The sequence below is a fragment of the Legionella shakespearei DSM 23087 genome (assembly GCF_000373765.1).
Classification (GTDB): domain Bacteria; phylum Pseudomonadota; class Gammaproteobacteria; order Legionellales; family Legionellaceae; genus Legionella; species Legionella shakespearei.
This window is the reverse complement of record NZ_KB892383.1, coordinates 62,477-106,392: the sequence shown is the minus strand read 5'-3', so window position 1 is coordinate 106,392 and position 43,916 is coordinate 62,477. Positions and strand designations below refer to the sequence as shown.

The window sequence follows — 43,916 nt, the reverse complement described above, 5'->3', positions numbered from 1 at the left end:
AAAACGATAGGCTCCCATCGTTTCATCCCAGCCCTTGCATGAGCCCGATATGCTTTTATCCGGCGATTTAAATAAACTCCCGAGCAATTTCTTAAAACGCTTATTTAATCGCTTATCTCCAAAATCTTCATCCTCTACTTCTTTTTCAACCCAATCTTCTGACATTTCCATAACTAATATCCACGCTTTTCTTCAAATGGGTCGATATTATTCTATTTGGAATTATTTGTGTATAAAGCAATGACCGTCAGGAAGCGGAATTTTTGTTACGGCACAGAGCATGATTTAGTACGTAGCCCGGTCTGCTTGCAGCCGGGATCGAAGTGGTACAATTCCCGGCTGCAAGCAGACCGGGCTACGAATAGAGTAAAAAAACCTTAAGTAAGTGCCTGCCTCATAGATGCATACTGCTTATTGACTTAAAAATAGGTAAACTTACCCACCAAGATGTCAGCCCAAATGGGATACTGTTATGCTTAAAGGAAGAATAAATAAACTCAAAAATCTTCCAACCGCCAGACCTCATAGGAAGGTGTTTCATAAGGATGGGCGGCTTTTAACGCAGCAATTGCCTCATGAATACAATCATCAGCACAAACGGTTTCCACCTTGAACTCAGCAACTTTTTCCAATTGATTCATCTCACCAATAAAAGCATGACTTCCTGCCAAAGGTATAAACTGCCCTTCTCCCAATATTTGCCATGAACAATGACTATACGCCCCCACCTTCCCAGCTCCTGCTGCAAAAATTGCATTTTTAACCACGTCCACATAGGCTTCTGGAACATGAAAACAAAGTTTATACATATAAATACCTGCACTTATTTAATTTTTGACATTAAACAGAATCATATTTAAGGTTGCAAGCACAATTATTGATAATGAACCAAATATATTGAGGGTCAGGCCTTGCCTTTTGCTTAACTCGAAAAAAGCAAGGCCTGACCCTATATAGTTGCTATTGATCGTGATAAAACTTGTTTCAGTTTCCAAAATATTTTACGCTTAACCCAACTTTGAAATTCAGGATGATAATTAGTTTTTAATCGGATTCGGCAAATAAGCTTAAAATCACTCTCAAATAGCTATAATTTTTTTATTGCCACGTTAAGGATAACCCCATGTTAAGAAGAAGACATCGTACTACCTCCCAGGTTAAACCACTGTCCGGCAAAAAGTTACTCCCAGAAGATCATGAAACTAAATCACTTATTTCCCCCCTAAATAAATCAAAACTCGATAAAGAACCGGATCAGGCTGGTGGTAATCAAGCTGAAGCGCTTATTCCAACTTCACCCATTATCAATACCGAAGATTTAGACAGATTTTTTTATGAATCGGGGGAAAACATCATTCTAACAATTGAAAATGCTCTAAAGTATATTTCAAACCTTATCGAAGCAAGAGTTCATATCACTGCATTAGTTAATATTGATAACAGTAATCAAAATATCTTAGATGCTTTAATAAATATATCCCTGCGCATTCAACAAATTACTGTACGAAAAGCTCAAATAGAGCTAGGAACTAAAGCCATTGACTTGATTCAAAAAATCTTTACGAAATATCCTGAGCAACAAGAGTGTCCCGGTTTCAAACAGATTGTCGAGAATCTTAATATAATCGTTGATAACAGTGGAATGACGCCCTTAACTCAATTCGCATTAAATTATAGGAATATACGATCAGAAATAAGAGATGAATTACTTATCTCTTTCTTAAGCAAAAAACCCGAAATCGTGCAGCTCAACTACGCTTTATTAGCAGGTTTTAGACACTCGGAATTAGTCATGAAATTAATTGAAGCAGGCGCACAAGTTACAGCCACAGCTCCTGATAGAAATGATTCCAATATATTTCATTTACTAGTAAAACATACTCAAGGTGATCCTCAGGACAAAAAATTATTTGAAACTTTGCTTGCTCAAGGTCCTTCAAATGTAATTAATGCTACAGATCGTGATGGAAACTCGGCTTTGATTTTAGCGGCAGCAGGTGTGAAATTAGCCTGGGTTGAGCTCTTATTAAAGCTAAAAGCAGATCCCAACGTTCGAAATCATCAAGGAAATAATGCCTTACATTCTTTAATGATGGCCTACCAACCCTCCTCTAATTTGAGTTTAAGAATCATAAATCTACTCCACAGTAGTGGCACGGAACTTGATGCTAAAAATAAAGAGGGAAATACTCCAATCATGTTAGCAGCTACCAAGACGGAGGCCTTAGACTGGATCACTTTACTTCTTGATCTGGGTGCAAGTGTAGTGCCACGTAATTCCCAAAATCTCACTGTTTTTAATATTGAATTGAATCCAATTCGTCGTGACTTTATTCTAAGAAGCATTAAAACACGGCAAGACATAAATGATACTTTAGAAAGGGAAGCTTCAAAAACAACACCTGAAAAACAATTAAGTTCTCTCATTAGTAGTGCCAGTTTTTTTGCAAAAAGACAAGGAGGCTCCGAAGCCTTGCAAGCTGCCGCTGCTGAATTTCTTGAAAAAATACAAGCGGTACAACCCTAGAATCAACAAATGTATTGAGGGTCAGGCCTTGCCTTTTGTTTTTTTCGAGTTAAGCAAAAAGCAAGGCCTGACCCAGAGGAGAAGATGGGGGATATGGACAAGCGCAACGGCTTTACATCAAGCGCGGCTATATTCCGGATGGACTGAAGGCACTTATGACTATAAACCAGTTGATCCAGGAACAATAGTTTCTTTGGACGATAATTTGATATTATGGTTCACTAAAAAAGGGGAAATGACCAGATGAAATTTCCCTTTCAACTAATCGAATTAACCTATACCTTAGATGAAAACAGCGCAGCCTGAGATGAGGGCTGAAGTTTTTCGTCATCAACAGTACTGGATTACACTGTATGAATTATCATAATGAACCAATAGTAAACAATCCTGATGTGCAACAAATCAATGAATGTCTTGATTTAGTTACTAAAGTTTTAGGTGACAATCTTTTGAGCGTTTATCTCTATGGTTCGGCTCTGGTCGGTGGTTTACAGAAATACAGTGATATTGACTTATTGGTTGTAACTTATCACGCCACAACCTTAAGTGAAAAAAATGAATTGACGCAACACCTGCTTCAAATATCAGGACTGTATATGAAAAGTACAAAACGACCTATAGAAATGACGGTTATTGAAAAAGGAGCGGTTAATCCCTGGTATTATCCCCCTCGTTTTGATTTTCAATATGGAGAATGGTTAAGAGCTTCTTTTGAAATGGGTGAGATTGAACCACAGAATGATGAAATGCCCGATCTTGCTTTGATTATCACTCAGGTTTTATTAAAGAGCCAGACCTTGTATGGAGAGAAACCAGAAAAAATTTTAGCGCCAGTTCCCTACGCTGATTTTATTAAAGCGATGCTTCAAGATTTGGACAGACTTGCAGCCGATATCAAGGATGATACCCGAAATGTGCTACTCACTCTGGCACGAATTTGGAATACTTTAGAAACCAATACCATTCGTTCCAAGCCCGATGCGGCAGATTGGGTAATAGAACGTTTGCCAGAAATTCACCAAGATGTAATGAGCAGAGCCAAATCCATCTGCATCGGCGATGAAAATGAATATTGGGAAGATATTAAAGCATCATTAGAACCTTGTGCAGATTGGATGCTGCAGAAAATTAACACAATCAAATTATCCATAAATCCAAACAAAATAGCCTACAAGGTGATCGAATGAAAGAACTTACTTTTTTTAAGGGTTATCAACAAGATGAGCAAAAGCGCGCCGCGTTTAATGCGCTTTCCGTTAAAACCTTTGATTTATCTTTTGAAGAATGGTATCAATCCGGCTATTGGCGAGATAAATACATCCCCTATACCTTGTTTGATGGGGAGCAAGCCATAGCCAATGTTTCAGTGAATATTATGGATTTTAGCATCTTTGGTCATAACCAAAGAGCTATCCAGATTGGCACTGTGATGACAGATAAAGCCTACAGAAATCAAGGCTTAAGTCGAAAGCTCGTAGGAAAGGTCTTTGAAGATTGGAAAGCAGACAGCCATCTGATTTATCTTTTTGCTAATTCAACCGTATGGGGCTTCTATCCTAAACTTGGATTTAAGTCAGCTAAAGAGTATCAATACCAGCGCACAATAACACCCACAACACAGGCTAATTTTGTCACATTGGATATGGATAATAAAGAAAACCGGGAAAAACTTCATAATTATGCGCAAAATACCTATCCATCAGGCAAAATATCCATGCAAGAAAATGCCGATTTGGCCCTGTTTTACGGCATCACTGTATATAAAAATAATGTCTTCTATCTCCCTGAATTGGATGCTATCGCCATTGCCGAAATAAAGGGACGACAACTCCATTTATTAGACGTGTTTAGCAAAAAAGAGCAAAATTTAGACCATGTTATCCATGCCTTGAGTGATGAAACAGTAGATACTGTACGACTTGGTTTTGTCCCTAAGGATTGTTCATCCTATGAGATAATTCCTATCGATGAAAAAGAAAAAGATGAAATGCTTTTTGTTGAGACAGACAAAACTGCTTTATTTGATGAAAATCAGTTGATGTTTCCTCTGTTGTCTCATGCATAGACTAAGAGGGCTTGAATATGAATGAACATAACACCTTGATTCTGTTAAATGAGCTATCAGGAAAAATCAATAACCTAGTGGATATGTCCAAATATGACCTGCAACTATTAGAAAAACATTCCGGTGGATTGAATAGAAAATATCCTCGATATTGTCCCAATTTTTCTATTGGTAAAGTTACTGATTTGATAAAGTGTATTGAGGGTCAAGCCTTGCCTTTTGCTTAACTCGAAAAAAGCAAAAGGCAAGGCCTGACCCTATAGATGCTGTAAGTGTGGGTGCTATAAATCCAGCAATCGCAAATAATGCGTCCATAATCCCTAAAGAGGTTCCGGCCCACTCTTTAGCAATATCAATATTCACCGCATAATAAGAAGCATTAGCACTCATGACACAACTTTTTGTTCATTTTTTCATGTTGTTCATTTTTAATGAACATACTATAATTATGAACAAGAGGCCATGAGTGAACATAATGAACATTAATCAATTGATACTAACTATTAGAAATAAATTAAGTCTTCAATGCAGATATAATAAGAAGGCAAATCAGCTTGTTATTTCTATTAAAGAAAATAAAGAGCTTATTTTTAAACCTGAATTAATTGCAAATATTGATAGGTCTAATATTGCTGCTGTAATTAACCATATGAAGCATTTGGATAAAAATAGTCTCCTGATTACCCGGCATGCAAACAAACTGCTTGCAGAAGAATTACAACAGGCAAATGTCCAATTTATTGATTACTCAGGAAATGCATATATTAATGAGCCACCAATATTTATCTTTGTTAAAGGTGAGTCACTGCAAAAAGTATCTGCGTCTGAACTTGCCTTTGATCTTAATAGCGCCAATATAAAAATTATTTTTGTGTTATTAGCTATTAAGGATGCTATCAGTCTCACCTATCGAGAAATTGCTAAAATGAGTGGTGTTGCTCTTGGTAGTATTAATAAAACGTTTCTTATGCTCCAAAAATATAATTATCTCATCATCAAGCAAAATGGTGATCGCATTTTGGCAAATAAAAAAGAACTCTTGAATAAATGGTGTATCGCATATGCTGAAAAGTTACGTCCTAAATTAATTTTCGGAAAATTTTCTACCGATTTAGTTGATGAATTAAAAGAAGCGAAGCCTTACGATTTTAATTTTCTTTGGGGCAATGAAATTGCAGCCAGTCAATTAACCCATTATCTAAAACCCAAAATCATCACTTTGTATGCCGAGAATAATTTGCCTAAATTACAGTTAAAATTTCGGCTTAAGAGCAATGCGTATGGCAATATCGAGCTATTAAAAAAATTTTGGAATTTTAACAATGAAGACGCTACTGTTGTGCCACGTATTCTGGTATATGCAGATTTATTAAATTCTCTTGATGAAAGAAATCAGGAAACAGCCAGCCTTATCTATGAACAATACATTAAAAAAGAAATGGAATAATTTTTTTCCCTCGGATATTGAGTTATTTAAACTCATTAATGAAGTGACCAGCGCAAATAATTGCGCTTATTTTCTAATTGGCGCGAAGGCACGAGACATACTTCTTGAATATTTTGATAAAAATGAGGCTCAACGAGCGACTTTAGATACTGATATAGCTATTTGCTGCAAAAACTGGGATGAATTTTATAAAATCAAAAATGCTTTTATCCAAAATGCGGATTTCATTGTGGACAATAAACATGAGCATCGAGTGGTGTCTGCAAAATTTGGTTATTTAGATATCCTACCTTTCGGAGATATAAAAGCAGAAAACCCAAACTTAAAATGGCCTCCTGAATATGATATTGAATTCAGCTTAATTGGGTTTGATGATGCTTATAACGGTGCAATAAAAATCGATATTAATGAAGTAAATGTTAAAATAGCTTCGCCTTTGGGCTTGGTGCTTCTCAAATTGTTTGCCTGGATCTCCAGACAAGCAAAGAAAGATGCCAGCGATTTTATTAATATTGTTTCCAACTACTTGGATTTTGATAATCAGGATAGGCTTGATACAGAACATGCAGATCTTCTTTTAGAAGAGCATTTCGATTATGTATTAAGTGGCTGTCGTCTTTTAGGACGCGATCTTAAAGGGCTGTCTTTAGAGACCCAAAATCGTCTTAAAGAGTTTTTTGATAATAAAATATTAATGGATAAGCTGGCAATCTCCATCACTCAACCTCAAATTGATTATGATATGGCTGTATCTATGCTTGTGATGATCAAGCGGGGATTTAATGATTTAACCGTTGAAGAGCAAATAATTCCTTAGATGGATGAGGGTATAGCGTTACTATTAAGCCTTTAGCAGATAAATAAAGAACAGATATAAATGCCTCTCTAGTTATGGACGGCAGTGCGGTCCGAATTGAGAATTCTAAGCATCAGTATGTTCCATTTTGGAACCCACTACTTAGATTCTCAAAATAAACTCTCCGGAATTTCCGGGTAGTTCAAAATTAAAGGATATAATATTATCCAGCAGCACTATATTGAATATTAAAATCTAAAGCCTTAGCAATTGGTTTAGAATTTTTCCCAATTTTCTTCATTTCAATAATACCGTAGCGAGCCATTGTGCTAAGTGTACGACTCAAATTACCAGGTTCACGTTTACTTAAGACAGCAAGCTCTTTAATTGACTCAGGCTTTTGTTCATCAATTATTTTCAATAGTCTCATATTGTTTTCATTCAATACTTCACAAAGTGATTTGATTGAACTAAACCAAATCTTAGGTTCATTTTTCTTAGGTTTATAACGTCCAGAAGCAATTTCAATAGTACGACTCTGAAATTTTTCTCGTGACATAATACCAACTTGTAATGTTTTCATTTTTTATCTCCATTATTCAATTTTTGAATAATTGAATTCACTTCTTGAAAAAATCTCTCAAAAGCTGCTCAGCACTTTCAAACTCATAAGGGGTTCCCTTATCATTTATTGATGTATGAACGTGATCATAATTAATAATACGTCCTGAATAACGACCACTGTCCATGCGCATTATCAAACCCCAGAATCCGCTGATTGTAATTATCATGAAGATTTAAATTACATCCAAACACCATGAGGCTCGACTAAAAATGCTTCTATCTTGTACCAATAACCATTTTCCTCTGTATATTCCGTGCCATCTAATGCAAGTAAAGTTTCTAATCCAACATCCTTCATTAAAAATCCAAAAATATCATCTGATGATATTTAAATTATAATATAAATCCCGAACAAATGGTTATTTTAGGTAAATTAATAATTTCGTACATGCTTGCTAAACTTCAAAATAGACGATAATTTTATTGCAATATCAATTTTGACCATTAAGTGTATTACTTCTATATTTAAATAGAATTAGTTAAATATGGATAAAAATGACCAAATCACGGAGCAGAAAAATTGCAGAAAAAACAATTTTTGCTGCATTCAACATACTGCAAAAAGCCGGTGGCGAGTTAAGAGGTAAAGAAGTTATTGATAAAATTCGTGAAACTATTGTATTCGATGATTATGAGAAGCACATTTATGAAAAAACCGGTTATGTAAGATGGGAGTCAATTCTACATTTTTATACTATTAACTGCATGAAAGCAGGTTATTTAAGAAAAAGCAAAGGACGTTGGATTTTAACTAATGAAGGCTCTGAAGCAATTAAATTAGGTCCAGAAAATCTCCTTAACAGCGCTAATAAAATTTATCGCGAATGGGATGCGGAAAGAAAAACAGAGAGTCCTGAGTCTGAAATGGAAGATATCACCATCGAACAAGTAAGCCTAGACACAGGACAAGTACAAAGAGCCCTTTTAGACCAATATGAAGATAACGCTAACACGGGAATTAGAGAATTCATTTACAACAAAAACCCATACGAATTTCAAGATTTAATTGCGGCTCTTTTAGATGCTATGGGTTATCACATTTCCCATATCGCAGAACGAGGCCCTGATGGAGGAATAGATATAGTTGCATATACTGATCCTTTAGGAACTAAACAACCACGAATTATCGTACAAGTCAAACATCGGCCTTTAGATTCAGTTGCGTCAGATGCCATACAAAAACTATCAGGAACACTTAAGCGAAATACGGATGTAGGCATATTTGTAACATCTGGTCAGTTTTCAAAACCTGCCATTAAAGAAGCAATAAACTCCAGAGAGCATATAGAATTAATCGATTTTGATAGACTCATTGAGCTATGGATAGAGTATTATCCTAAAATGAGAGATGACCAAAAAAACCTTCTTCCCCTTCACCCAATTTATTTTTTAGGTAGTAATGAATAAATATATTTACGCATCAGCAACATCAGCAAATAAAGAAGGATCAGTTAGCATGTTTTAACAACTCAAGTTTAAATTTATCAGTACCTATTTTGCGGCTAAATCTATCTAAGACAACAACCTGAGTATTCACTGGTACTTGTGTAGAACCGCTTTGATATGCCTTGACCGCATCGGCTGGTTCCCAATTCACTTGTAACCGTTTTAAAGCTTCAAGAGCAACCTGATCGAAACCACCTTCAGCCGCTAACATTTTCTTACCTGTTAATCGGTTAGTACGTGCCTTTGCATAAAGACCATAACCAATTTTAATTATCTCACCTTCAGTTTCTAAATTGCGAAGTACTCTACCAACTTGATCATAATCACCTAATTTCCTAAAATCAGAACGCACAAATACCTGTTTGTTTGAGCGGCGAATTTTTAAAGTAATTCTGCTTTTAAGAGTTAAGCGTTTCATACGGTTTGTAAAATTATTGAACTTATTTAATATAGCAAAAATACGACATTTTATCAAACAAAAATACGATATTTAACTCACTATATTTATTGTTATCATTCTGTTTTTATATTAATTTTTTTAAAATTGAAAATACAATATTAAATATAATGCTGATACAATTAATATTTTACTTTACTATACATCTAAAACGAGAAAACAATGCTAATCGTGTCTTATACCTATATGAGAAAACATTTAGACAAAATCATGGAAAAAATTGCTAATGGGGAACAAATTTGCTTTACACGCAAAGGACAAGAACCTTTCATCTTAGCTAAAGTTGGAGATCCTACAAAAACAAATCTTGATGAGATAAAGGCTGAAAAACGCACACAAGCAATTAATAAATTGAAAAAATATCACAACGCTACTATCAAGACTTTAGCAGATAAATAAGTTGAGAAATCACATCTGCGCTTGCTTCTAACAGGCTTCACCTGCTATTGCAATGCGTTAACTAGCATCTTCATTTTAATTAATAAATCCTCCAGTCCTCTGTCTTCAAGAAATCTTTCATATTGCTCTTGAGACTCATAATGTTTATCTGAGAATGGATCATTGAGTAATTCCTTTTTGGCATCTTCTATTTCATCAATGGTTCTATTCAAAATGCTGACCACTTTTTCACTAAAAGCATGTAATTTCATATCGCCGTCCTTAGTAATCTTCCTTTTAAAAGGATAGCACTTACACAGAACAAAAAGAAAAATATTGGACCATTTAAATAATTTTTACTCAGGCAAGTCTTACCAGTTGAAAACCTTGATTGCGCCTGTCGGCTCCATCAAGGCTACATTTTTATTTATTTTAATTTCGATTAATGATGGTTTTTAAACTTCGACACATGTTCGACACAGTAAATTGATATTTTCTTGGCTTAACATAACTCATTGATTCTACAATGCCGCTGTGCGGAATCGAACCGCAGACCTTCTGATTACGAATTAGTGAATTATAGGTTTTAGCCAATTGGACATCTTTTTAAATTCTTTTAATATCCCTTTATTTACTTGATGTTACAGCATTATTGCGTTATAAGTTCTATTAATGGATTTTAAATATTTGTGCGACACAGGTGCGACACATTAAAACCTAACGTAAAAAGTAAATTATGAAGATAACCAAATCAAACGTAGAAAACCTTCCCCTGCCTCAAGCAACGGAAGAAGGAAAAACAGCCCAAAAAAGATATTACGATGACAACCTGAAGGGTTTCGGCATACGTGTGACCTCTGGCGGAGCAAAAGCCTTTTTCGTTGAAAAATTCATCAACAAGAAACGCTGCCGAATTACTTTAGGTCATTACCCCGAGTTAACCGCTGAAATGGCAAAAAACAAAGCCCTGCATCTTTTAGGGCAAATCGCCATGGGCATTGATCCAGTTGCAGAGAAAAAGGCAACAGAGGTTAGAGATATTACTTTGAACCAAGTCTTTAAAGACTACCTAAAAACCAGAAAGAACTTAAAACCCCGAACTATAGATAATTACAAACACATATTAGATAAAGCCTTCACCAGCTGGAAAAGTAAACCTATGTTATCCATCACCAGAGATCGCATAGCGAAATACCATGAAAAGCTAGGCAATGAACATGGAGAAGCCTATGCTAATCTAGCCATGAGAATCCTACGAGCCTTATTTAATTTTGCAGCAGGCCAATATGAAGATAACAGTGGCCATTCTCTTTTTATTGATAACCCAGTAAAACGTCTATCACAAACACGCGCCTGGTATCACATTGAAAGGCGAAAAACGTATATAAAATCACATGAGCTAGCCGCATGGTATTCTGGTTTACAGCAAATCCAAAATGAAACGTTACGAGACTATTTATTGTTAATCTTATTAACGGGCTTACGCCGACAAGAAGCAGCGACTTTGAAATGGTCTGATCTCGACTTAAAAGCAAAATCATTCACTATCAATAAAACCAAAAACAATGAATCCCACACTCTCCCCCTTTCTGATTTTCTTTATGATCTGTTGATTACCAGAAAAGAAAAAGCAATCAACGACTATATTTTCCCAGGGCCGGGTGCAGCAGGCCATATTATTGAACCACGTAAGACAATGGCGCATGTGATAAAAAATTCCGGTGTTCATTTCACAGTTCATGATTTGAGACGAACTTTTATCACTATTGCCGAAAGTCTCGATATCCCTGCTTATGCATTGAAGCGTTTAATGAACCATAAGATGAGTAATGATGTGACTGCTGGATATATTATTGTTGATGTTGAACGGCTACGAAAGCCTATGCAACTTATTACAGATTATATTTTAAAATGCGCAGGTGTAGTAAAATCAGCTGATGTTATTGACATCCAACCTACAAAAACGGAGCTTTTGAAATGAGTATGCCCGAAATACCTGAATTGCTTATTGAGATTCGTTCTATACTAAATCAAGCACGCACTCAGTTACAACAGACTGTTAATCATACGATGGTACAGACTTATTGGAATGTTGGGCGTTTAATTGTTGAGCATGAGCAAAAAGGGAAAAGTAGATCTGATTATGGTCAACAGCAAATTAAGGCATTATCTGAACAGCTACGCCAGGAGTTTGGTAAGGGATTTAATGAACGCAATCTTCGAAATATGCGGAGTTTTTACCTCTTATACCCAATTTGGCAGACAGTGTCTGCCAAATTAAGTTGGTCTCATTATTGTGCATTATTACGTGTAGAAAACCCGAAAGCTCGTGAGTGGTATATGAAAGAAGCCATAGATCATGCATGGAGCGTCAGGGCATTAGATCGTCAGATCGATAAATTATATTATGAGCGATTATTATCAAGCAAAGAAAAACAACCTGTCATTGATGAAGCAAATGCTCATATTGAACCTTTAAAAAATAATCCCAAGAACTATTTACGTGATCCTTATATCCTAGAGTTTTTAAATTTACCTTACGCCTCAACATTAGAGAGTAACCTAGAACAAGCCCTTATAAATAATCTTCAACAGTTTCTATTAGAACTTGGCAAAGGCTTTGCATTTGTAGAGCGTCAACAACGGATTGCCACAGAAGATCAAGATTTTTACATCGATTTAGTATTTTACAACTATAAACTCAAATGTTTCCTACTTATTGATTTAAAAATAGGTAAGCTTACTCATCAAGACGTTGGACAAATGGATACTTACGTAAGAATTTATGATCAACATCGCAAAGATTCTGATGACAATCCTACTATTGGTTTAATTCTTTGCTCAGAAAAAAATGAAACCATTGCAAAATATTCTGTTCTAAAGGACAGCAAACAGCTTTTTGCTTCAAAGTATTTACATTACTTACCCACCGAAGAAGAACTTCGTCGTGAACTTGAGCGTGAACGAGCAATTTTAAATCAATTGCCAGATCAAGATTAAACTTATTAAAATTTTTATTCGCTACAAGGTAACAAATTATGAATCAAATTTTACTATACCAAACAGAGGATGGTAGCTTTCAAGTTGAAGTACCCATTGAAGAAGAGACTGTGTGGTTATCACAAAAGCAAATGTCCGAACTTTTCAACAAAGACATACGAACAATAAATGAGCATATCCAAAATATCTTCCTTGAAAAAGAACTCGTACGAGATTCAACTATCCGGAAATTCCGGATAGTTCAAGAAGAGGGAAAACGAAAAGTATCCCGTGACGTTGAGCATTATAATTTAGATGTCATTATTTCAGTAGGTTATCGAGTGAAATCTCAACAAGGCACCCAATTTAGAATCTGGGCGAACCAAATACTGAAAGAATACCTCATGAAAGGGTACGCATTAAATCAAAGAAGATTACAAAAGCAAACCCAACAGATCCAAGAGCTTGAAAAAACATTGGTTTTATTTCAAAAAGCATTAACAAACGATCTCAATCAAACTGAGGCGAGTGGATTATTATCCGTATTAACTAATTATAATCATAGCTTCATTCTATTAAATCAGTATGACACAGGCAATCTTCCAAAAGGCCAACTAAATAACAACATAACTTGTGAAATTGATTATTCCACAGCAATGAAGGCCATTCACGATTTAAAACAGAACCTAATATCAGAACACCAAGCCACTGAATTATTTGGAAGACCCAAAGATAATAGCTTTGAAGGCATTTTAGGCAATATCGTTCAAAGCTTTGGTGGAGAGTATTTATACCCTAGCATCGAAGAACAAGCTGCGCATTTGTTGTATTTTATTATTAAAAATCATCCATTTTCAGATGGGAATAAAAGGATTGGGGCATTCATATTCATTTGGTTTCTACAACTGAATCAATACCATCTGAAACGCAATGGAGATGTTAAAATTAATGATAATGCTTTGGTCGCTATTGCTTTGTTAGTTGCTCAAAGTGATCCTTCACAAAAAGATATTATGATTCAGTTAATTATTAATCTAATTAGAGACGAATATTAGCTCACATTGAATACACAAATATTTGGCCAATTTTAAGTGTGTAAGTAACCATAGGTTGGTATTAATTAGTTGATGCACATAACTAATTAATAACAACCCACCAGAAATTATATTATTGCCTTTAATAAAAATTAGCATGGCAATAAAGAGCACTGAGTTGTCGACAACTCAGATTAAAATCCAATTTGGTGGACACTTTCTGCCAAATTACTATCCTCCAAAAAGAATGTAACTTATTCAAAGTTAGCTTTATTAAATTTCTCAATGGTATGTGATTTTTTCCCTAGAGGGATAATAGAATTCAATTTCATCCATTTTAATGCATTAATAACCCTTGTTTGCTTAATATCCTCTTTTTTGTCATGCCACTCATAAAAACGTTTGATAATTTCATTATCATTAGGTTGTCTTTTCATCTCTATAAGCAAATCATTCCAACAAGAGAAAATTGTTGCAACAATTTCAGCTTGCTTATAATCCATTTGTCTCATGAGCCCAATAACATTATCAACAGCAGTCCTTGTTTCATCCAATATTTTTACTGCGTAAGCAACACCCTCTTGGATATTCTTATCAACTGCATAATTTATAACGAACCCATCACTTTTCTTAATCTTGTTAGTATAGAAATATTTATTTTTCATACATAGAGACTCAATACCAATATTCTCATTGTATAAAGCTCTTGGATCAAGAGGGCCAGCAGCTTCTCTTACATATTTAGTTTCTAAGTTATTATTCTGAATATAATCAACCATATAAAAAATTTTGGCAAATTTAGTTCTAGTCAATTTATCATCATCTTGTAACTGATTTACAATGTATGCGGCAAGAGCGGTTCTTTTTTTTAAAACTTCTTCAAATGGGGTATTTTTGCTCGAAACTTTTGTAGCACTATTGTTCACTCGAGTACTCAAACAAAATAAAGAACGATTGTTGCGCACGATTATTTCGTCTAATCGCTCGCGGAGTTTTATCGTGAGGGCAATAGCTCCCACAACGTGATCTAATTCTTTTATTTCATCAAAAGTTAATTTTTTACCTTTCCGAGACTTTAGCCATTTATCACAAACGTTATAACCACCAATCATGAAATCCCAAATCTTTTTTGAAATATTGTCTATATATTGATCATCATTTATCCATATCCTATTGTCTTCATATTTAATACACTCAATATTATTAGATCCTGCTTTAGGAAACTTTACATTCCCACTCAATTTGGTTTTATTTAAATGCAATGTGATTAACTCAATTCCAATTCTTGATAATTCAACGAATAGGTTTAAATCTGTGGTAATAGGAATTCGAGGAAAATCTTTTACTAAACGATAATTATATTTTTTCTTATACTCTTCACTATTAAGAATAGCGTATATGTATCCCATGCAATCTTGCGCACCAAAATCAGTAATCAAATCACCATTATGTTCGTAGTTAAACTTCAGTTGAATATTCTTTTCTATACATGAAATTAATTTTGAAGAAAAATTTGTATTAAGAATATGTCCCTCTGAAAATAGGTTCTGGTCATCATTGATTAAATACATTGGCATTACATAAGCGTTAGTTGATGTTGAAGAAGATAGAAAAGCCCCCTCAACAATTAATTCCGACATAAATACATGATTAAAGCATTCTCCTTTAGCCATACGAGATATGATTAATGCATAATTATTGTGGTGCGAAAGGTTCTTCATGACCTCATAACGTGGGCGGCAATGAAAACCTTTAGATTTTCCAGTGTAGTAAGTATACCTTACATCAAATGGTCTATAATTGATTTTTACTATATTTTCCCTGCTAGGTCCTGACTCTCTTATATCTGACTGGGCTAATTTAACTTGCCAATCGCAAACATCATTTCCCAAATGAAAATATGATCTGGCTTCAGACTCTTCTAGGTTAATAAATGTGTTTAAGGTATCCCACATTTCTAAATTTGACCAAGAAATACAAAGTTTATCCCGAGCAGTAACTATCCCAACACTTTTTATTATAAACATTTCATCAATGGGGAAAAAATCATCATATTCCTCGTCATAAATGTCATCTTGCTGAATAAAATAGTAGTATGGCTTCTTAGGATTTATTTCTTTCCAATCCGTAGTATTAATATCATTATTACTAAGCCAGTAATACTTTCCTGCAATTAGAGTATCAAGATTATATATTTCTCTCTCTCCCCAAAGATCGGAGTGATATATTTTAGCCAATTGGCCTTCACATTTTGTTCTATTTTTTATAAAAAAACTTATACAAACCCCTTGTTGAATATCAAATAGACCAATATCTTTTTCATTATCCGGGGTTCTTTCATTTTTCTTCACATTACCATGACAATCTAATATAAATATTAGATCAAATTCATTAAGGAGACACTTTCGCATTCCTGCAAATGTAGGATTATCAAGAAAACTATGGTTTGTAACAAAACCGATTACCCCATAACCAGTCATTTCTATTTTACGTTGTGCAAATCTTATGAATTTAACGTAATCATCATTTAGCCATTTAGTATTCTTATCCTTCATAGGCTGACCATCAAGAGTAAAATAACTAGCAGTTTTTTGTTTATTTTCAGAATCATACCCCTTCAATAACTCGTTCATCCATAATGTTTTATTTGCCGACTCAGCACGATATGGAGGGTTACCAATAATAACCATAACCGGCTTTTCATTTTTTATTTCTCTGGCTTCATTTGTCTCGTCAGCCAACCACTTTGTAAAATGAAAATCAAAACCAATATTAGGTGATTCTGACAAAGTGTTAGTTAAATATATATTAAGCCGTTGATCTTTTTGTGATTCATAACCAGACTCAATCAATTTTTGGCCTAGCTTCATATGGGCGATAGTATAGGGTGCCATGAGAATTTCAAATCCAAATAGCCTGGGAAGCAAATGTTGCGAGACATAATCAGACCAAAAACCTTTATTATTTTTAAACTTAGATTCTATTAGTGTTATTACTTCATCCAAGAAACTACCTGTACCGGTAGCTGGATCGAGAACAATAACTTTATGATAGTTAACATCTTCATTTTTTCGATTCTTTCTTGAAATTGTGGAATAATCAGCAAGTCCTTTTTCTACATAAAAATATTTCATTAAAATTAGGTCTATGCTCTTAACAATATACTGCACAATTGGCTTTGGAGTGTAATACACACCTCTTTCCGCTCTTGTATCAGGATTATAATGAGAAAGAAATCCTTCATAAAAATCTAAAATTGCATCCCCACTTTTCCCTGACTTTTTAAATTCATCAAGTATAGATAGAATATCCGTAGATTTTAGAATGTGGACTAAATTTTCTAAAATCCACACAGCTTCTTCATCAATATCTGGACCAGCAATTTCACTAAATGCTTTTCGTAAAAATGGGTTTGTTTTGGGTAAAAGATAAGTGGCATTTTCCCTTGAAAATTCACCTTCTGTACTTGCGCATCGAGCAGAAAATAAACCATAAACAATAGTTTGAGCATAAAGATCAGCAAATTTTTCTTCTGTTAGATCAGGTATTAAGATGCTCTTAAATGAATAAAATTGCTCGTTCAAATTAGAGTTCTTTTTATTTTTTAATATGGAAAAAACTGTTGTTTTTACCAGCCTTGCTATGTTTGCCATCTTTTTTGATAATTCGCTCGATGTTTTAATTCTTATTGTCTTATTTATAAAAAAATCATCTAAAGTTGAGAAAAGATCATTGAAATTACTATTGAATATCACATTATTTTTTGAGATTAATTCACCAATGATCACAGTTTTTTTTATTTCACCTCTAACATACCATCTGAACTCTAAAAAGTTTGTCAAAATAAAATTATCTAAGGCATCGACATACCGTTTTATCTGATCTGTTTTTTCCATTTTATTTAAATCTGTCCCAATATCCTTTGTTTCTATATAACCAACAGGTGTCGAGGCATCTATGATTGTAATATCAACTCGGCCATAAACTGCGGATTTTGGCTCGTTGATTACAATAGCATTTTTGTTAATTATTTTTATTAAAGTAAATAAGGCAGGACGATGAGTGTGTTCCGTTGCCTGGGCAGTCAGAAGATTCTCTTTTAGTGACAGTTGATACTCTTTTTGGGCATACAATTGTTCTTTTAGTTTATCCATAAGTTTGCTCAAAGATCCATTCATTTAATTATAGGCATCTGATGATAAAATTGCTTATTTGTATATTTACATAAAAAATGTTTGTGAGATCATCTGCGTCACTGCAATTTAGGTGCAGTGACGCAGGATTTATATTGTGAATTTATTTAATAAAAACAATAAATTGACATCTGTTTTTCAATCCTGCACCATGAGAATGAACAGATTTATTGCTGGACACTTGCAACACTCATACAACTTTGATAGTTTTTCACTTATACCCAGCTTTCATTTTTTCAACAAAATGAGAGTTCACGGATATCCTGCCTACTAGCAGCGCCAATACAATACCGTATTGACCATGGATAAGTTACTTCCAATCCATATAACGAGGTCAATATGCGAAAACAATCATTAAGACAAGAAGCTAATCTTATTCTTTCATCTAATCGTGGTAGTTTTCGTGAGAGAAAATATCGACGTTATGTCATCTATAAAATGATTAATAATTTATTTACTGTAGGCAAAGTGCCACCTAATTGGAAATGTATCGATGCTACTCACATGCAACTTTTAGTTAAACATTGGCATCAGCAGAAAATTAAGCCTTCGACCATGATGAATTATATGACTATCATCAGAAAATTTTTAAGGACTGTTGGTAACGAAACGACTAATATTGATAATCAAAGCCTGGGCATTATCGCTAGTAGAAAATCCCATAAACGCGTTAACATTCCCATAGAGCGGTGGCAAAAAATAGATGAGCCTGTTGCAAGGCTTCTTTTAAACTTGCAAATTCATTTTGGGCTTACATTGAGTGAAGCGATGCGGCTTAGGTCTGATGTCCATGTTCATAAAGACAAACTGTGGCTAACACGGGAATTAACATTTAACAGTATGGATCGATGCGTTCCATTTCGTACTGATGTTCAGACCAAGATTATTGATGAATTCATCTTAGCGACTGATGATCTATCTACGCTGATAGAACGATATGGTTATCGTTCATTGTGCTTTGCATGGAACCACGCTTTAAAAAAATTACGAATACCTGTGAAAAAATCCTGTCGATATCTTTATGCTCAGTTGATGTTTAAGGAACTATCGTCAACTTATGATAAGGATGAGTTAACTAAACTGTTGATGGATGAAATGGGACTAACATCACGAATTTCAATGTGGAATTACTTTAACAATAAATAATTAGATGGGACAGCTGGGACACGTGGGACAACCTTATCTATACTTATTTGTCAGTGTCCCAAGGTGTCCCAGTGTATTGGTGGCGGTGGGACAAATTGATCCTTGATACTACTGAATGTCCCACTTGTCCCAGCTGTCCCGGTGTATTATTCGTCTTGCCAAATTCGACTGGTAAAAACATATAAACGAGGTATGCCTATACCTCGTACTCGCAATTTTTGTGAGGAGTTACCATCTCTGCTGGGTTGTAACCATCCTTCGTTTACAAGAACTCTTGCTACTACTTTGGGATCATAACCATCACAGACCTCTTTCTTGAAGACCTCGCTCAATACAAGATACTCTCGATCACCATTATCTGCGGTACGAAAAAATCCGGCACGATTATGGATACGTTCTCCATTAGGATTGTTTACAGTATCAAATCGACTCGCACCATGGAATTCAAAAAAGGAGCGAACCTGAGACAAAATGGTTCTGTCTTCTCGATTACCTTGCCAACCAAATGAATCTAACCAGGTACAGAAACATTGATGAGCAGCTAATGTGGCATCGCCTTTCATCCATCCCGTTAACCCATATTGACTGACTAATTCACCAGCCACAGCAACCAAAGCAAATCTTCTTGCTACTCTCAGAATCTGTCCTGAGCAGTTAGGTATTGTTGCATTAGTTACAAATTGCTGAATGTCTTTAGAAATAGATTCGGAGAGTTGTAGTCGATGAGTCACAACATTATTTAACCACGCAAGACCTACAGTACCGTGGTACTGATTGGCTGCTTCTTTTAAAGCCAAGGCCATAATTGCAGGATTTTCATGTTCATGTATCTTTTCAAAAATACCCATATTCAAACCCGCATCAGCTTCAATATCTGCTAAGCGAATTTCTTGACCTGCATTTGTCTTTTGGCCTGCTTTGTTCATTAAAGCAGTTAAAGACTCTTCCCCTGCTGACAAGAAAAATAGTGACCAACGAGCAGATTGCCTAACCGTTCCATGGCGAGTGGCTCGTGTTTTACCTTGACCATTAGCTAACAAATAGGCTGCTTCACCTGCTTCTTTGGGATCCATCTGGCTTAATTCGTCCAGAATCAATAACCCATCATTATGTAAAGCCGCTAGACCCTCTAAGCCATTTGTAGTACTGCGCCATAATCGTGTGTAAGCATTTGGATTGCCCCATACTGAAGCCGCCACTTTTAATGCGGTCGTTTTACCTGATGACGATGCGCCTCGGAAATGAAAACCACCAGAATCTTCCCCACAGATATTTGCAAGTGTTGGGGCAAAAGCTGTTGATATCGCAAAAATTAGACGAGAATTGCCTGATGCTAATCGACCAATAGAGTCTCGCCATTGTTCAACTGTTCCAGAAGTTGATAATGCTGGTTCAATGGCATTTGTATTCTGCAAAACAATGATTTCTGAAGATTGGCCTATGGATTCAGAGGTTGTTACAAAAATATCCCCATGCCAGCCTAATCTATCGACACAACGTGCTCGTACTTCTACAGGAAACACCTGTAAATATGAAACTAACAAATCACGTGCTGTTTTGCTAGGTGAAATCGTAAGTCCTAAACGCGCCAACTCACGTCTTATATCAGAAGAATCACCTTGTAATAAGGCTAAAGGCATTGCCCATTGATGCTTGATGCCATCATCGTCTTGCCATTCCAATAACCGACCCCATTCGCCACTTTTAGCATCTCGCGTTTTAGCGACTACATACAATGGGGAACAGATCCATCGCGGAGGCAGTTCATTGCCATCTTTATCTGTTCCAATAAAGGAAACACCTTTGCCCGTTAATTTGAATCGGCCACCAGCATATTCACAAATAACAGGCTGTTGGCTCTGAATATTATTTAAAATTTGGTTCATGAAGCTCTCCAACAAGAGCTCATGGAAGGTATTGTATTGATAGAAAAATAACCTTCCTTGAGCCGTTATATTTCTATCAATCAGTTATTTGTTAAAACCAGTGTTTGACCTTGATCACTGGTTGAATAATAGATTTTTTGTTGTTGGAGAAAATCCATAACTTCGCTTTTTCGATACAAAACCTTTCTGCCAATTTTAATATAAGGTATACCTGCTCCCGCCCAACGATTTCGTTCAAGCAATTGGGTAGAACAGTTTAAAACAGCAGCTATAGTATGTTGGTTAAAGAGAGTTGAATTGGGCGCAGATTCAAATTCATTTAAGAGTTGGACTCTGGATGGTTTAGTCATAGACATAGTAAATACCTCATCAATTGATGTATCAATCGGCTTAATGCCGGCCAGCAGCATCCGTGCTGTTTGAATACCAGTCGATTCCATATCTACAGTTCATCTATCTGCTTTTTTGCATATAGACAACTCCCAGAACGATATAAATTCCATAAGCTATGAATCGTTCTGAATATACTGGGGAAATTGAAATATCCTGAAAGCATCTTTATAACGTTTGGGAACAAAGCGCTTTTTCAAATTCCGTCATGATTATTAGTTGAATTTAAAAGTGACGTCAAGTCTTATATCGTCGGTGATTATGATTGAACTCAAAAGAGCTTAATTGATACCCCCCTAAAAGAATCCTGGATTACCGCTATATATAGTAAGGGTTTAATCTTTGCAGGAAGCTGAAATGCTATTTATTGAATTAGCCCTGAAACGAGAGGAGTAATTTTAGTTATAGCATCATGAAATCCAGATATCACCGCAACTTTTTCAATTTTAGTCCAAAGATATCCCACGATAGTTTTGTCTGGAGTATTTTTCGCCAATTGATCTTTTAACGTTTCTATATCAACTGAAACTTCAAGTTTTTGATTATCATCCAAATTGCTATTAGCAATAGTTTGCTTTAATTTTTCTAACTCATCGTGAAGAGGCTTATAATTAACATTTACAATATTCCCATCGCCAATGGTTATTATGCTACCTGCACCACCAATATTTATTCCTGGATATCTGATATTTTCACTATAGTCAGAAGGAGCTTCTAATTTATCTATTCCCGCCGAAGAAATTACATACCAGGTTAAACTGGAAGGTATAGTATTGCCTTCCTTTGTTTTAACTGTTTTGGTTATTTCCGACTCATTAATCCACCCTTTATCTATTAAATAGGTCAGATTCGCAATAACCTCTTTTGGAGAAAGGCCAAAACTGTCCTTTAGTCCCTTTTTAATTTCACTAATTTTGGCTTCAGAACCATTTTTACCGCGTCGGCTTTTAGCAGAAGCATTTCTATCATAAAACCACTGCAAAATTTGATCTCGAATTTTATCATTTGGATTCATGAATCGTCCTTAAATAAATAACATCTTAAATATCCCTGATTACTGCGACACAGCTGCGACACAAAAATTCAGCACTAAAATAAAATTTCGTAACCCCTTGATTTTACAATGCCGCTGAGAGGAATCGAACCTCCCACCTTTTGATTACGAATCAACTGCTCTACCAACTGAGCTACAGCGGCATAGTATAAAATTATATTAAGTTTGCTTGTGTTGCAATACTGCTCCTATGGTCCAGTCGGCTGTTTTGTTGAGGGGCATGAAGTTGATGTCTTGTTGTTCTGGTAGGCCGTAGCCGTTTACTATCAGGGCGTAGAGGAAGGATGGGAGCATGCAGTAATTGTAGATCATGAAGTTGTCTGGGTAGGTTGTTTCCAGGGTGGACCATTTTTGGTGGCAGATTTCTTTGTCTGCGAAGGTGAGTAGTTCCTGGTTGTTGAATTTTTGGTTGCTGAGAGGGAATATTTTATCGTTTAGCAGGTTGGTTATTCCGCCCATGATGTACCAGTTTTCTACCGGGTTTCCTTCGATTACAGCTTTTACTTTCTTTTTTACGTAATGTACGCTGTTTATCAGGATGGAAATTTCATTGGTGCAGGTATGGGCATCGCCTTTGCCTGGGCGTCTGCTGGGGAGTTCGAACTCTATCGGGTAGCAGTATTTTAAATCGAAGTATTGGTGTCCCATTTCATTTTGGCCTAAGCCTAAGAAACTGTGGGAGAAGATTATGTGTTTCTTTCCGTATAGATCTATTTCTACAATGTCATCGTTGCGGACATTGGTACTGTCTTTTAATGGCACCACAATTTGTACTGAGGCACCGCCTATGTCCATCACCCCTGCCAACGGCTTTTCGTTTTGATCTAGCAGTTTTAACTGGTAATTGGTCGCAAGCCAGGCAAAAAGACCTTCTTCGTTGCCTGAAATGGTTCGTGCTTCAACCAGGCGCCAGTAATATTGTTTGTCGAACCACTCGGCTACCAAGTGGTTGACATTTTTATGATGGGGCTTTGGTAGTAAGCGCATGCCGGCGGTTGAATAAAAATAAACGGGCATTAATGCCGTTGGTGCATCTGTGAATAATTTTTCCATGTAGACTGCAATGGAACGATGTTCGTGTTCAATGGTGGATAAGCCTGGTAATGCCTTTCTGTTCCAGATTTCCCTGATATCAATTGGCGTTTTGGTTTTATCCAGGTCATAAGCGTAAACATGTAGTCTTGAACCGGAACTTCCTGCATCAATTATTGCAATACAGTGATGATTCAGACATTCCGATTTGTCGGCAAAAGCAGAAAAGGAGGAAATCAGCAGCACACTAAATAAAATCCATACACGATACATAATCTATCCTTACGACTGATGATGGGATCATCCTACCTGAGGAACTTGTCGTGGTCAAAATTTAATTTTATATCCTATAAAAAGAGCTGTTTATTCGTTTTAAATTCTTTATGCTGCTAAATGGCTACCGCAACAATAATTCCTTTTAATGACCATAAGATTATGCTATAAACGGCCGAATTTTTATGGTGACGGTAGAGTTTTTAAACCATAGATTTCTGAAAATTATTTTATTAATTTTTAAGAAAGAATAGTTTTAAATTTTTACGGTTAAATATAAGATTAGCAATAACGCATTTAAATTAACCTAGAGGTAATACAAAGCCTGTGAACAATAAAATATCAACGATAAACAAGCCTATCAAAGATAGTGGCTACAGACGCGGATTGAAAGATCGTCATGTACAACTAATTGCCTTGGGCGGAATTATCGGTTCAGGTTATTTTCTAGGGACAGGTGAAGTCATTAACCTGGTTGGACCTGCCGTATTTATTGCGTACATGTTGGGTGGTTTAATCATCTTTCTGACCATGCTGTGCATGGGAGAACTGGCTGTTGCCATTCCTATTTCCGGTTCTTTTGTTACCTATACTTCTGATTTTATCTCCCCTTCTGTTGCTTGTGGCGTGGGCTGGTCTTATTGGGTTAGCTGGGTGGCTTATATACCCGCCGAATGTGTGGCTGGCGGGATTATTATGGAGATGTTTACCGGTATTAATGGTTATATTTGGGCTGTGTGTTTCGGGTTTTTAATCACTTATATTAATCTGGCCAAGGTGGATACCTTTGGAGAAATTGAATTCTGGCTGGCATTAATTAAAATTGTATCCCTTCTTGCCTTCGTAGGTTTAGCTATTTTAATTTTCTTTGGCATAGTCCACGGCAATGAGCCTCCAGGAATAATCGGCTTAAAATACATCTGGGGTGATGGAGGCCTGATCCCTAATGGCGCTATGTCTCTGCTAACCGCCATGGTCTTGTTATTGGTCAATTATCAGGGCTCTGAAATTATAGGTCTTGCAGCTGGTGAATCAGAAAACCCGGCGCGAATGATTCCCCATGCTATTCGTAACGTGACCTTGAGAATATTGTTTCTGTATATTATTCCTGTCTTTTGTCTGGTGTTAATTTTCCCATGGCAAAAAGCTGGCCTTTCAAATTCGGTATTTGCTGACGCACTTAATTTTTATGGCCTGAATTGGGCTGGTGCTGTCACCAGTTTTGTTACCCTTACTGCGACCCTGTCCTGTGCGAACTCAGGGTTCTACGGTACCGTACGCTCTTTAAATGCCCTGGCACGTGATGGTATGGCGCCCCACCCTTTCGCTACATTCAATAAAAATGCAGTCCCTCAAAATGCAGTGATTGCTACTTTGATTGGTGTATGGGTTTTATTGGGAGTTGGTTTCTTCTTTGGTCAAACCAAGCTTTACATTGCTTTGCTGTTAGTATCGGGCTTTACGGGTACTTTGGCCTGGATTTCTCTTTGCATCGCGCAAATAAGATTCAGAAGCAGGTTGTATCAGGCAGGTTATTCCATTAAGGATTTACGATATGTAACGCCTTATTCTCCTTATACAGGGATTTTAGCAATACTCTTAATGGTTGCGTCATTGTTTTTCCTGGTTTTGAATGAAGATCCAATGTACAAATTAGCCTTCTGCTTTGGTGTGGTTAGTTTTGTGTTGCCTATAATTATTTATAAAGTGTTTGATTTATCTAAAGAGCGCCGTAAGGCCTTGCATGTGAAGAGCCGGGTGAAGTTTCAGGATTTATTTCCACCTCAGTAAGTTTTATCACCTGATCCCTCTATGATCTACGTCGTCCTGAGTGCGTGTTTTTGCGCGAAGGACGACGTGGAATCCCGTATTACGCTTCGCTAATACGGGCTACGAATCGTTAATGCAGTTTTTGGCCGTTGGGAACTTTGGGATCTGTGGTTATCAGGCAAATTGCGCCCTCAGCATCAGAAAAGCCTACTAATAAGAATTGTGACATGAATCCTGCGATGTTCCTTTCACCCAGATTAACACAGCCTATAACAGAGCGTCCTACCAGAGATTCGGGTGTGTAATGAACCGTTACCTGTGCTGAAGTTTGCAAGACGCCTATGTCGTTGCCAAAATCTACCCAGACTTTGTAGGCAGGTTTTTTAGCACGGGGAAATTCTTCGACTTTAACTACAGTACCCGAGCGCAATTCTACTTTTTCAAAATCATCATAAGTAATGGTCATAATTACACCTCATTTAGAAAATTGCCAACTTATCATAATTGGTATCATTTGTCTTGCTGCAAGGTTCACTGCCTGGACAGTTTAACCTATTCCGATTGAGGTTTTCTCTTCTCGCGCAGAGTTTCAATAACTACATAAAACACAGGTACGACTAAAAGGCTGAGAACGGTTGCAACAAGCATCCCCCCCAGGACGGTAGTACCAATAGAATGTCGGCTGGCAGCGCCTGCACCAGTTGCAGTGGCTAAGGGCATTACTCCAAAGATAAAAGCGAACGCTGTCATTAAAATAGGCCTTAAACGTAAGGCAGCAGCTTCTCTTGCGGATTCAATAATGGAGGCGCCGGTATGACGCTTTTCTTTGGCAAATTCCACAATCAGGATGGCATTCTTGGCAGCCAGGCCAATTAATAAAATCAAGCCAATCTGGGCGTAAATATCCAAATCCAGATTTCGTAACAATAAAGCCAGCCCTGCTCCCAACAGTGCTAAAGGCACTACCAATAAAATCATGAATGGCATGGACCAGCTTTCGTATAAGGCGGAAAGGAACAGGAATACAAAGACCATACACAGCATAAAAATCCATATCGCCATATTTCCTGCTTTGAGCTGCTGATACGTAATGCCAGTCCACTCCATTTCTATTCCTTTTGGCAAAACCCTGGCGGCCAAATCCTCCATAGCCGTCAATGCCTGCCCGGAGCTGTATCCAGGTGCTGGTGCGCCTGTAACATTCGCTGCGGTGTAAAGATTATAATGAGGAATATTATAAGGACCATTAGTGTATTCAATTTTCAGTAAGCTGCTTAAAGGAACCATAGCCCCTGTTTCACTTTTTACATACAGCTTGCTGATGTCAGTTATCTCTGCTCTGGAGTTGCCTTCGGCTTGAATCATTACCCTATAGGTCTGACCGTATTTAGTAAAGTTATTGACATAATAAGACCCCAGATAGGTTTGCAAGGTAGCCAATAATTCAGTAATCGATACATTCAGAGCTTTAGCCTTGGTTCGGTCTATGTTCAGATATAATTGCGGCACGCTGACCGACAAATCAGAAAAAAGGCCGTGAATGGCCGGTAGTTTATTGCCTTCGCTCACGAAATTATTGACTACTGAGGTCAGGTAATCGACACCAAAATTATTCACATCTTCTATTTCAAGCTGGAAACCTCCCACAGAACCTAAACCGGGAATTGTAGGTGCATTCACTACCCCAATGACTGCATCGTTAATTTTGGCAAATTCAGCCTGCACTGTTTTCATAATTCCGGCAGCACTTAATTCTTTAGTTGTGCGTTGATCCCAAGGGTTTAATATCACAAAGATAACCGCTGTGTTGGGCTGATTAATGGAATCAATAATATTAAAGCCATTGATACTTATCATGTTGGCAACACCTTCAGTGTTACTTAAAATTTTAAGTGCCTTCTTAACGGTCTCTTCAGTTCGGTATAAGGACGATGCATCTGGACCTTGAACTACGGTGATAAAATAGCCCTGATCTTCTTCGGGTAAAAATCCAGTGGGTAAACTTCTGAACACAAATGCAGTAGCAACTGCCAGTAACACAAAGACGATCAAAACATATTTTTTATGGGTTAAGCAAAAGTCCACACCCTTTTTATATTTTTCTAAAGTCGTCTCGTAACCCCGCTCAAACCAGCGAAAGACTATAAAATTATTTTTCACTTTCTGCTTTAATAAAATACCGCACAATGCGGGACTCAAGGTCAAGGAGTTAATTCCTGAAAGCGCTACAGAAAAGGCAATAGCCAGGGCGAACTGATTGTATAGGCTTCCCGTCATTCCCGGGATAAAAGCAACAGGAACAAACACCGCCAAAAGGATTAAAGTAGTTGCAATAATAGGCCCCTGTACTTCTTTGGTCGCCAGCAAGGTTGCTTCCCTGATGTCGGTAACATTCTCCTCCAGTTTCTTTTCCACGTTTTCCACAACAACGATGGCATCGTCAACCACCAAGCCTATTGCTAAAACCAGGCCTAACAAACTTAAGGTATTGATGGAAAAGCCAAAGACACTGAACAAGGCAAAAGTTCCTATCAACGAAACAGGTATGGCAATACAGGGAATTAAAGTAGTCCGCCAATTCTGGAGGAAGAAAAACACAACCAGGAAGACGAGCACAATCGCTTCAAACAAAGTAATGACTACTTCTTTCAAGGATTCTTTAACGAATTTGGTAGTGTCATAGACTATGGTGTAGGCCATGCCTTTGGGAAAATCTTTTTCCATTTTATTCATTAATTTTCTGACCGCATCAGCTAATTGCAAGGCATTGGCACCGGGTAACTGATAAATACCCAGGCTGGCATTTGGTTTGCCATTGAGTTGCGAGGTAGTGATGTAGGTTTCAGCGCCCATTTCAACCCGACCCAGATCTTTAATCCTAACCACCTGGCCGTTGTCTTTGGTTTTAACAATGATGTCAGCGAATTCTTCCGGGGTGCTTAATTGCCCCAAGGTAGTAATCTGATACTGAAAAGGAATGGTTTGTGGTACCGGAGGTTGTCCAATAACACCAACTGCCGCCTGCTGATTTTGCTCATTGACGGCTTTGATGACTTGCTGAGGTGAAATCCCCATGCTGACCAATTTATCCGGGTTCAGCCAGATTCGGATGGAATATTGTAACAGACCAAAGTTATTGACGTTACCTACTCCCGGTATCCGGCTTAAAGCTGGAGTCAAATGGATATCTGCATAGTTACCAAGAAATACATCGTCCAAAGTACCATCAGGTGATATTAAATTGACAACCAGAACCATATCACTGGAAACCTTTTGGATGGTCACGCCTGCCTGGGTGACATCAGGTGGAAGTAAAGGCATTGCAGTATTGGTATTGTTTAATACGTCAACAGCACCAATATCTATGTCATAGCCTACGTCAAAAGTAATGCTGATGACTGAGTTACCATTATTGGTACTGTCTGAGGACATGTAAATCATCCCTTCCACGCCATTAATATTTCTTTCCAATGGAGTGGTTACGGTGTCAGAGACTACTTGCGAGCTTGCACCTATGTATTGGGCAGAAACCTGAACTTCGGGGGGAACTATCGAAGGATATTGGGCAACAGGAAGAATTAAAATACAAATTCCGCCAAGCAGTACCATCATTATGGCTATGACCATGGCGAAAATGGGGCGATAAATAAAAAACTTAATCATTCTTTTTGCCTTTGGCTGCAGTATCTTGCACTTCTGGCTTCACTGCTTGTCCGGGCATGATCTTTTGCAGGCCGCTTAAAATAAGCAAATCCCCTTCTTTGACTCCCGAGGTGACTATATATTGCTGCTGATACATACCGGAAGTTTGAATCTTGGTTACTTCCACCTGATTATCCTTATTCACCAGATACACTGTTTTTTGACCTTGTGTCTCAACAACGGCTGATGAAGGAAGCAATATTGTGGGGTCATCTTTAGTCAGCTCTAAGGTAATGTTGACATAAATACCAGGGAGTAGCAGGCGCTCGGGATTATCAATTTCAGCACGCATCAGTATGGTAGAGGTCGGAGTATCAGCCTGATTATTAACCAGATCGACCCTGCCCTTGAAAACCAGAGTACTGTCATGCGGCAACGAAGCTTCTACATAAAAAGGCATGTTTTTACGATATTTCAAAAAGCTGCCGTAGTCTTCAACGCTGGGGCTGAATTGCACATAAATGGGATTTAATTGCACGACATTGGCCAGCAAGGTACTCTCCCCTGCCCCAACCAGATTGCCTACATCAACAAATTTTTCGCCAATGATGCCATCAAAGGGAGATTTCATTGAGCAATAACCCAAATTGATTTCTGCTGTTTCCACATTGGCTTTTTCAATTTGTACTTCTGCCTGGGCGGCAGCATATTTGGCAGCTACTTCATCATAATTGGATTGGGAAATGTCACCCTTTTTTACCAGTTCTTTCAAACGCAGATACTGAACCTTTTGATATTCCATATTGGCAATACTTTTGGAAAGCTGGCCTTTAGCCAAATCCAGCTGCGCTTCAAAAGGTTTGGGATCAATAACAAAAAGCAGTTGATCCTTTTTAACCGGCTTGCCTTCAACAAAATTCATTTGGGTCAAAAAGCCCTCTACCCTGGCTTTAATGCCTACGGCAGCAATAGATTGGGTGATACCTATATAGGTTCTTTTCAATGGAATTGCAGTGGGAGACAGCTTCATCACAGGAACGGATCGCGGTGTATTCTGAACTGAATCAGTATCATTACAGGACGTTAAAAACAATCCTATAGAGATTGCTACCGCATACTGTAACAGATGCTTGGAGAGCATATTTTTTCATCCCTGAACATATTGGTTTTCAAAAAAAAACGGGCAAATTAGTTATTAAAGCCCATGATAATAGAAATAGTAACACCGCTCTTGTTCCGTTTAAACAAGAGCTACATCTAATTGAAATTCAGGTACCAGACTTTTTAACAGAATCAGTAATTCATCTTCCTGATATTCGAGACATGCGGCGTTAAGCATACGCATAGTCTGGGTTAGTTCATGCCATTCCAGCTCACGGAACCGCGCTTTAAATAACTTCTCATGTTCCGTGGTAGCTAACTGCTCCGTCTCATGGAACAATTCTTCATACATTTTTTCGCCAGGACGCAAACCGGTATATTCAATGACAATATCCCTTCCTGGTTCTTTACCCGCCAGGCGAATCATTTGCTCTGCCAGATAACTGATTTTAACTGGCTCCCCCATATCCAGAACGAATATTTCGCCGCCAGAACCATTCACCATTGCTTGCAATATTAATTGGCAGGCTTCGGGTATGGTCATGAAATAGCGCTGCATATCAGGATGGGTAACGGTTAAAGGGCCACCTGCCTGTAGTTGCTTTTGGAATAAGGGAACAACCGAACCGGCAGATCCCAGAACATTACCAAAGCGGACAGTAATAAATTGAGTATCAACCCTGCCATTCAGGTTCTGACAATAAATTTCAGCAACTCGTTTGGTAGTACCCATGATATTGGTCGGGTTAACCGCTTTATCACTGGAAATTAAGATAAATTTCTCAACTCCAGCTGCAACACTTGCTTTGGCAACAAGCTCTGTTCCCATAACATTATTATGTACTGCAATACGCACCTGATTTTGTAACATGGGCACATGCTTGTAGGCTGCCGCATGGAACACAATTTCTGGCTTAAGCTGTTGAAATACATGATTAATTGCCACTTCATCGGTAACGCTAATCAAACATAATTCGATTGCAATATCGGGAAATTTCTCTCTAAGCTCTTGCTCTATACGATAAAGGTTGTATTCACTGCTCTCAACAATGATCAGACTTTGTGGTTTCAGTACCATAACCTGCCGGCAAAGTTCCGAACCAATAGAACCACCCCCTCCGGTAATTAAAACGCGCTTACCTGAAATGGCAATAGCTATTTTATCCCATTGCAGAGTGACCTGGTCGCGCCCCAGCAAGTCTTCTATATTGACTGCGCGTAAGGCGTTAACTTCTACCCGACCCGAAGCCAGTGCTGGAATGCTGGGAAGAGTCCGGAAGGTAACACCGGAAAGCTCGCAACTGGATACTATACGCCGCATCGTTGCAGAGCGTGCTGACGGGATAGCGATAAAAATTAAATCCACTTCATACTGGTTTACCAGTTTTTCTATCTCTTTCGTAGTGCCAAGAACACGAACGCCATGCACTTCCAGCCCGCGCTTGCTTATATTGTCGTCAACAAAACCTACAGGCACATAAAAACTGCTGCGTCTTAAATCACGTACCAGCCCTTCTCCAGCCTGACCCGCGCCAACAATAAGGACTTTTTTGATTTCCGCAGGCTGCTGAACTCTTCCCTGTTTATCCCATTGCAAACGCACTAATAAGCGGCCACCACACAAAATGGTTGCCAAAATGATGCAATAAAGAGGAAACACTGATCTGGGCAGATGCTGTAATATAGAAGAAATATATAAAGCAGGAATCACCAAAACAACTGCGGTAACTGAGGCTTTTATAATGCGGATGACATCATTTAAAGAAGAAAAACGCCATAAACCCCGGTATGTTTTAAAATAGTAATAGCAACTGATCTGAACCAAAGCCAAAAGTGTCAAGGCTATAGCTGAGTGCATGGATGTAAGGCTGCTGGGATATGGATGTAAATTATAACGTAACCAATAGGCGGTAAACCAGGCTACAGGAATAGCAGTCACATCAAACAAAATAACCGGCAGTTTTGCCATGATTTTTTTTATTAAAGCAATTATTGTTTGCATAAAATTTCAGCGTCAGATCCTTTCTATTTGGCAAAGATGGTACACCATGTTACTCATCATCGCATTAAAATTTTTTAAACAACTCGTATTTGTAAGTTGATAATACAGAGTCAGTAGAAAAAATTTTGTCCAATTTATAATCTTTATGATTGTTAAGCAATATTTTCAAACAAGCATCACTTGGTGCATAGATAATTTCACCCTGCTCTGTCAAAGAAGTTAAAATGATGATACCGGGCTTTTCAAGAAGGATTTGATGACAAAACTGCTCATATCGTTGTGATGCCGTGTAATGCGCCATCGCCAGATTATTCAAACAATAAGAGTCTGTAAAATTCAATTGGCTCAGATAAGGAATCAAACCGGAATCCCCCAGAACAACTGTATCTCCGGCACTGGCGTTTTCTTTAAGCCACTTCCCTACCTGCAAGCGTAATACTTCTCCCTTAATTGGATTCTCACTGAAGTAGCGATACTGAGACAAAGTCATCCAGGGCATAAAACCCACTGCTAATATACATGTTGTAGCGAACAGCGATACGGTATAAAAAGCATCTTTGTTTTTAAAAAAAACCAACAAAATCTGGCTTAATCCTTGTAAAGCAAGAGGTAACAGTAAAACAAAAGCGGGTAAAAATAACCTGTTATTAAAAGCAACAACAGGATCTGCATCAACCAACAGTAAAAGATAAACAAGGCTCGGCAACCATAAAAAATAATGGCGTTTGTCCTGGTTCTTGATGCACGCAGGAACAGCTAACAGGGCAAAAGGCCAGATGAATTTCAAATAGTGACCATCTAAAGAAGTCAGCGTTTTGGTAAATCCTTTGCAATAAATCGAGTTGGGAAATAAAAAACCGTAATAATGCCAACGCCATAGAAAATAGGGAAGATATATAAGTCCCAGAGACAGGCAAAAATACAAGATGCCTTGCCAATGCTCTTTTCTTCCCTGTTGAGGTTTATCCCAACAGATCAAAAGGAAAAAGAGTATCATCAAAGCTGGCGCTTCAGGTCTGGTCATGCCGGCAAATGCAAGAAAGACTCCTGAACAGATCAGGTATATAGAGCGAGGTTTGCGGATCAGCACATCGACACTGCCAGAATACAAGGTGTATCCCAATCCTCTGAAAATAAAATAAACCGAAGCACAAAGCAAAGCCTGATAAACAGTAGTCTCAAGTCCGCTGACAGACCATATTATTTGTCCTTTATATAGGAGTAAGACCAAACAAGGGAGCAGCGATTCGGTTCTGAAAAACCAAAATCGGCTGATTAAATAGACAAAAATGCAGGTTGCAATCAAACCAACAAAACCTGCTGCTTTCAAAACAAAGACGGGATCAGCCTTTAAAATTAAAGACAAAGCAGCCAATACTACAAAACTGAAATTGGAATAGCCTTCAACTGGCGGAGCATCAATATTCCACAACAAACCATCACCAGCAGCCCAATTCCTGGCATAGCGCAAGGAAATGTACATATCGTCTACAGTAAAAGGCCATATGGCCTGAATCTGTAAAACGAGCAAATAGCAAAACAGCGCAATAAAAATACTGTCGTACCATTGAAACCGTGATTTCATCTGGTTAATGCCATAGAGGTCAAGATGACAAAACACCAAAAATTCATGCGTGATAAATGATCATAGATAAACACATTAATAGGATCATCATTATCCACATCCACGGCGGCAAGTCCGGCAAAACGCCACAAAGCAATAGCTGCAAAGGGTAAGGTTAAAACAAAGTAAAAGGACTCATCTCGGGCAAAAATAATGTACGCCAGATAGGTAATGAAAGTAGCTATGCCAGTCGCTGTTATAAGCATACTAAGTAATGCAGGGTCGTATTTCTTCAGAACCTTTCGGGTAGAATTTTTTAATCCTAACTGCATTTCCAAACGACGCTTGTTTAAGGCAATAAATAAACTTAATAAAGTTGCAGCAACTAATAACCAGCCAGAAAGGGCAATGCCTATACCTACAGTTCCAGCCAAAACACGTAACATAAATCCGGTAGCAATGCAGGCAACATCAAAAACAGGTAATAATTTTAACAGATGGTTATAGGCAATGTTGATTAGCAGATAAACGGTTAAAATGATTGCCAACTGTTTTGATATTAACCACCCCAATGTGAGCCCGGTAAACAAAAGTAAAAACAGAAGAAAGATTGCATCTGTAACTGAAACCCGGTCACTGGCTATGGGTCTGCGGCATTTATGCGGGTGTAAGCTGTCTTCAGTCCGGTCTTGTATGTCGTTGTAAATGTACACTGCACTTGAGATCAGGCAAAAGGCCAGAGAAGCCAACAGTGCAGGAATAAAATATCCCGGAATTGGCGTATAAATGAACCCCAGCATGACGAATACGGATTTACTCCAGTGTGGGACACGAAGCAACGAGAAATAATTGATTAATCTGTCCATGTATCCTGCCCTGCTGATGTTGTTGATTAGTGCAATCATGGTATTGTTCTCACAAATCTAACTATAATTCTTTGGCTGTTAATCCCTGCCATGGCCTACATCCCTATTCTACGTCGTCCTGAGTGTGTCTATTTGCACGAAGGATCTCCTTCAGGTGGTACAAAACCACCATTCCGTGCCTCATTCAGGAGATCCTTCGCTTCACTCAGGATGACGTGCGATTGCAAAACATCGCAACAAGGCACGTCGTCCTGAGCGCGTCTCTTTGCGCGAAGGATCTCCTTCAAGGTGGTACAAAACCATTCCGTGCCTCACTCAGGATGACGTGCCAGGGGCGCCAGATTCCGTAAAAGTACCATAACCTTTAAAAAAGTCATCATTTCAAGAGGTTAATTTTAAAATAAAATCCATTTATTTCTAATCATTGCAACAAATTAGTAAAAAGTAACCAAATAAGATTGCATTTAACCAATGAATAAGTAAGATAAAAATTCATAAGGAATTTTTTCAACGGATATGAGGTTAATTATGCGATACGTTCTTCCAGCCGGTCTTTTAACCAGTCTTCATTTTTTGCGTGGTGACTATCAGACTGAAAGAAAAGTAAATTTAGACGAAACCCCATCATTAATTGGTGTTCCCACCTTTTTTGGAGGCACAGATGTTGTCGCACGCGATAGCCAAACCAAATTTATAGAAAAAATGCTGGTAGTCCTTTCAGCCAATTTAATGAAAGAAGAAGAAATATGTACGGCAGAACAATGGCAGGCTAATTTAACTGCCTCAAGAGTAATTATTGCAGCATGCCTCTTTGTTCAATCACAAATTTCGAGTCCGAAATCAAATTCGGCACTTTATCGTTTAATCGATAAGAGTTTAGGAATAAACAGTGAAAATTATCTGGATGATGAGGATAAGGAAATCTGTTTCCTGGCAGCAAATCGCATCATTAACTCGTCAATATCCGCTTTGGATGATGCCAATATTGCCTTACGCAAAGCACATATGAAACCCATTTCTGAAGCTGAGTGGAATAAATTTTCAATGTTTTTAAGTAATGCGAGTATAAAGAAAGTCAGTGTAAATCCTTATACAAACTACCCTATCACGTCAATTACCCAACCTATGTTTGGTGCTGCATTCTCTTATACCGGAGCAACCATAGGATTTCTCAGTGGGGATATGATAAGCAATTCAACCCGCTTGATGTCTACCAAGTTCCAGGCTACCGCTCTGATTGGCAGCACGCTATTGATGCTTGGCCCAGCTGGCCCCATGGGTGTTGCTCTGTTTTCTCAGGTTATTGCTGGAAAATTAATCTCTGGCTTATGCAGTGTCAGCATGGCACACGTCCTCGGAACTGTGATGGGAATTGCGGGGCAAGGTGTGGGCATGGCTATTGGATTACCCATGGATTGGGTTTACCGTATGGTGTGGAAGACAGTAGCATTAATTGCTGCTTATGGTCATTATGAAAATACTTCCACAGGCATCCGCATCGCCGATGGTAAAACAATGATGAATGGTATTGTTATAGAGGTAACACCTCTTGACCAGTTACCGGAAGGTTACGAACAAAAATCCATAGAACTAAAAGAAGATGGCAAAATATACATGGATGGAAAAGAAGTAGAGGTGCCTGAAACAGGATTGCAACTTCCTCCTGAAGTTTTGGCTGAATTAAAAGCCCAGTTTGAATTAATGAAGAAAGAGGCAGCGCCAGAAGAGACAGCGCCCCTGGTTCCAACACTTTAACTTCTCACATGTGATCCCGGCCTTAGCTCCACAGTTCCACCGTCCCGCGGACAAGCTGAGGGACGGCGGAGCAGCGCTTGGCCAGGGATCACGTCAAACCGTTTAAGTTTGCGGTTGCTCCAATTTGAACAACAACATATTTTGTACTGATTGCATTATTCTCTAAACAAATAATTGATATATATGCTTTTGTGTGTAATAAATGCAATTTTTAACGAATTATTCAGGTTGTTTCCATGTCTAATAAAAAGAATTTGTTAAACAATTACAGAACAATTGCTGCATTTATCAACAGTAGAGGTGTAGCACCAACGTCCAATGATGATATTAATAATTTTGCTTACAGGACGCTGCTTTTAAATCTGCGAAAGCAATATGATGATGCCTGTGCCACAGGGCTCCAAACAGAAGAATATTTAAAATTTATCAAAGGATTGAGTCTGGAATTGTCGGTTATAAAAGCCGGAGGCCAACCCATTAATAATAAGGCGATAGAACCAATTATTCGCCTTGATATCATACGTTTTCTGTCCATAGTGATTTATAACGCAATCAGGTCTATCGTAAATGGTGACTCAGCCGAGAAAGAACATGAAGAAGCAATTCACACCGCTCAAATGCAAATTGAACAAAGCATAAAAAGTCATTATGACCCAACATTTTATTTACCCACCCCCTTTAGTCTTGCCCATATCCGACAGGAATATAATGAAGCTTATGAAGAAGACTACGGCAGTGGATGTATTGGGTTCTTTAAATTGCCAATCAAACGATTTTTTCAGCAAAAGTCCCGTGAAGATGAGTTAAAGTTTTTGGAGCAGGTTGAGGAATATTGCCAGAACAACAGCTCTTTGACTGAAGATCTTGTAAAACAATTAAAACAAAGTGCTGCCAATCTGGTTTTGCTTTCTATATCTTCTGAAACCTTTGGTAAGGGCAGCCAATTAGGCAAAATACTGCAAACCCGTCTGAGACAAACCGGAAAGTTGACTGGATTGGATAGCATTATGGATAATTTCGTAGAAGAATGCGGCACCAGGGGAATAGCCATACCAGAACACCTGGCACAAAAGAGACCCTGTATTACGGCTACCGCCTAATACAGGCTACGAGCCGGATGCTACATCAAAACTGTAGCCCGTATTAGGCGATAGCCGTAATACGGGAAGCTCGGAGACAGTTCCTGGCTACCTCCTGATACAGGTTCCACATTCTACCAACTAAATTCGCGTCTTTACTTTTTCGACCCCAGGATATACTCTCAAATGTGGAAGAATTTGAGAGAACGATTCATGCATGATAGCTTACCTTTAATAACAACAATAGCTACTGCACTAGGTGTTGCCTTAATCATGGGCTTTATTGCAGTAAAACTGAAATTGCCAACTCTTGTTGGTTATTTGCTCGCGGGCATCATAATCGGCCCCTTCACACCAGGATTTGTAGCCAATGCAGAAATAGCAGCTGAACTTGCAGAAATTGGGGTGATGCTATTGATGTTTGGAGTTGGATTGCATTTTTCCATGGATCATTTATTAAAAATGCGTAACGTTGCCCTGCCCGGCGCAATAATTCAGATTTTTGTAGCGAGTTGCCTTGGTGGTGGAATGGCCATGTACTGGGGATGGGGTCTGGGTGGCGCATTAGTGTTCGGACTTTCACTATCAGTTGCCAGTACCGTTGTTTTGATAAGAGCGCTGGAATCACAAGGCATACTCAATTCTATAAATGGACAAATTGCTATTAGCTGGCTAATCGTTGAAGACTTGGCCATGGTGCTTGTTCTGGTATTGTTACCCGTTTTATCAGGCTGGTTAGGTGGCAATTCCGCAGCAACTGCAGACAAAAATATAGGGGTTCTTCTGGGAATCACCCTGTTTAAAATATGCGCTTTTATAGGTGTCATGTGGGTAATAGGCCGCAGTCTGTTATCCAAACTGCTGTGGCAAATTGCCCGCACCGGTTCCCGTGAACTGTTTACTTTATGCGTTATTGCTGCAGCGGTCAGTATCGCTTTTGCGGCATCGAAAATATTTGGAATGTCCTTTGCTCTGGGTGCTTTTTTTGCTGGCATGATCATGAGGGAGTCTTCATTCAGCCGCCGTGCTGCTGAAGAATCTTTGCCGTTCAGAGACGCTTTTGCCGTTTTGTTTTTTGTAGCGGTTGGAATGCTGTTTAATCCCCATATTTTTATCGAGCAACCCATACAAGTTCTTGCCGTCGTGGGTATTATTCTGGTTGGAAAATCAATTGCCGCAGCAGCATTGGTACTCGCTCTGCGCTATCCGCTCAACACAGCCCTGATTGTTTCTGCAAGCCTTGCACAAATTGGCGAGTTTTCCTTTATTCTCGCGGGGCTTGGCGTACATTTAGGCTTGTTGCCAGAGGCTGGACGAGGTTTGATTCTTGCTGGCGCCCTTATTTCTATAACACTTAATCCCTTTATATTTAAAGTGCTGGAACCAACTCTGGAATGGATGCGCGCCAAGTTCAAATGGGTACGCGCTTTGGAAAGTACGGATGATCCATTGCTTGCCCTGCCCATGTCAACCGATGAAAAATACCTTTCAGGACAAGTAGTTTTGGTGGGATATGGACGCGTTGGCAAGCGTATAGAACGTACCCTATCACGTTTAGGCATGCCCTTTGTTGTGGTGGAGCAAAACCGTGAACTGGTGCAAAAATTAAGGGAACGAAAACTGGCTGCAGTCCTGGGTGATGCATCGGATCCGAACGTACTGGTCCAGGCTCATATTGCTCGTGCAGGAATGTTGGTTATCGCTTTGTCTGATACTTTTAAATTGCGACAGATGGTAGGTATTGCGAATACGCTAAATCCTAAAATTGAAATCATTATTCGTGCACCTTATGTGGAAGATGCTTTATTATTAAAGCGTGAAATCCCAGGCAAATTCTTTTTCACTGAAAGGGAAGTTGCTAATGGAATGACACGCCATATTATGAAACGCTTTGGTGTCGCACGGCCTGAATAAGGCAGGAAGGGTTAATTTAAAACAAGTGTAGCCTTGATGCAGCGTAGCGTAATCAAGGCTACAGTATTTTAATACCGCATCAGAACTTCTTCTTCGCCAAGCAGATTGGCCAGAAGATCCAGCAACTCGTCACTTGGGGTCACATGCCATTGCTGTGCCAGGCTTAATTGGGCTTTTGCGTATTCATTGGTATAAGCAAATTGTACAACACAACGTCCTGAATGAGATTTCAGCATGGTCTGGATTGCAGGCAATATGGTTTGGCTGGCCTGTTTAAGTTTTAATTCAAGGCAACGGGCGTATTTAGTCCGGGCAGCAGGAATACCTAGTAATTGTGTAGCCGTTATTTTAACCCCGCCACTGAAGTCATCATGAGCCACCTCACCTTCAACCACTAACATATCTCCAGAAGCCAATGGCTCTGTAAACAGATCAAAAACCTCGCCAAAAACCACTACATCCATGCGGGCAGTAGAATCATCCATACCAAGAATGACCAGCTTTTTACCCCTCTTGGTAATGATTTTTCTTACCGCGGTTACCTGAGCACAAATGACCGCTTTTTTATGCACGGAAGGATTTAATTGACTGATAGATACAATAAAATCACCGAACTCCCGTCGGTATTGATCTGCAGGATGACCGGTGAGATAAAAACCAAGAACTTCCCTTTCCCCTTCCAGGCGTTGAGCTTCGGACCATGGCTTGCAGGATACGTACTCCTGATCATTCGCATCGTCTTCAAGGATGGAAAATAAATCAAATTGGCCGCTGGACTGGTTTTGATGTTCTTTTTCAGCAACCTTCAAGGCTTTTTCCAGAGATGCCGTCAATATTGCCCGCTCTACACCCCAGTCATCAAAGGCACCACTTTTGATTAAAGCCTCCAGCACCCGACGGTTTACTTTTCGCAAATCCAGCCTTTGGCAAAAGCTGTACAAATCTTTATATTCACCATTTTGTATTCGTTCCTGGATGATGCAATCGATTGCATTTTCTCCTACTCCCTTAATCGCCCCCAGACCATAAACAATGGTGCCCTCACTATTTACCGTAAAAGAGTACATGGAATCATTAATCGATGGCGGCTGCACTTTTAATTTCATGTGCATACATTCATCTTTAAAGGTCACCACCTTATCGGTATTATCCATATCTGATGACATAACCGCAGCCATGAAGGCAGCAGGATAATGTGCTTTTAACCATGCAGTCTGATATGCAACCAGAGCATAGGCGGCAGAATGCGATTTGTTAAAACCGTAACCGGCAAATTTTTCCATCAAGTCGAATATATAAGTAGCGACGTCTTTATCTACACCTCGTTCTGTAGCACCTACAGTGAAGCTTTCACGTTGCTTGGCCATTTCCTCAGGTTTTTTCTTACCCATGGCGCGCCGCAACATATCCGCAGCGCCCAAGGTATAATTCGCCAGTACCTGAGCAATCTGCATTACCTGTTCCTGGTATAAAATAACCCCATAAGTTGGTTTTAAAATGGGTTCCAAATCAGGATGAGGATAATCTACTACAGCCCTGCCATGCTTACGGTCAATAAAATCGTCCACCATTCCCGACTGTAATGGACCGGGGCGGAATAAAGCCACCAGTGCGATGATTTCTTCAAAGCAATCAGGCTGCAGGCGGTTAATCAACTCTTTCATACCACGTGATTCAAGCTGGAATACCGCAGTTGTTTTACAGGCTTTTAATAAATCAAAGCTTGCCTTATCGTCTGTCGGAATCTGACTTATATCAATAGGCGGTTGGCCTGCTTCTTCCAATTGTTTGTTTACTATGGCCAAAGCCCAGTCAATAATCGTAAGCGTCCTCAGCCCCAGGAAGTCAAACTTGACCAGGCCTGCTGCTTCTACGTCATCTTTATCGAATTGGCTTACTATTTGGGTAGAACCCTCTTCACAATAAATTGCAGTGAAATCGGTAAGTAATGAAGGTGCAATAACCACACCGCCCGCATGCTTTCCTGCATTTCGGGTAATCCCTTCCAGCTTTAGAGCAAGGTCAATGAGTTCCTTTACCTCTTCTTCTTCGTCATAACGCCGTTTCAGTTCGGGCTCTTGTTCCATAGCCTTACTTAGCGTAATGCCGATTTCAAAAGGAATTAATTTGGCTAATTTATCAACAAAGCCATAAGGGTGTCCGAAGACCCTTCCCACATCGCGAACCACCGCTTTTGCCGCCATGGTTCCAAAGGTAATAATTTGCGAAACACTTTGTCTGCCGTATTTTTCCGCCACATATTCAATAACGCGGTCACGGCCTTCCATACAGAAGTCAATATCAAAGTCAGGCATGGATACCCGTTCCGGATTAAGAAAACGCTCAAAAAGCAGTTCGTATTCCAGAGGGTCAAGATCCGTAATTTTCAAGGCATAAGCAACAAGAGAACCCGCACCAGAACCTCGTCCGGGACCTACAGGTACACCATTTTGTTTTGCCCATTGAATAAAGTCAGCAACGATAAGGAAATAGCCGGGAAAGCCCATATTGTTAATTACTTCAAGCTCTACCTGAAGCCGTTTATCGTATTCCACTCTGATTTCAAGCAGCTCTTCTGCTGTTTTGTTGCGGAACAATTGCTGTAAGCGATCTTCCAGACCTACCTCAGATAAGTGCGATAAATATTGTTCAATGGTTGAGCCTTCAGGGACAGGGAAATTGGGCAAATAGTTATTGCCAAGATCTATCTTGACGCTGCAGCGCTTGCTGATTTCTACTGTATTTTGAATGGCGCTGGGCAAATCAGAAAAGAGCACTTCCATTTCTTCAGCGGAACGCAAATACTGTTGCGCACTGTATTGTTGCACCCGGCGCGGATCGGCCAAAGTATAGCCTTCATGAATGCAGACTCTGGCTTCATGTGCTTCAAAATCTTCTTTATCAATAAAGCGCACATCATTGGTTGCAACTATGGGCAATTGCAACTCATCAGCCAGTGCTACTGCTTTTTCATTGTAAAGCTCTTCGTCAGGCCTGCCGGTGCGCTGAAGTTCTATATAAAATCGATTCGGAAATAAACTGTTCCATTTTAAAGCGCGTTGCTTTGCTAGCTCATAATCATTAGCCAATATCGCCTGGCCAATGTCACCAAATTTTCCGCCAGATAAGGCAATTAAGCCTTCGGAATACTCTGCAATCCATTGGTTTTGCACTCTGGGCTGGCCGTGATATTGTCCTTCCTGGTAGGCTTTAGAAATCAGACAAGTCAGATTTTTATAGCCTATGTTATTGAGGCATAGCAAGACTAAAGAGGAAGTAATATCAGGTAATTCGAGATCATGGCAAGGGATATCACTGCCTATAACAGGCTTGATTCCACCATCAACGGCTGTTTTGAAATGTTTTACAGCAGCAAAAAGATTGCAGTAATCAGTTACAGCAATCGCACACATACCTCGTGAAGGCAGTGCTTTCATTAATGGTTTTACGCGTACCAGACCGTCCACTAAAGAAAATTCGGTATGGACACGCAAATGGACAAAGCGTTGTTGCATAAAGGGGTAAACTCAATAAACTTAATATAAGAACTTTACCGCAAATCGAGGGATCGAATCTACATACTCTTTCATTTTATTTGGAATCTGTAGACAATTCTGCTTTCTTGTATCAAATCAGTACGGGTCACAGATGGAATTGGCTTCGGATGATAGCCGATTCACGTCGTCCATTAAGACCGGGCTACGGGAATGGCAAAGAGGTGATGAGGAAGTGTAGCCCGTATTAGGCGTCAGCCGTAATACGGGATCGATGTGGCAATGAGCTAATCCCGTATTACGGCTGACGCCTAATACGGGCTACAATGATCTTTTATCTGGTAGGAGTAGTCGCAGTTGTTGCACTTGCAGAACCTGTAGTGGCCTCATCAAGCAACACTCTTTCAAACATCCCTAATCCATTTCGGCCAGTTACATTATGAAGACGTCTCAATATTCTGTTTTTATGTTCTTCCGTAATCTCTTTAGTAATCTCTTTAGGCTCTGCTGGTGCTGTTACATGTCCCAGATTACTTTTGACGTATTGCATAATCTGTTCTGCAGCTTTTGTCCCATCGGTTCTTAGCCGTGCAAAAAGTGCTGACAAAACTGGATAATGTTGCTCTTCAATTGCTGATAATCGATGTGTAGTCACTGACGAAAGATAGGGTATTACAGCCTTTAAATCATCAGAAAAAAACGCATCTATCATTATCTTTGGAGTGATATTCCTGAACTCATATCTTAGAAAACCGGGTATTAAACGTACCGGACTATGGCCAATACCGTCTACTTGCAAGTGACTTAATATTATCTTTTCCCGGGTCATGGTTTCATCAATAGCCGAACTTCTACTGTCCTCTTTATCGCTTATATTCCAATATCTGCCTTTGCCAGCAACATTCTGTGCCAAATCAAAATCCCTGTCATCAAAGGACATGCTATAACGCGAAACGTCTACAGGAATAGTCATATATAGAGTAGTTACTTCATTCAATCTGG

General features: G+C 38.7%; 34 protein-coding genes and 1 tRNA gene (1 of these 35 cut by a window edge). 16 read left to right on the top strand and 19 right to left on the bottom strand.

Annotation, left to right across the window (positions count from 1 at the left end; all coding sequences use genetic code 11):
* Together B094_RS16695 and B094_RS0102565 are read right to left on the bottom strand one after the other, a co-directional pair.
* Positions 1-165 (bottom strand): IS4/Tn5 family transposase DNA-binding protein (locus B094_RS16695; RefSeq protein ID WP_248619523.1); only part of this gene is annotated, 165 nt, incomplete at its 3' end.
* Between the two features lie 332 nt (positions 166-497).
* Positions 498-809, bottom strand: a complete 312-nt coding sequence (locus B094_RS0102565) for a YqfO family protein (RefSeq protein WP_018576227.1) — start codon at positions 807-809, stop codon at positions 498-500.
* Between the two features lie 314 nt (positions 810-1,123).
* Between B094_RS0102565 and B094_RS0102560 the strand changes: the two genes are divergently transcribed.
* The 6 genes from B094_RS0102560 (at position 1,124) to B094_RS0102535 (ending at position 6,856) form a co-directional block, all read left to right on the top strand.
* Positions 1,124-2,527, top strand: coding sequence for an ankyrin repeat domain-containing protein (locus tag B094_RS0102560; RefSeq protein ID WP_018576226.1), 1,404 nt, complete (start codon positions 1,124-1,126; stop codon positions 2,525-2,527).
* 353 nt (positions 2,528-2,880) lie between these two features.
* Positions 2,881-3,714, top strand: coding sequence for an aminoglycoside nucleotidyltransferase ANT9 (locus B094_RS0102555; RefSeq protein ID WP_018576225.1), 834 nt, complete (start codon positions 2,881-2,883; stop codon positions 3,712-3,714).
* Positions 3,711-4,592: a GNAT family N-acetyltransferase gene (locus tag B094_RS0102550; protein ID WP_018576224.1), complete on the top strand. Its 882-nt coding sequence runs from the start codon at positions 3,711-3,713 to the stop codon at positions 4,590-4,592. Before B094_RS0102555 ends, B094_RS0102550 begins: the two co-directional genes overlap by 4 nt.
* A 17-nt stretch (positions 4,593-4,609) precedes the next feature.
* Positions 4,610-4,819, top strand: a complete 210-nt coding sequence (locus B094_RS16685; RefSeq protein ID WP_081621020.1) for a hypothetical protein — start codon at positions 4,610-4,612, stop codon at positions 4,817-4,819.
* A gap of 248 nt (positions 4,820-5,067) precedes the next feature.
* Complete coding sequence (locus tag B094_RS0102540; protein WP_018576222.1) at positions 5,068-6,039, top strand: type IV toxin-antitoxin system AbiEi family antitoxin; 972 nt, start codon at positions 5,068-5,070, stop codon at positions 6,037-6,039.
* The gene (locus tag B094_RS0102535; protein ID WP_018576221.1) at positions 6,008-6,856 is read left to right on the top strand and encodes a nucleotidyl transferase AbiEii/AbiGii toxin family protein; all 849 of its coding nucleotides are present in this window, start codon (positions 6,008-6,010) and stop codon (positions 6,854-6,856) included. Before B094_RS0102540 ends, B094_RS0102535 begins: the two co-directional genes overlap by 32 nt.
* Before the next feature lie 202 nt (positions 6,857-7,058).
* Here the strand turns inward: B094_RS0102535 and B094_RS0102530 are convergent, their stop codons facing one another.
* Positions 7,059-7,418 carry an HVO_A0114 family putative DNA-binding protein gene (locus tag B094_RS0102530; protein ID WP_018576220.1) on the bottom strand — a complete coding sequence of 120 codons (360 nt, stop codon included), beginning with the start codon at positions 7,416-7,418 and terminating at the stop codon, positions 7,059-7,061.
* A gap of 536 nt (positions 7,419-7,954) precedes the next feature.
* Here B094_RS0102530 and B094_RS0102515 point away from each other — a divergent pair.
* The gene (locus B094_RS0102515) at positions 7,955-8,866 is read left to right on the top strand and encodes a restriction endonuclease (RefSeq protein ID WP_018576219.1); all 912 of its coding nucleotides are present in this window, start codon (positions 7,955-7,957) and stop codon (positions 8,864-8,866) included.
* A gap of 40 nt (positions 8,867-8,906) precedes the next feature.
* Here B094_RS0102515 and B094_RS15560 read toward each other — a convergent pair whose 3' ends face one another.
* On the bottom strand, positions 8,907-9,323 hold the full coding sequence (locus tag B094_RS15560; RefSeq protein ID WP_040523993.1) for a DUF6088 family protein: 417 nt from the start codon (positions 9,321-9,323) through the stop codon (positions 8,907-8,909).
* Positions 9,324-9,572: 249 nt separating this feature from the next.
* Here B094_RS15560 and B094_RS0102505 point away from each other — a divergent pair, with 249 nt between their 5' ends.
* The gene (locus tag B094_RS0102505; RefSeq protein ID WP_248619521.1) at positions 9,573-9,761 is read left to right on the top strand and encodes a type II toxin-antitoxin system Phd/YefM family antitoxin; all 189 of its coding nucleotides are present in this window, start codon (positions 9,573-9,575) and stop codon (positions 9,759-9,761) included.
* Positions 9,762-9,805: 44 nt separating this feature from the next.
* Here B094_RS0102505 and B094_RS0102500 read toward each other — a convergent pair whose 3' ends face one another.
* A complete protein-coding gene (locus tag B094_RS0102500; protein WP_018576216.1) occupies positions 9,806-10,012 on the bottom strand; it encodes a hypothetical protein in 207 nt (68 codons plus the stop codon).
* Positions 10,013-10,476: 464 nt separating this feature from the next.
* Between B094_RS0102500 and B094_RS0102490 the strand changes: the two genes are divergently transcribed.
* The 3 genes from B094_RS0102490 to B094_RS0102480 are packed head-to-tail and all read left to right on the top strand — an operon-like array spanning position 10,477 to position 13,774.
* Positions 10,477-11,721 (top strand): tyrosine-type recombinase/integrase, encoded by a 1,245-nt coding sequence (locus B094_RS0102490; RefSeq protein WP_018576214.1) that lies wholly within the window; start codon positions 10,477-10,479, stop codon positions 11,719-11,721.
* Positions 11,718-12,740, top strand: coding sequence for a PDDEXK nuclease domain-containing protein (locus B094_RS0102485; RefSeq protein ID WP_018576213.1), 1,023 nt, complete (start codon positions 11,718-11,720; stop codon positions 12,738-12,740). The genes B094_RS0102490 and B094_RS0102485 overlap by 4 nt, the downstream gene beginning before the upstream one ends.
* A 38-nt stretch (positions 12,741-12,778) precedes the next feature.
* Positions 12,779-13,774, top strand: coding sequence for a virulence RhuM family protein/type II toxin-antitoxin system death-on-curing family toxin (locus B094_RS0102480; protein ID WP_018576212.1), 996 nt, complete (start codon positions 12,779-12,781; stop codon positions 13,772-13,774).
* A 233-nt stretch (positions 13,775-14,007) separates the two neighbouring features.
* On the opposite strand, the gene B094_RS15555 is transcribed toward B094_RS0102480, so the two are convergent.
* Entirely contained in the window at positions 14,008-17,907 is a 3,900-nt protein-coding gene (locus B094_RS15555) for a type ISP restriction/modification enzyme (RefSeq protein ID WP_018576211.1), read from the bottom strand.
* Positions 17,908-18,285: 378 nt separating this feature from the next.
* On the opposite strand from B094_RS15555, the gene B094_RS0102470 reads away from it, so the two are divergent.
* Positions 18,286-19,092: a phage integrase N-terminal domain-containing protein gene (locus B094_RS0102470; RefSeq protein WP_018576210.1), complete on the top strand. Its 807-nt coding sequence runs from the start codon at positions 18,286-18,288 to the stop codon at positions 19,090-19,092.
* A gap of 146 nt (positions 19,093-19,238) precedes the next feature.
* On the opposite strand, the gene B094_RS0102465 is transcribed toward B094_RS0102470, so the two are convergent.
* From B094_RS0102465 to B094_RS0102445, 5 genes are all read right to left on the bottom strand, one after another.
* On the bottom strand, positions 19,239-20,978 hold the full coding sequence (locus tag B094_RS0102465) for a DUF927 domain-containing protein (RefSeq protein WP_018576209.1): 1,740 nt from the start codon (positions 20,976-20,978) through the stop codon (positions 19,239-19,241).
* A gap of 80 nt (positions 20,979-21,058) precedes the next feature.
* Positions 21,059-21,334 carry a helix-turn-helix domain-containing protein gene (locus B094_RS0102460; protein ID WP_026253853.1) on the bottom strand — a complete coding sequence of 92 codons (276 nt, stop codon included), beginning with the start codon at positions 21,332-21,334 and terminating at the stop codon, positions 21,059-21,061.
* A 398-nt stretch (positions 21,335-21,732) separates the two neighbouring features.
* Entirely contained in the window at positions 21,733-22,383 is a 651-nt protein-coding gene (locus tag B094_RS0102455) for a hypothetical protein (RefSeq protein ID WP_018576207.1), read from the bottom strand.
* 109 nt (positions 22,384-22,492) lie between these two features.
* A tRNA-Thr gene (locus B094_RS0102450) sits at positions 22,493-22,565 on the bottom strand.
* Between the two features lie 16 nt (positions 22,566-22,581).
* Positions 22,582-23,727, bottom strand: coding sequence for an acetate and sugar kinases/Hsc70/actin family protein (locus B094_RS0102445; protein WP_018576206.1), 1,146 nt, complete (start codon positions 23,725-23,727; stop codon positions 22,582-22,584).
* Between the two features lie 327 nt (positions 23,728-24,054).
* Between B094_RS0102445 and B094_RS0102440 the strand changes: the two genes are divergently transcribed.
* Positions 24,055-25,518: an amino acid permease gene (locus B094_RS0102440; protein WP_018576205.1), complete on the top strand. Its 1,464-nt coding sequence runs from the start codon at positions 24,055-24,057 to the stop codon at positions 25,516-25,518.
* A 109-nt stretch (positions 25,519-25,627) separates the two neighbouring features.
* Here the strand turns inward: B094_RS0102440 and B094_RS0102435 are convergent, their stop codons facing one another.
* The 6 genes from B094_RS0102435 to B094_RS0102410 form a co-directional block, all read right to left on the bottom strand.
* Positions 25,628-25,963, bottom strand: coding sequence for a tRNA-binding protein (locus B094_RS0102435; RefSeq protein WP_018576204.1), 336 nt, complete (start codon positions 25,961-25,963; stop codon positions 25,628-25,630).
* Positions 25,964-26,049: 86 nt separating this feature from the next.
* A complete protein-coding gene (locus tag B094_RS15550; RefSeq protein WP_018576203.1) occupies positions 26,050-29,160 on the bottom strand; it encodes an efflux RND transporter permease subunit in 3,111 nt (1,036 codons plus the stop codon).
* Positions 29,153-30,280: an efflux RND transporter periplasmic adaptor subunit gene (locus B094_RS0102425; RefSeq protein WP_018576202.1), complete on the bottom strand. Its 1,128-nt coding sequence runs from the start codon at positions 30,278-30,280 to the stop codon at positions 29,153-29,155. The genes B094_RS15550 and B094_RS0102425 overlap by 8 nt, the downstream gene beginning before the upstream one ends.
* A gap of 99 nt (positions 30,281-30,379) precedes the next feature.
* Complete coding sequence (locus tag B094_RS0102420; RefSeq protein WP_018576201.1) at positions 30,380-32,242, bottom strand: polysaccharide biosynthesis protein; 1,863 nt, start codon at positions 32,240-32,242, stop codon at positions 30,380-30,382.
* 64 nt (positions 32,243-32,306) lie between these two features.
* Positions 32,307-33,827, bottom strand: coding sequence for a hypothetical protein (locus tag B094_RS0102415; RefSeq protein ID WP_018576200.1), 1,521 nt, complete (start codon positions 33,825-33,827; stop codon positions 32,307-32,309).
* Positions 33,824-34,711 carry a decaprenyl-phosphate phosphoribosyltransferase gene (locus B094_RS0102410; RefSeq protein ID WP_026253851.1) on the bottom strand — a complete coding sequence of 296 codons (888 nt, stop codon included), beginning with the start codon at positions 34,709-34,711 and terminating at the stop codon, positions 33,824-33,826. The genes B094_RS0102415 and B094_RS0102410 overlap by 4 nt, the downstream gene beginning before the upstream one ends.
* A 477-nt stretch (positions 34,712-35,188) precedes the next feature.
* Here B094_RS0102410 and B094_RS0102405 point away from each other — a divergent pair, with 477 nt between their 5' ends.
* The 3 genes from B094_RS0102405 to B094_RS0102395 all read left to right on the top strand — a co-directional run bounded on the left by B094_RS0102405 (position 35,189) and on the right by B094_RS0102395 (position 39,420).
* Entirely contained in the window at positions 35,189-36,427 is a 1,239-nt protein-coding gene (locus B094_RS0102405) for a type IV secretion protein Dot (RefSeq protein ID WP_282705092.1), read from the top strand.
* Positions 36,428-36,663: 236 nt separating this feature from the next.
* On the top strand, positions 36,664-37,527 hold the full coding sequence (locus B094_RS0102400) for a hypothetical protein (protein ID WP_018576197.1): 864 nt from the start codon (positions 36,664-36,666) through the stop codon (positions 37,525-37,527).
* A gap of 192 nt (positions 37,528-37,719) precedes the next feature.
* Entirely contained in the window at positions 37,720-39,420 is a 1,701-nt protein-coding gene (locus B094_RS0102395) for a cation:proton antiporter domain-containing protein (protein WP_026253850.1), read from the top strand.
* A 68-nt stretch (positions 39,421-39,488) separates the two neighbouring features.
* On the opposite strand, the gene dnaE is transcribed toward B094_RS0102395, so the two are convergent.
* Both dnaE and B094_RS0102385 read right to left on the bottom strand, forming a co-directional pair.
* Positions 39,489-42,935, bottom strand: a complete 3,447-nt coding sequence (gene dnaE / locus B094_RS0102390) for a DNA polymerase III subunit alpha (protein WP_018576195.1) — start codon at positions 42,933-42,935, stop codon at positions 39,489-39,491.
* A 313-nt stretch (positions 42,936-43,248) separates the two neighbouring features.
* Positions 43,249-43,916 carry the 3' portion of a hypothetical protein gene (locus B094_RS0102385; RefSeq protein WP_018576194.1) on the bottom strand. It continues 286 nt past the right edge of the window, so only the last 668 of its 954 coding nucleotides appear in the window; its start codon lies beyond the right edge, outside the window; its stop codon occupies positions 43,249-43,251.

What these genes read in the sequence shown, in the direction of transcription:
- B094_RS0102565 (WP_018576227.1), bottom strand. Translation starts at nt 809, where the DNA reads ATGTATAAACTTTGTTTTCATGTTCCAGAAGCCTATGTGGACGTGGTT.
- B094_RS0102560 (WP_018576226.1), top strand. Translation starts at nt 1,124, where the DNA reads ATGTTAAGAAGAAGACATCGTACTACCTCCCAGGTTAAACCACTGTCC.
- B094_RS0102555 (WP_018576225.1), top strand. Translation starts at nt 2,881, where the DNA reads ATGAATTATCATAATGAACCAATAGTAAACAATCCTGATGTGCAACAA.
- B094_RS0102550 (WP_018576224.1), top strand. Translation starts at nt 3,711, where the DNA reads ATGAAAGAACTTACTTTTTTTAAGGGTTATCAACAAGATGAGCAAAAG.
- B094_RS16685 (WP_081621020.1), top strand. Translation starts at nt 4,610, where the DNA reads ATGAATGAACATAACACCTTGATTCTGTTAAATGAGCTATCAGGAAAA.
- B094_RS0102540 (WP_018576222.1), top strand. Translation starts at nt 5,068, where the DNA reads ATGAACATTAATCAATTGATACTAACTATTAGAAATAAATTAAGTCTT.
- B094_RS0102535 (WP_018576221.1), top strand. Translation starts at nt 6,008, where the DNA reads ATGAACAATACATTAAAAAAGAAATGGAATAATTTTTTTCCCTCGGAT.
- B094_RS0102530 (WP_018576220.1), bottom strand. Translation starts at nt 7,418, where the DNA reads ATGAAAACATTACAAGTTGGTATTATGTCACGAGAAAAATTTCAGAGT.
- B094_RS0102515 (WP_018576219.1), top strand. Translation starts at nt 7,955, where the DNA reads ATGACCAAATCACGGAGCAGAAAAATTGCAGAAAAAACAATTTTTGCT.
- B094_RS15560 (WP_040523993.1), bottom strand. Translation starts at nt 9,323, where the DNA reads ATGAAACGCTTAACTCTTAAAAGCAGAATTACTTTAAAAATTCGCCGC.
- B094_RS0102505 (WP_248619521.1), top strand. Translation starts at nt 9,573, where the DNA reads ATGGAAAAAATTGCTAATGGGGAACAAATTTGCTTTACACGCAAAGGA.
- B094_RS0102500 (WP_018576216.1), bottom strand. Translation starts at nt 10,012, where the DNA reads ATGAAATTACATGCTTTTAGTGAAAAAGTGGTCAGCATTTTGAATAGA.
- B094_RS0102490 (WP_018576214.1), top strand. Translation starts at nt 10,477, where the DNA reads ATGAAGATAACCAAATCAAACGTAGAAAACCTTCCCCTGCCTCAAGCA.
- B094_RS0102485 (WP_018576213.1), top strand. Translation starts at nt 11,718, where the DNA reads ATGAGTATGCCCGAAATACCTGAATTGCTTATTGAGATTCGTTCTATA.
- B094_RS0102480 (WP_018576212.1), top strand. Translation starts at nt 12,779, where the DNA reads ATGAATCAAATTTTACTATACCAAACAGAGGATGGTAGCTTTCAAGTT.
- B094_RS15555 (WP_018576211.1), bottom strand. Translation starts at nt 17,907, where the DNA reads ATGGATAAACTAAAAGAACAATTGTATGCCCAAAAAGAGTATCAACTG.
- B094_RS0102470 (WP_018576210.1), top strand. Translation starts at nt 18,286, where the DNA reads ATGCGAAAACAATCATTAAGACAAGAAGCTAATCTTATTCTTTCATCT.
- B094_RS0102465 (WP_018576209.1), bottom strand. Translation starts at nt 20,978, where the DNA reads ATGAACCAAATTTTAAATAATATTCAGAGCCAACAGCCTGTTATTTGT.
- B094_RS0102460 (WP_026253853.1), bottom strand. Translation starts at nt 21,334, where the DNA reads ATGTCTATGACTAAACCATCCAGAGTCCAACTCTTAAATGAATTTGAA.
- B094_RS0102455 (WP_018576207.1), bottom strand. Translation starts at nt 22,383, where the DNA reads ATGAATCCAAATGATAAAATTCGAGATCAAATTTTGCAGTGGTTTTAT.
- B094_RS0102445 (WP_018576206.1), bottom strand. Translation starts at nt 23,727, where the DNA reads ATGTATCGTGTATGGATTTTATTTAGTGTGCTGCTGATTTCCTCCTTT.
- B094_RS0102435 (WP_018576204.1), bottom strand. Translation starts at nt 25,963, where the DNA reads ATGACCATTACTTATGATGATTTTGAAAAAGTAGAATTGCGCTCGGGT.
- B094_RS15550 (WP_018576203.1), bottom strand. Translation starts at nt 29,160, where the DNA reads ATGATTAAGTTTTTTATTTATCGCCCCATTTTCGCCATGGTCATAGCC.
- B094_RS0102425 (WP_018576202.1), bottom strand. Translation starts at nt 30,280, where the DNA reads ATGCTCTCCAAGCATCTGTTACAGTATGCGGTAGCAATCTCTATAGGA.
- B094_RS0102420 (WP_018576201.1), bottom strand. Translation starts at nt 32,242, where the DNA reads ATGCAAACAATAATTGCTTTAATAAAAAAAATCATGGCAAAACTGCCG.
- B094_RS0102415 (WP_018576200.1), bottom strand. Translation starts at nt 33,827, where the DNA reads ATGAAATCACGGTTTCAATGGTACGACAGTATTTTTATTGCGCTGTTT.
- B094_RS0102410 (WP_026253851.1), bottom strand. Translation starts at nt 34,711, where the DNA reads ATGATTGCACTAATCAACAACATCAGCAGGGCAGGATACATGGACAGA.
- B094_RS0102405 (WP_282705092.1), top strand. Translation starts at nt 35,189, where the DNA reads ATGAGGTTAATTATGCGATACGTTCTTCCAGCCGGTCTTTTAACCAGT.
- B094_RS0102400 (WP_018576197.1), top strand. Translation starts at nt 36,664, where the DNA reads ATGTCTAATAAAAAGAATTTGTTAAACAATTACAGAACAATTGCTGCA.
- B094_RS0102395 (WP_026253850.1), top strand. Translation starts at nt 37,720, where the DNA reads ATGCATGATAGCTTACCTTTAATAACAACAATAGCTACTGCACTAGGT.
- dnaE (WP_018576195.1), bottom strand. Translation starts at nt 42,935, where the DNA reads ATGCAACAACGCTTTGTCCATTTGCGTGTCCATACCGAATTTTCTTTA.